The organism is Ruegeria sp. HKCCA5839 (genome assembly GCF_013035585.1).
Lineage (GTDB): Bacteria > Pseudomonadota > Alphaproteobacteria > Rhodobacterales > Rhodobacteraceae > Ruegeria.
In genome coordinates this window covers 57185-114855 of the sequence record NZ_WQIE01000002.1, presented here as the reverse complement: position 1 = coordinate 114855, position 57671 = coordinate 57185, and the positions used below count along the sequence as shown (strand labels likewise).

The window sequence follows — 57671 nt, the reverse complement described above, 5'->3', positions numbered from 1 at the left end:
CCAACGGTTGGCGCGGAACATCTCAGGCAAGGTAAAAAGAATCAAGAGGTTTTTGCGAGGCTCTGCCTCGCGCTCAGGGATATTTTCAGCCAGATGAAGAACGGATCCAGTCTTCTTCTGTTTGCAAATACCTCGGGGGAGTCGCCCGAAGGGCGGCGGGGGCAGCGCCCCCACCTGAAGGCCGTTCAGCCTTTCATGCCATCCCAGAAGGATTTGACAGACGAGAAAAAGCTTTTGGATTCCGGGTGGTTGTCTTCACCCAGATCGTCAAACTCTCGCAGCAGTTCTTTTTGACGGCTGGTCAGGTTCACCGGTGTTTCGACTGCCAATTCGATGAACATGTCACCCGTGCCGCCACCGCGCAGGGCGGGCATACCTTTGCCGCGCAGACGCATTTGGCGACCGGATTGGCTGCCGGCCGGGATCTGGATACGACCGCGCCCGCCATCAATTGTCGGCACTTCAATCGATCCGCCCAGCGCGGCTTTGGCCATGCTGACCGGCACCCGACAATAAAGGTTCACACTGTCACGTTCGAAGAGCTTGTGTTCCGTCACTTCGAGGAAGATATAAAGATCGCCCGGAGGGCCACCGCGCATACCAGCCTCGCCCTCGCCAGCCAGACGAATGCGCGTTCCTGTTTCGACACCTGCCGGAATATTTACCGACAAAGCCCGGTCTTTTTCGACCCGACCCGCACCCTGACAAGATTTGCAGGGGTTCTTGATGATCTGGCCCAGACCGGAACAGGTCGGACAGGTGCGTTCAACCGTGAAAAAGCCCTGTTGCGCACGGACTTTGCCCATGCCCGAACAGGTCGGGCAGGTGGTGGGCTCGGCACCGCCTTCAGCACCCGTGCCCTCACAGGCCGAACACGCAACAGCGGTCGGAACGTTGATAGTTTTCTGCAGGCCGGCAAAAGCCTCTTCCAGCGTCACGCGCAGGTTATAGCGCAGGTCCGAGCCGCGCGCCGCGCGACGTCCACCGCCGCCGCCACGCTGTCCGCCCATGAAGTCGCCGAACAGGTCGTCAAACACATCGGAAAACGCGCTCGAGAAGTCACCCTGGCCGAAACCGCCACCCGGGCGACCGCCGCCGCCCATACCGTTTTCAAACGCGGCATGACCAAAGCGGTCATAAGCCGCCTTTTTCTCGGCATCACGCAGGACGTCATAGGCCTCATTGGCCTCTTTGAACTGCGCCTCGGCGTCGGGATTGTCTTTGTTGCGGTCGGGATGCAATTCCTTGGCCTTCTTGCGAAAGCCTTTCTTGATCTCATCCGCCGAAGCGCCCTTGGACACGCCGAGCACGTCGTAATAGTCGCGTTTTGACATCAGTATTTCCTTCTGCCTCAACGTAAATGGGCCGGCCCGATGCCCGGACCGGCCCCGATTGGCCCGGTGACCCGTTAATTACGCTTGTCGTCGTCCAGATCTTCGAACTCGGCATCGACGATATCGTCATCGCCCGGTGCCGCATCTGCTGCCGCAGGTTCGTCCTCGGCCTCTTCCGACTGCGCCTTATAGATCGCTTCACCCAGTTTCATGGCCGCTTCGGTCACGTTCTGGATGCCGGCTTTGATCTTGTCGGCATTGTCTGTTTCCAGCTCATCCTTGAGCGCGGCAACAGCCAGTTCGATCGCTTCGACGGTCGACGGATCGACCTTGTCGCCATGATCCTCGATCGATTTCTCGGTCGCGTGGACAAGGCTTTCGGCCTGGTTCTTGGCTTCGACCAGCTCTTTGCGGGCCTTGTCTGCCTCGGCATTTTCCTCGGCGTCCTTGACCATCTTTTCGATGTCGTCATCCGACAGACCGCCAGAGGCCTGGATCGTGATCTTCTGCTCTTTGCCGGTGCCTTTGTCTTTGGCCGAAACCGAGACAATACCGTTGGCGTCGATGTCAAAAGTCACCTCGATCTGAGGCATACCGCGCGGTGCGGGCGGGATTTCTTCCAGGTTGAACTGACCCAGGATCTTGTTGTCCGCAGCCATTTCCCGCTCACCCTGGAACACCCGGATGGTTACGGCGTTCTGGTTGTCTTCGGCGGTCGAGAAGACCTGAGACTTTTTGGTCGGGATCGTGGTGTTTCGGTCGATCAGACGGGTGAACACGCCACCCAGTGTCTCGATGCCCAGAGACAGCGGGGTCACGTCCAGCAGAACCACGTCTTTGACGTCACCTTGCAGAACACCGGCCTGAATGGCGGCGCCCATGGCAACAACCTCATCCGGGTTCACACCCTTGTGCGGCTCTTTGCCGAAGAATTTGGTGACCTCTTCGATCACTTTCGGCATCCGGGTCATACCACCGACCAGAACAACCTCATCCACGTCGCCAGCCGACAGGCCCGCATCTTTCAGAGCAGCCTGGCAGGGTTTCATCGACTTCTTGATCAGATCCGAGACCAGCGATTCCAGTTTGGCACGGGTCAGTTTCATGACCATGTGCAGCGGCTGACCGTTCGAACCCATCGAGATGAACGGCTGGTTGATTTCGGTCTGCGAGGTCGAGCTGAGCTCGATCTTGGCTTTTTCAGCGGCTTCTTTCAGACGCTGCAGGGCCATCTTGTCCTGGCTCAGGTCAACGCCGTGTTCCTTTTTGAACTCATCCGCCAGATAGTTGACGATGCGCATGTCAAAGTCTTCACCGCCCAGGAAGGTGTCACCATTGGTCGACTTAACTTCGAACAGGCCGTCGTCGATTTCCAGGATGGTCACATCGAAAGTACCGCCACCAAGGTCATAGACAGCGATGGTTTGGGTTTCTTCCTTGTCCAGACCATAGGCCAGAGCAGCCGCTGTCGGTTCGTTGATGATCCGCAGCACTTCCAGACCGGCGATTTTACCGGCGTCTTTGGTGGCCTGACGCTGTGCGTCGTTGAAATAGGCCGGAACGGTGATGACCGCCTGCGTGACTTCCTCACCCAAATAGCTCTCGGCGGTTTCCTTCATCTTGCCCAGAGTGAAGGCCGAGATCTGGCTTGGGGAGTACTTTTCGCCGCGGGCTTCTACCCACGCGTCGCCATTGCCGCCATCAACGATGGAATACGGCACCATCTTCTTGTCTTTTTCGACTTCGGCATCATCCACACGACGACCGATCAAGCGCTTGACGCCAAAGATCGTGTTGTCGGGGTTGGTGACCGCCTGACGTTTTGCAGGCTGACCGACCAGTCGCTCATCTTCGGTGAAGGCGACAATCGAGGGCGTGGTCCGCGCCCCTTCGGCGTTTTCGATGACCTTCGGCTGCGAGCCGTCCATGATCGCAACGCAGGAGTTGGTGGTTCCGAGGTCAATCCCGATTACTTTTCCCATTCTTTCAATCCCTTTCTCTTCAAGGCGATGTCCCGAGGGCCGGACCCATTATGGCATCCTGTCCCCGATCTGATGTGCGCGACAGCACTACACCATCGCGCGTCTCGGCGTATATAAGGGCGCAAACAGGGGGCTGCAAGCGTTGTAAATCGCTGGTTTTCAGGATTCTGAGCCCTTTTTTGTCAAGGTTTTGGTAAGGATCGGGAAAACCGAATATGACTCAGCTGCTGTTGCGGGGTTTTGACATCCGAAAGGGCTATCTGGATGCGCACGCTCAGACAGCGCTGGTCGAGAGGCTGCGCCCGCTTCTTAAGGCCGCGCCTTTGTTCCATCCCACAACGCCTTCCGGCAAACACATGTCGGTTCGCATGACCTCGGCAGGCGCATTGGGGTGGGTGTCTGACAAGAGCGGGTACAGATATCAGGATCATCACCCCAAGGGCATGACGTGGCCGTCTATTCCGGACGCTATCCTGAACATTTGGTACGATATCACCAAGGCCGAACGCGCACCGGATTGCTGCCTGATCAACTACTATGGTGAGAACACGCGCATGGGTATGCATCAGGACAAGGATGAGGCCGATTTTTCCTGGCCGGTCCTGTCGATCTCGCTTGGTGACGATGCACTATTTCGGATTGGCAACACGTCGCGCGGCGGAAAGACCGAGTCGATCTGGCTGAGTTCTGGTGATGTCGTTGTGATGGGAGGGCCTGCGCGGCTGACCTATCACGGGATTGACCGGATCCGTTTTGGCTCATCCCGGTTGCTGCCCAAGGGCGGGCGCATCAACCTGACGCTACGCGTGGCGACCTAACGCCTTGCGTCCCAGCTTTTGGATACATGCTGGCGGGTATAGAACTCGGCCAGAAGACCAATCATCAGCAACACAATTCCAACCCAAAGCGCATATTCCCAGCTGGAATTTCGCGGATAGTAGTTTCGGAACACAAAGCCCCGGCACTGGTCGATGGCATGAAACAGCGGGTTCCAGGTGAACAGGCTCAGCATGAAACCGCCCAGCGCGTTGCCAACAAACATCTTGCCCGAGAACAGCATGTTCATACGGCGATAAACTTGGGTGAGAATACTGACTGTCCTTGGAAACCAAGGTGAGAGCGCCAAGAACACCACACCAACCGCACATCCGGTGAACCACGCCAACATCAGCATTGCGAACGCGCCGCCTGGGTTCTGGATATCCACCGGCCCAATAAGAACGACGTAAACAAGCAATATTACCAAAATTGACACAACCTGCGTGTAAAGCTGACCGAACGCAGCCGCCATAAGGACAACCGAAAAGTTCATTGGTGAATGCAGTGTCAGCGGATTGTTGGCCGTGCCAAGCCCGGCGACCGAGCCCACGGCCTTGATATGGGTCATGAACAAAAAGACGCCCGAGAGCAGAAAAAGAATGAAATCACCCCGGATTTTTGCGATCCGCGTACCCAGCAGCGACATGATCAGATAAAAAACGGTCACGATCACCAATATCTGCATAATGTTCATCAACACAGCCAGCACAGCATTGGAATGCTGAGACCGTATGTTTCGTACGATCGCATGAAACACCAATTCCATCGTGGTGAAGGCGCCGCCCAGAAGCGATTGGTTTCGCTCAAACTTGAACACGGGTTTTGGTCATCCTGCTGTTTGGCCAACAATCTGGCACGAAATTCTTGCTGTTCCGTTTCCGGGACATCATAAGTCCGTCAGGATTTTGGATCAACAAACCCCGTGAACGGAGCAATTTGTGACTTACGACGCGCTAATTCCTGTCATCAGACGTCTGGCTTTGGAAGCTGGCGACACAATTATGAAGATTTATGATGCGGATGATTTCGACGTCAAAGTCAAATCCGATGCCAGCCCCGTGACCGAGGCGGATGAGGCTGCCGATGCCCTGATCTCGGCCGGCTTACGCGCTACCTTCCCTGATATTCTACTGGTCACCGAAGAACAGGCTGCCTCGCATTCCGAAAAGGGCGACACATTCCTGATCGTCGATCCCCTGGACGGTACCAAAGAGTTCATCAACCGACGCGGTGATTTTACCGTTAATATCGCGCTGGTAGAAAACGGTGTACCGACGCGCGGCGTGGTTTATGCGCCTGCGAAAGGTCGAATGTTCTATACGCAGCCCGATGGTCAGGCGGTCGAAGAAACCGGTTCTCTGGACAAAGATGCTCCTGGCCCAGTCACCGCAATATCAGTGTCTAAACCGGACAATTCTTCCCTGATGATCGTCGCATCCAAATCGCACCGCGATCAGGCGACCGAAGACTACATCAACAAATATCAGGTCAAAGACAGCAAAAGCGCAGGCTCGTCCCTGAAATTTTGTCTGGTGGCGACGGGTGAGGCTGATCTTTATCCCCGCGTCGGTCGCACGATGGAGTGGGACACAGCTGCCGGTCATGCCGTTTTGGCAGGCGCCGGGGGCCAAGTTGTGCGCTTTGACGACCATACGCCGCTGAAATATGGCAAGGACGGCTATGCAAACCCGTTCTTTATTGCCTACGCTCCGGGTGTTGACCTGAAAGAGGCTTGATGTCTGTCCTGATTGCCATCCCTGCCCGCTATGCCTCGACCCGGTATCCGGGCAAACCTTTGGTGCCACTGACCGGTGCAAGCGGCGTGTCGATGACGCTGATCGAACGCTCATGGCGCGCCGCCTGTTCGGTATCGGGCGTGGACCGGGTGGTAGTGGCCACCGACGATGACCGCATTCGCGAGGTCTCGGAGGCATTCGGGGCCGAGGTTGTGATGACGTCCGAAAACTGCGCCAACGGCACCGAACGCTGCGCCGAGACCCATGTGGCCTTGGGTGGCGGATACGATATTGTGGTCAACCTGCAAGGCGACGCGCCGCTGACGCCCCATTGGTTCATCGAAGATCTGGTCAAAGGTTTGAATGCCGCGCCCGAGGCGGAAATCGCCACCCCGGTTCTGCGCTGTGACGGAGACGCGTTGAACGGGCTGTTGAATGACCGCAAGCACGGGCGCGTCGGCGGCACCACCGCAGTATTCGGCACCGATCACAGCGCGCTTTATTTCTCGAAAGAGGTGATCCCGTTCACCTCAGACACCTATGCGGGTACCGACGAAACACCCGTATTCCACCATGTTGGGGTCTATGCATACCGCCCCGATGCATTGGCCGCCTATCCCGGCTGGCCCACCGGCCCGTTGGAAACCCTGGAAGGGCTGGAACAGCTGCGATTCATGGAAAACGGGCGCAAGGTCTTGTGTGTCGAAGTTGAGGCCAAAGGCCGCCAGTTCTGGGAATTGAACAACCCGCAAGACGTGGCCAAGATCGAAGAGATGATGGCCACGATGGGGTTGGAATGACGCATATCCTTGTCACCGGTGGTGCAGGCTATATCGGCTCGCACGCATGCAAGGCGCTGGCGCAGGCGGGCTATGTGCCCGTCACCTATGACAACCTCAGCACCGGCTGGCAGGATGCGGTCAAATTCGGGCCCTTTGAACAGGGCGACCTGCGCGACAGGGCGCGGTTGGATGAGGTGTTTGCCAAATATCAGCCCCAGGCCGTGATGCATTTCGCCGCCCTCAGCCAGGTAGGCGAGGCGATGTCCGAGCCCGGGCGCTACTGGGCCAACAACGTCATGGGCTCGTTGACCCTGATCGAAGCCGCTGTGGCCGCCGATTGCCTGAACTTCGTGTTTTCATCGACCTGCGCCACCTATGGCGATCAGGATAATGTGGTTCTGGACGAAAACAGCGCGCAGCATCCGTTGAACGCCTATGGTGCCTCGAAGCGCGCGATTGAGGATATTCTGCGCGATTTCGGCGCCTCGCACGGGCTGAACCATGTGATCTTTCGCTATTTCAACGTGGCCGGCGCCGACCCCGACGGCGAGGTGGGCGAGTTTCACCGACCCGAGACGCACCTGATCCCGCTGATGTTGGATGCGATTGATGGCAAACGGGACGCGCTGACTGTATTTGGCACCGATTATGATACGCCGGACGGCACGTGCATCCGGGATTATGTGCATGTCTGCGATCTGGTGGACGCCCATGTGTTGGGGCTGGAATGGCTGAAATCCGGCAAGGGCTCTCGCGTGTTCAACCTTGGCACGGGTTCGGGGTTTTCGGTGATGGAGGTGATCGAGAAATCGCGGGCGGTGACCAACCGCGCCGTGCCCCATTCTATTGGAAACCGCCGCGCAGGCGATTGCACCCGGCTTGTATCCGGCTCTGACCGGGCAAGGGATGAGCTGGGATGGAACGCCAAAAGGTCAACGTTAGAGACGATGATCGCAGATGCCTGGCGCTGGCATCAAAACGGATCCTACGAAAAATGAGGGGCGAGTGACGGCGGCGAGCTGGATGCAGCTTTATCGGCTGCGCCTGCGGCGCAAACGCTTGCTCTGGCGGTCCTTTCGCAGTCGTCACGCGCTGACGAAACTGTCCAACCGCACCCGTCTGATCGCTCCGGATGCCATTTTGGCCTTTACCACCCTGCGCAACGAAATCACCCGTCTGCCCTGGTTTCTGCACCACTACCGGCGCTTGGGGGTCGATCATTTCCTGATGGTCGACAACCAAAGCGACGATGGCACCGCAGAATTCCTGATAGAACAGCCTGACGTATCCTTGTGGCAAACCTCGGCAAGCTATCGCGCGGCGCGGTTTGGTGTCGATTGGCTGACCTGGCTCCAGATGCGTTTTGCGCAGGACCATTGGGCCCTGACTGTGGATACGGACGAGTTGCTGACCTATGCCGGATCCGATAAGCATCCGCTGACCGATCTGACAAAGCTTTTACAGTCCCGGGGCCAGAACGCCTTTGGCACATTGATGTTGGATCTTTACCCCAAAGGGCCGCTGGGGCAGCAGAGATATGAGCCCGGCACCAATCCGACAGAAGTTCTGAACTGGTTTGACGCGGGCCCGTACCGCGCGCAAAGGCAAGAACCACTGGGCAATCTGTGGGTTCAGGGCGGTGTACGGGAACGGGCCTTCTTTACCGACAAGCCAGAGCGATCACCGACCCTGAACAAGATCCCGCTGATCCGGTGGCACCGTCATTATGCTTATGTAAATTCGACACATTCCGCCCTGCCGCGCGATTTGAACTTTGCCTATGATGGGCCCGGTGGCAAAGCTGCTTCCGGTGTGTTGCTGCACACCAAGTTTCTGCCGGAAGTCGTTGCAAAATCCAGCATCGAAAAGGCGCGACGGCAGCATTTCCACGACCCCGATCAATTTGCCCCCTACTATGACGGGATCAGCGACGCGCCCGATCTTTGGACCGGTCAGTCGACGCGGTTTGAAGGCGGCGCGCAGCTGCAAAACCTTGGTCTGATGTCCGAAATCGACTGGTCACTGCCCGCGGGGACGTAAACCGGTTTTAAACCCGTTGCCTCATAGGCTTGAAAAATGGCATAACACGGCAATTGCCCGGGTACTTTCAGGCCGTATCCAACATTGGGCATGCTCGCGTTTCAGAAAAGGTGGGGCAGTCGCGTGAGCCTTTTGGACTCCTATCGCATGAGATTGCGGCGCAAGCGCCGTTTGATCCGGTGTGTGCGCAAGCGGCGTGAACTCAAACCCCTCCGCAATGCGACCAAGTCGATCCGCCCCAATGACATCCTCCTGGTCTGTGTCGTGCGGAACGAAAAAATCCGGCTGCCGTATTTTTTGGATTATTACCGCCGGTTGGGTGTCGATCACTTTCTGTTTGTCGACAATGACAGCACAGACGGAACCGCCGAGTTTTTGACCAGTCAATCTGACGTTTCAACCTGGAGCACAACCGCCAGCTATCGCAAATCCACCTATGGGATCGATTGGTCGAACTATCTGCTGCGGAAATATGCGCATGGCCATTGGGTTCTGACGGTCGACCCGGATGAGTTCTTTGTCTATCCCTTCTGCGACAGCCGCCCGATCCGCGCCCTGACAGATTGGCTGCAGGGCACTGGTGTGCGCAGTTTTGGGACGATGCTGATCGACATGTACCCAAAAGGCCGGATCGAGGATGTACCCTATCGCGAGGGGCAAGATCCGTTTGAGATCGCCCAGTGGTTCGATTCTGGCAACTACATGATCACGCGGAACCCCACTTACGGCAATCTCTGGATTCAGGGCGGGGCGCGGGCGCGTGTGTTTTTTCAGGACACCCCAAAGAAAGCACCGGCGCTGAACAAGATCCCGCTGGTCAAATGGAACCGACGCTATGCCTATGTCAGTTCAACCCACTCGCTTTTGCCTCGCGGGTTGAACCAGGTCTACGAAGAGGCGGAGGGTGAAAAAACCTGTGGTGTTTTGTTGCACGCCAAGCTGATTGACACGTTGGGTGCCAAAACAAAGGAAGAGGTTGCACGCGGCGAACATTATCGCGGGTCCGGTGAATATCAGGCCTATGCTGATCAGCTCGACGCGCAGCCGGTATTCTGGAATGACTGGTCCGAGAAATATCTGAACTGGCGTCAACTTGAGATTTTGGGGCTGATGTCGAAAGGAAACTGGGCATGAGCAGCCTTGGCGTCGTCATGCTTGTGCATGCGGATCTGGATCGCGCAGAACAGATCGCGCGGCATTGGACCGCCTCGGGCTGCCCTGTCGTGATCCATGTGGACCGCAAAGTTCAAAACGATGTCTATTCGGCCTTTGCTACCGCCTGTGCCGACGATCCTCTGATCCGGTTTTCCAAGCGCCATATCTGCGAATGGGGAGGCTGGGGCATTGTTGCGGCTTCTCAAAGTGCAGCAGAACAATTGTTGGACAGTTTCCCGGATGTGCGGCACGTTTTCCTGTCATCGGGCGCCTGCTTGCCCCTGCGTCCGATCCCCGAGTTGATCGACTATCTGGCTGAACGCCCCCGCGTCGATTTCATCGAAAGCGCGACGACTGCGGACGTGACCTGGACGATCGGTGGGCTGGATCTGGAACGGTTTACGCTGCGCTTCCCGTTTTCCTGGCGCAAGCAGCGCAAACTCTTCGATTTTTATGTCAGGGTACAACGCTCATTGGGTGTGCGGCGCAAGATCCCCGAAGGGTTGGTGCCGCATATGGGTAGCCAATGGTGGTGCCTGACCCGGCAAACCCTGTCTGCGATCCTGCAAGACCCAAAGCGCAAAAGCTATGACAACTATTTCCGCCGCGTTTGGATCCCGGATGAAAGCTATTTTCAGACCCTGACACGGCTTTATTCAACGCATATCGAAAGCCGATCCCTGACGCTTTCGAAGTTTGACTATCAGGGGCGTCCACATGTGTTTTATGACGATCACCTGCAATTGCTGCGACGATCTGATTGTTTTGTGGCCCGTAAGATCTGGCCTCGGGCCGAGCGACTGTATCAGGCCTTTCTGACCGATCAGGCCAGCGCCATCAAACCGGCTGAGCCCAACCCCGGCAAAATTGATCGGCTATTTGCCAAGGCGGTCGACAGGCGCACCAAAGGCCGCGAGGGGCTTTATATGCAGGGTCGTTTCCCGCGACATCGAAAAGGCAGCGCGCTGACCGCATTTCCATACTCGGTCTTTCAGGGCTTTGCAGAATTGTTTGAAGATTTCGAACCTTGGTTGGCAAATACCACAAGCGCCTGCGTCCACGGGCATCTGTTCGATCCAACCGGCGCCAAGTTTGCAAGTAACGAAGCAACGACAACAGGAGGGCTCAGCTCCTGTGCTAATCTACGTGACTACAACCCCGAGGCGTTCTTATCGAACCTCATCTGGAACACGCGCGGCGAACGACAGTGTTTTCAGTTTGGCCCATTTGATACGCAAAAGATCTGCAGTTTTCTGGCACAGGACAAAAACGCTCAGATATCGGTAATTTCCGGCGCATGGGCATTGCCATTGTTTCGATCAAACTTGAATTTTGCGGATATCCGCGCTCGATCTGCGCGATTACAGCAGATCGAAAGCAAACAGCTACAGGCTTTGGCAACAGCGCGCAGCGGTTCAAGGATCCGGATCTGGTCGCTGGCGGAGTTCGTTGAATCTCCGATGGAGTACTTGCAGGTCGTGGTAGAGGAGATCGGAATAACCCAACCGAACCACCTTGCCGAAGCGCCAAAAATGGTCGAACTGACAGGGTTTGGTAAGTTCATGAAAAATTTGAAAAATCAGGGCATGCACCCGTATCTGGTTGGCGATTTCCCCGAAGACGACATCTTTGGATCCAGATCCAAAACCTACACAAAACCCTATCTTGTACAGTAGCCCGGTATGACGGACGCGTTCGACTATTTCATCGTATTGGCGGACATGCGCACCGGATCGAACCAGCTGGAATCCAACCTGAACGCGTTGGACGGTGTCACCTGTCATGGTGAGGCGTTCAACCCCTATTTCATTGGGCTGCCCAAACTGGATCATCTTCTGGGCTTTACCCTTGAGGAACGCGATCGTGATCCGCTGGCTTTTCTGGAAACGATCAAATCGACTCCCGGAGCGCTCAACGGGTTTCGCTTTTTCAGCACACATGACACCCGCGTGCTGACACCGGCCCTGGATGATCCGCGCTGCGCAAAGATCGTTCTGACACGCAACCCGTTGGACAGTTACGTGTCGTGGAAAATCGCCGTAGCGACCAAACAGTGGAAGCTGGTGAACATCAAACAGCGTCGGGAGGCCCAGATTGAATTTGACGCCGATGAGTTCTTTGAAGAGATGGAGCAGCGGCAAAGCTTTCAACTAACCGTGCTGAACCATTTGCAGAGAACCGGGCAAACGCCCTTTTACATCGGGTATGACGATCTCAACGATGTTGAGGTTCTTAACGGGCTGGCAAAGTGGCTCGGGGTATCCGCGCGGCTCGACTCTTCGCAGCAGCATCTAAAACGGCAGAATCCGACATCTGCTTTGGACAAAGTGACCAACCCAGACGCAATGGAACAGGCCGTCGCAAAGCTGGATCGCTTCAACCTGTACCAGGTTCCAAATTTTGAACCGCGTCGGGGCCCGTCTGTCCCTCGATACGTGGCAGCACCCAAATCCGCGTTGATGTATTTACCCGTGCGCGGCGGGCCAGAGGCCGAGGTTGCGAATTGGCTGGCCAATTTGGACGGTGCCGAAACAGGTGCGCTTCTGACAGAACGGGGTCAGAAACAGGTGCGGACTTGGATGAAAACCCATCCGGGCCATCGCAAGTTCACTGTACTGCGTCATCCGTTGGCACGTGCCCATGCGGTGTTTTGCACTCGGATTGTGAATACGGGGCCGGACGCCTATGTCGCGATCCGCAATATGCTGCGCAATCGCTACAAGCTGCCTCTTCCCGGCACTGTTACTCCGGAAAACTACTCGGTTGAACAGCACCGCGAGGCGTTTTCGGCGTTCTTGCGCATCATGCGCAACGTGTTGGCAGGACAAACACCAATTCGGGTCGACGGGTTATGGTGCAGCCAGGCGCAGACGCTGCAGGGCATTGCCGCGTTTACGTTGCCTGACATGATCCTGCGCGAGGATGAGATGAAAACCGTCCTGCCCGACCTTGCCCGGCAATTGGGTCATGCTACACCACCTGAACCCGAACACGCGCCAGCCGACAGCCCGTTCGCATTGTCGCAGATTTATAACGCCCAGCTAGAAACGCTGGCGGTCGAAGCCTACCAGCGCGACTATCAGATGTTTGGGTTTTCAGACTGGAAACCGCTTTAGGGTCGCAGCGTGATGATCGTCCCTTCGGTCACCATGGCATAGATCTCTTCGATCTCTTCATTGGTAACGGCGATGCATCCGGCGGTCCAATCCGGCGTCTTTTTCGCACGCCTAAGCTCGGACCGCAGGTTTGGCTGACCGTGGATGAAGATATCACCGCCGGGATCAACACCCGCGGCCTTGGCCTGTGCGATATCCTCGGAATTGGGGTACGAAATCCCCACAGAAAGATGATACCGGCTACGCGGATTTCGGCGGTCGATCAAATAGGTACCTTCCGGTGTCCGACCGTCACCCTTTTTGGTTTTGGTACCACTGGGCGCGAAACCCAGGTCCACATCATATTCACGAAGAATCTGTTGGTTGTGCAACAGATACAGCTTGCGCGCACCCTTGTTCACCACAAGCGATGTCACTTCGGGCCCGTTATATGACAAAAATTTTGGGCTGGCAGAGGCACAGGCTGACAAACTCAGCGTTGCCATTGCACCCAATCCAAATGCTCGACGATCCATGATCACTGCCTACTACTCGATTTTTTTTTCAGTATTATGCCAGAAAACGCCAAATTCGAAATCACTTTTTGATGTCAGCCTGGGTCTTCAGGCGCTGTTCGATACTTTCCAGCCGTTCCAATACTTCGTCGCGATACGCATCCGTCTTTACCTCATCCTCGGCATGGTGGGCGTCTTGCATCGAATTCACGATCAGACCCACCAGCAGGTTCACCACGGCAAAGGTTGTCACCATGATGAACGGCACAAAGAACAGCCATGCATAGGGGTAAACAGCCATAACCGGCCGCACGATTCCCATGGACCAGCTTTCCAGTGTCATGATCTGGAACAGCGTATAGGCCGAAAGCCCAAGATCTCCGAACCAATCGGGAAAGGTTTCCGAGAACAGCTTTGTTGAGATGACGGCACCGATATAGAACAAGATCGCCATCAACAAAAAGACGCTGGCCATCCCGGGTAACGCCGAGATGAACCCCTCGACCACGCGCCGCAATCGGGGTGCCACCGAGATGACGCGCAAAACCCGCAGGATTCGCAGCGCGCGCAGAACCGAAAGGCCACCCGCGCTTGGGACCAAGGCGATGCTGACGATTATGAAATCGAAAATGTTCCATCCGCTGGTAAAAAACCTGCGCCCGGTTGCAATCAGTTTCATGGCAATCTCGGCAACAAAGATCGCAAGGCAGATCTTGTCCAGTGTCACAATCAAGGGCCCCGCCACCTCCATCAGGGTCGGCGACGTTTCCATTCCAAGCAGAACTGCGTTGAAGATGATGACTGCGGTGATAAAGCGCCCAAAATTCGGGGATTCGATCAAGCTTAGCAGGCGTTCGGGCGCCATTGAGGATCTCCAGTCAGGGTTTTGGGTTCAAGGTAAAGCGCGCGGCAAGTTCGGTATGTGACGACCATCGAAATTGGTCCACCACTTGCACCCATTCAAGGGTGTAACCGGCCTCAACCAATGTTTTCGCATCGCGAGCGAATGTCACAGGGTTGCAGGACACATAAGCGATAATTGGACACGCGGCCTGTGCCAATTCGGCAATCTGCGCTTCGGCACCGGCGCGTGGCGGATCGAGGACAACCGCATCAAAGGATTTCAACTCATCCGGCATCAGCGGTCGGCGGAACAGGTCACGCGCCTCGGTCGTTACGCGTTTCAAGCCCTGCGCCTTGCGCCATCCCTGGTCCAGCGCTTGCACCATCGCTGTTTCGCCCTCAACCGCGTGCACTTCGGCATGTCGGGCCAAGGGCAGAGAAAATGTTCCGCTTCCTGCAAACAGGTCGATTATGCGTTTGGCCCCGTCGGTTGCCTGCATAACCGCCTGTAACAGAGCCTGTTCTCCATCTTTTGTGGCTTGCAGAAACGCGCCCGGAGGCGGCACGACACTGGCCGCACCAAAGCGCTGCGATGGCGCGTGACGCATGGCAATCACTTCACCATCCCAGCTGAGCCGAGCCAATCCGTGCTTTTCAGTTGCCTGGGCCAGCGCCAGTTCCAATGGGCCATCCAAAGGTTTGCCACCTGTGACCGATATATCGAGACCACCCTCGGACAGTGTCATCGTCACCGCCAAAACACCTTTACGGCTGCCGCCAATCATCGCCAAAGCTTCAGCTACCGGAATCGCAGCTGTTAGGTCTGGATCAAGCAACTGACAGTCGGTTATCTCGGTTATCGTGCCCGACGCGCGCCCGTAAAACCCAGCTAACGTGCCCCTTTTTGTCCGCCGCACCGCAATCGTCGCACGCCGGCGCGACTTTGGGGGCGAGGTATGGATTGCGCGCATGTTGGTCGAAATCCCCTGCGAGGCAAGCGCGTTGCGCACAATGTCGACCTTCCAATCCGCCACAAAATCATCCGAGGCGTGCTGCAACTGACAGCCGCCGCACGCTTTGTAGTGACGGCATGGCGCTTTCACACGGTCATCAGACGGGGTGAGAACCCGGATATCCTCCAGCGTGGTCCCGGATGGAACACCTGAGACCCCCTCACCCGGAAGGGTGCGCGGGGCATAGATCGGCCCGTCGGCGATGCCGTCACCCTGATGACCAAGGCGGAGAATGGTGAATTCCTGCGTCATGGCAGGCCTGATAATCGGCTTGCCCGGGTAAAAAAACCCTTATTCCGCAGCTTCGGTCTGAATAAATCCGCCAGATTGACGATGCCAGAACCGCGCATAGAGCCCGCCTTGTGCAAGCAACACATCATGCGGCCCGCTTTCCACGATGCGTCCCTGATCCAACACTATGATCCTGTCCATCTCGCTGAGCGTCGACAGACGGTGCGCAATCGCCAGAACGGTTTTACCTTCCATCACCCGCTGCAAGGCTGATTGGATCGAGGCCTCAACCTCGGAATCCAGCGCCGAAGTCGCCTCGTCCAGAACCAGAATAGGCGCGTCCTTCAGGATGGCACGCGCAAGCGCGATCCGCTGACGCTGACCGCCGCTTAGCTTGACGCCCCGTTCGCCCAAATGCGCGTCATAGCCGGTGCGGTCCTGACCATCCCTAAGGCTCTGGATGAACTCATGCGCTTCGGCCTTTTGTGCAGCAGAGATTAGCTGTTCTTCTGATGCATTGGGATTGCCGTAGAGGATATTGTCACGTGCCGAACGATTGAACATCGCCGTTTCTTGGGTGACCATACCGATCTGGCTGCGCAGACTGTCTTGTGTGACATGACCGATATCCTGATCATCGATCAGAATCGCGCCTTTTTCCCTGTCATAGAGCCTCAGAAGCAGCGACACGAGCGTTGACTTTCCCGCCCCCGACGCACCAACAATACCCAGCTTTTCACCGGGTGCGACCTTCAGGTTCAAGGCGCTGACACCTCCGATATCGCGCCCATAGGCAAAGGTGACATCGTCGAAACTAATGCCGCCGGCAGGAACGCTCAGGTCTTGCGCACCGGGTTTATCCACGACTCGGTCGCGCTTTGTCAGGGTGATCATACCGTTTTCGATTTCACCGACATTGGAATAGAGCCCCATCAGCACGAAACTGACCCAGCCCGTCATCTGCGCGATCCGGATAGACACAGCCCCGGCAGCCACGATGTCACCCGCCGTGGCATTGCCTGCTTGCCACAACCACAATGTAGCACCCAACAACAGCACCGGCAAAACACCGGCCAGAGCCATCAGAAAGAACCGGAAACTGGCCGACAGCTTACCGAAGGCCAGCATCTTCTCACGAAAATCGACCAGGGAATTCTGGGCGGCGTTTTCCTCGAACGACCCGTGGGCAAACAGTTTGACGGTTTTGATATTGGTGATCGTATCCACCACCTGCCCCGATACCATCGCCCGGGCACCCGCGCGCGCAGCGGACCGTTGCCGGATCCTTGGCAGATACCAACGTATCAACAGCGCATAGACCACTAGCCAGGCCATGAAAGGCAGAACAACAAGAGGATGAATCGACCCTAACAAAAGCAAAGAACCCACAAGCGACGCCATGGCAAACACAATCGCGCTGATGGTTTCCGACACGACCGATGCCAAGGCGTTTGAGGTCTGCATTTGCTTTTGCGCGATGCGTCCCGCGAAATCATCGTCGAAAAAGGTCACCGATTGGCCCAAGGTCCAGCGGTTCAAGCGGGCTAGAACCAATGTGGGGATATTGGGCATCAACATGTAGCCATTGGTAAAAGCCGAAATACCAAACAGGATCGGGCGCAGCAGCATGAAAAACGCGGCCACCCCGACGATCATCCAGATGTTGCTTGCGGTCAAAAAGCCCTCACGACCACCGGAAACGGCGAGATCGATCACAAGGCCCAGCATCCAGGCTGTGCCGGCCTCCAAAGCACCAGCCGCTGCCGAAAAGAACGCCGCGATAAAGATCATTGGCCAGGCACCGCTCAGGCACCAGCGGATAAACGCCCCCAGCGTTTGCGGCGGGGGCGTTTCTGTCTTTTTGAACGGGTCTATGAAATCCGAAAACCTCATTCAGCGGCCTCAGGGTTCATAAAGCCACCGGATTGCCGCGCCCAGAACTGCGCATAGAGCCCGCCCTGCGCCAACAGGTCTGCATGGGCGCCCTCCTCCACAATCCGTCCGCCATCCATGACCAAAATCCGATCCATCTGCGCGATCGTGCTCAGCCGGTGGGCAATCGCGATCACTGTCTTGCCTTGCATCATGCCGTAGAGCGTCTCCTGAATCGAGGCTTCGACCTCGGAATCTAGGGCAGATGTCGCCTCGTCCAACAACAGGATCGGCGCGTCCTTCAGGATCACCCGCGCCAGCGTCACCCGCTGCCGCTGACCTCCGCTGAGTTTCACACCGCGTTCGCCCACATGCGCATCATAACCGGTACGCCCCTGCGGATCTTGTAGATCCAAGATGAACTCATGCGCTTCGGCCTGTTTCGCAGCCTGGATTATCTGGTCTTCGGTGGCCTCGGGCCGACCATAAAGGATGTTGTCCCGCACCGAACGGTGCAGCAAGGCGCTGTCTTGCTGAACCATGCCGATCCGGCTGCGCAAACTGTCTTGCGTGACCGTTGCGATATCCTGGCCGTCTATCAGGATCGCCCCGCTCTCAACGTCGTAAAAGCGCAAAAGCAGCTTTACCAGGGTCGATTTCCCGGCCCCTGAACGCCCGATCAGTCCAATCTTTTCACCAGGCTGAATCGCAATATTCACATGATCCAGACCACCGGTCTTGCGCCCATAGTGATGCGAAAGATCACGGATTTCGATCCGCCCTTCGGTCAGCTGCAAAGGTTTGGCCGCAGGGGAGTCCAGCAGTTTGATAGGCTGCGCAATCGTCTCCATCCCCTCGGCCACAACGCCAAGCTGTCGGAAGAAACTGGTCAGCGCCCACATGATCCAACCGGTCATCGCGTTCAGCCGCAAGGTCAGCGCCGTGGCCGCCGCAACAACGCCCACAGAAGCACTGCCCTGCATCCACAGCGCAATCGCCCAGCCGACAACACCCACGATCAGCACCCCGTTCAACGTGACCAAAGCCGCATCCATGATGGTGAAGATACGCATCTCAACCTGAAAGGTGCGCCGCGTTTCCTCGATGGCTTCGCGTGCATAATCCAGCTCTTGATCCGCATGGGCAAACATCTTGACCGAATGAATGTTGGTATAGCTGTCCACAACGCGCCCGGTCACAGCCGATCGCGCGTCCGAGGCTGCCTTTGACGCAGGCCCAACCCGCTGGACCGTCCACCGCACCAAAACGGCGTAAAGACCAAGCCAGATCACGAGGGGCAACAGCAGCCTTGGGTCCGCCGCCATCAATAAGATCGCCGCACCTACCAGATAGGCCAGCGAAAACGAGATCGCGTCAAAGACCTGAAACACAGCCTCGCCCGCTGCGGGCGGTGTCTGCATGATCCGGTTGGCGATACGACCCGCAAAATCGTTTTCGAACCAGCCAACAGACTGACGCAAAACGTGCTTATGGGCGCGCCAACGGAAGATCGTGCCGATATTCGGCAGAATTGCATTGTTCAGCAGCAACACATCCACGATGTGCAACAAAGGCCGCAGCAACAGGACAAACACCGCCATCAACAGCAGTTCGGTCCCGTGGGCCTGCCAGACTTCGGCAGGTGGCCCCGACAGCAGGTCAACGACGCGACCCATGTAATAGATCAGGCCAACCTCGACCGCAGCCACAACAACCGAGATCAGCCCCGCCCAGAAAAAGACGCGGAAGAAAGGCCGAGTGTAATCCAGCATGAAGGGCCACAACCGCGTTGGCGGCGTATCCGTTTCTTCATAGGTGACAAAAGGGTCAACAAGGTTTTCGAAATAGCGAAACATGGAGAGTGCTCCAATTGAGCAAATAGACAGACATGCGAAAAAGATGGCGCAAGAACACCACCCTACGGGTCAAGTGTTCAGGGCCTTAGCCGAACGAGATCCCGTAATACATTCGCATTCCTCCCTCCAAGATTGAGACAGGCGCAGACTAGACACAAAAGATCTGATTTGTCATCCCCTTTTGAGACTTTATCTAACTCGCCAGCAATTCCTGGCGTGAAAGCGTAAAGCCCGAGGCGATCCAGCGGGCCTCCAGCTCGGCCAGTTTTTTGCCCAGCGCGGGCCCCGAGAAATCAGGGATCAAGTCTTTAGCTTTGATGGGAAAACTGGCTTTTGCACCTGCTTGCAGCTGGGTCTTGAACTGGTCGTCCCAGGGCTGCTCCAGAAAGGCGCAGCGCAGCAGGGTTTCATGCAAGCCACCTTCTGCACCATAGCGAAACCCAAGCTCGGCAATTCCCGCCGTTCCGGTAGATTCCTCTCGCATCCGGGCTTGCCGTTGAAGCTGCGCCTTGCTTAACCGAAGGGTCTGGGCCACGTCCGTCGAAGCGATGGCCGCCAACCGACGGATCGGATCCGGTGTGGCCCCGGCATCTTGTTCGAGTTTGATCAGAATCGGTAAAGCTCGGTCTTCGGCACCGGGCAGCAGATGCGTCAAAACACCGGTCTGACGCATGGTCGCAACGGACGGCCCCGGATCGGGTGCGCCAAGCAGTTTCAGCAGTTCGGCACCGACCCGCTCACGGGACAACCCGGCAAGCCCATCCAAATTCGAGGAAATAGCCGCGAGCGCATCCGGGTCGAACCCGGCTTCGGCATCGCCATACCACGCGTGAAACCGGAAAAACCGCAACGACCGCAGATAATCCTCGCGGATACGCGCCTGCGCGTCGCCGATAAAGCGAACATGGCGGGCCTGAAGGTCGGGCAACCCATTCAACGGGTCAAGGATCGTACCGTCTGGCTGCGCATAAAGCGCGTTCATAGTGAAATCCCGTCGCGCCGCGTCTTCTTCCACCTTGTCTGAAAAGGCCACAACCGCGCGGCGGCCATCGGTTTCGACGTCACGGCGAAACGTGGTGATTTCGTGCGGAAGGCCGTGGCTGACCACCGTGATCGTCCCATGCTCGATCCCCGTTGGGATCGCCTTTAGCCCGGCCTGTTCGGCCAGGGTCATCACCCGTTCGGGGCGTGCGTCGGTGGAAATGTCGATATCCGAGACTGGAACCCCCAGCAGTGCATTGCGCACGCAGCCGCCAACAAAGAGCGCCTGTGCCCCATCATCGGTGAGCGCGGCACAGACCTTTTGCGTGGCCTCAGCCGTGATCCAGTCTTCGGTGATCCGCTTCATTCATGTACCCGTGCTGCCAATCCACGCAAAATACGCGCTGTCGCGCCCCAAATATAATAGGGACCATAGGGGACGGCGAAATAATACCGTCTCTGCCCCCGCCAACGGCGCGACTCGATCACATAATTCGCCGGGTTCAGAATATGTGCAAGAGGCACTGAAAAGACTTCGTCCACTTCGCCGGGCTCTGGTACAGGTTTGAAGTCACTCTCCAGCACGGCCACAACGGGTGTCACGGTGAAGGCGGTCACTGTCTCATGTGTTGGCAAATGGCCCAGAACCTTTGGCAGGTCTAAGGGCAGTCCGATCTCTTCCCGCGCCTCGCGCAGGGCTGTAGCCGTAACATCGATGTCCCCTTCGTCCTTCTTGCCACCCGGAAACGCGATTTGCCCGGGATGGTGTTTCAAGGCCGAAGACCGTTTGGTCAGGATCAGTTGCGCTGCCCCGTTTGCAACGGAAACAGGCACTAACACACCCGCAGGACGCAATTTGCGCCCGGTGGGCAGAACGACATCGGGGTTCAGATCAAAGTCACTGGACCCCGAGCCGGTTCGGCCCAGTGCCGCCTGCAAAAGGGCAATCGTGTCAGCCACGGTCCGAATCTTCAGCCTCAAACCCAACGGTACTGGGGTCCAGCACATAATGAGCGCCGCAGAACTGGCAATCTGCAGTGACCTTGCCATCTTCGGTGGTCATCTTCTCGATATCCCGCGCCGAGTAGATCGACAGGCTTTGGCGCACGCGGTCTTCGGAGCAGGTACAGCCGAACTGCACTTGCTGCGCATCATAAACGCGCGGCTGTTCCTCGTGGAACAAACGCACCAGCAAGTCTGTTGGCGCAACCGAAGGGCCGATTAGTTCCAGATCTTCGACCGTATCCAGCAGGATATTGACCCGGCCCCAATTCTCGCCCTCTTCTCCATCAACCAGATCCGCCGCGGTAAGGATATCACCACTACCTTCTGCCGACGCCGCAAAGGGTGAGGCTTTGGGCATATGCTGAAGCATTACGCCTCCAGCCCGCCAATGTTCACCAACACCCGGTTTGGTAGATTTGCCAAAGCTCAACGAAAACCGCGTAGGCAATTGTTCGGACTGCGCGAAATACGCCTCGGCGCAGGCGCTGAGCGAACCGCCGGCCAGCGGAGTGATCCCCTGATAAGGCTGCGTGCCTTCGCCCTGGTCGATCATGATCGCGAAATAGCCCTCGCCCACCTGATCAAACGGGGCGCTGTTGGTCAGGCGATCACGGTCGAAACTGGCATATGCGCGGATTCTCGCGGGCTCGCCTTCCTCCTGCGGCGCGTAATAGTCGGTCGCAATCATGCGCACAGCCCCTTTGGACTGTACTTGCAGCGACAGCTTCCAACGCAGCGAAACGGTCTGGCCGATCAATGCGGTCAGCAGGGCCATCTCGGCCACCAGAGCCTCGACCACATCGGGATAGTCGTGCTGTTTCAGGATACCGTCCAACACACCATCCAGCCGCGCTACGCGGCCGCGCATGTCGGAAAGATCAAGTTGAAAGGGCAGGACGGTGTCGTCCCACGCGATTTTTGTTCCAAGAGACATGGGGTTTCCTTACACGCCACAGGTTGGCATACCGCCACCATATAGGTCGAAGACAGTCGGTTGAAAGGGGCCATACATGATCAGACGGTTCGGTGAAAGCCCTGATCCCCAGCGGAGATACACGCGCCGCCCTGGCGTCTATGCTTTGCTACCGCGGGGCCGGTCGGTGTTGGTGACCTGGTATGACGATGGCGAAAGACCGGAATTACAATTGCCCGGAGGTGGGGTTGATCCAGGGGAATCACCGATCACGGCCCTGCATCGCGAGGTTTACGAAGAAACCGGCTGGCTGATCGCGGCCCCCCGGCGCGTTGGCGCTTTTCGCCGCTTTACCTACATGCCCGAATACGACCTTTGGGCCGAAAAGCTCTGTACGATTTACACCGCTCGTCCCATCAGGCCCAAAGGCCCACCAACCGAAGAGTTCCACGAAGCCCGCTGGATGGACATTCCCGATGCGCTGGAACATTTGGGTAACCCCGGTGACCGCTTCTTTGCAGCACAAATTCTGAGGGTCAGCTAAGGCCCCTCATATTCAAAGAATACAGCCGAGACATCGTCATCCATACCATCACTTGGATGCCTCTTTTGGGTCAGGCGCCAGAACATATCATCAAGGAACTCAGCGCCGCCGCGTCCTTGGGCACAATCCAGCGCAAGGGATTCCAACCCGTCTTCATCCAGCAAGCTTCCGTCGGTCAGACGACATTCGGCAAAACCATCCGAATAGAGCAGCAACCGATCTCCGGGACGCATGTAGGTTTCGATCTGCTCAAATTGTGCATTCGGCAACAAGCCGATCGGCAGGCCGCCTTCCCCCAAAAACTCGGCTCTGCCATCCTGTCGCAACATCAGGGGATGGGGGTGACCGGCTTGAACCATCTTCAGGTGACCATTGCGCAAATCGACAACGGCATAGACCACCGTAAAATACTCTTCGATGCCGGTATCTGCCAGCAGCCGGGCATTCAAATTTTCGGCAACCTCTTCGGGAGGTAGCAGAGCGTAGAACTTGTCGTAATGTTTGACCATCGCGATGTTCTGATCGAAATACTTGCTGGATAGGTAGCCCCCCAGCCGCGCTGTCATCATCGCGGATGTGATGCCATGGCCCGACACATCGATGCTGTAAAAGCCGATGCGATTGGCGCTTGGGGAAAACATCCCCACCAAATCGCCTCCAATATGTCCGCAGGGTTTCAGCAGCAAGCTCAGTTGCGACTTTCCAAATCGCCGCGAAAGCTCGGGCACCAGCGACTCCTGAATTTTGCGCGCCTGCATCAGATCCTTGTCAATCGCATCATGCGCAACCTTCAGCTCGTCCAAGGCAGCTTCGATCATTGCATTTTTTTGCGACAATTCACGCTGCATGCCCAGAATGCGCGCACCCGCCGAAATACGCGCCCGCAGCTCATCCGCCTCAAGCGGTTTGATCAGAAAATCGTCAGCCCCTGCATCTAATCCACGCGCAACCTCCTGCTTTTCGCTTTTTGAGGTCAGCAATATGAAATAGCTGTATTGATGACTGTCCAGAGCGCGGAACTTCTCACAAAACTCCAACCCGCTCATGCCAGGCATCACCCAATCGCTCAGAACCAGATCCGGCAGATCTCTTTGACACAGTGTCAAAGCGTTTTCACCGCTGTCCGCTTCCAGAACAACAAACCCCCACTTCTTGAGGGAGGCCGCCAGAATACGGCGCTGCAGACGGCTGTCGTCCACAATCATGACCTTTTGAATCGCACCAAAGTTCGGCGAAACACCGGCTTCGGTTTGACTGGCTGGAAGCACCTGAGAATCCTTGATCAACACAAACGACATCAAACTAGGCGAACGAGCCTTAATATCTTGTGAAACGCACAACTTAACGCGGTGTTTACCCGCAAACGGTTATCACCCGCAGTAAGGCGGAGGTGCAGCATGATTCACTGGCCCAGGGTCAAACAATTGCGCGACGAGGTTGGCGCAGAAGAATTCGCCGAAGTTGTCGAGATTTTCTTGGACGAGGTGCAAGAAGCGATTGAACGACTGAACAAGGATAAAAACCGTACCCAGATCGAGCAGAACCTGCATTTCCTGAAAGGCAGCGCACTCAGCCTTGGGTTCAATCAGTTCTCCAAACTGTGTCAGGATGGCGAGCGGCGTGCGGCAGCCGGGGAAGCCGGACAGATTGATCTGGCTGAGATCTTAAAGACCTATGATCAGTCCAAATCGATCTTCCTGTCCGGCTTGGCTGAGCACCTGCACTAGATCACGAATTGCGCCAGGGTCTCGTCATCGGTGATATCGGTATAGGTAAACCCGGCGTCGTCAAGATGGGCAAACAGCCGGGCAAAATTCTCGGGCCTTCTGGTTTCGATCCCGATCAGGACCGAGCCAAAGTTGCGGGCTGATTTCTTCATATATTCGAACCGGGCGATGTCGTCTTCGGGGCCCAGAATGTTCAAAAACTCTTTCAACGCGCCCGGACGCTGCGGCAGGCGCAGAATGAAATACTTCTTCACCCCCGAATACCGCTGTGCACGTTCCTTGACCTCGGGCAGACGTTCAAAATCGAAATTCCCGCCCGAGGTGACGCAGACTATGGTTTTGCCCCGGATAAAGCTTTGGATATCGCCCAGCGCTTCAATGGCCAAAGCTCCGGCTGGCTCCAGAACAATCCCCTCGACATTCAGCATTTCGATCATCGTGGCACAAATACGATCTTCGGACAGAACCAGCACATCCGACAGATGCCGCGATTTGAGCAGCTCAAACGGTTGCGCGCCGATCCGGCCAACCGCTGCACCATCGACGAAATTGTTAACGTGATCCAGCGACACGGGATGCCCGGTGGCCAGAGCCGCGCGCAAGCAGGCTCCGCCGGCAGGTTCCACGAACAAGCAATGCGCGCGGTCTCCGAACCATGTCGCCACGCCCGCCGACATGCCGCCGCCGCCCACAGGCAGCAACAGATGGTCAGGCGCCTGGCCCAATTGCTCTTCAATCTCAACCGCCAAAGAGGCCTGGCCTTCAATCACATCCGCATCGTCGAACGGCGACAGGAAATGCCCGCCCTGCTGGGTGCACCACGCTTGCGCCGCGGCCAGAGTGTCGTCGAAATAGTCACCGGTCAGGTGGATCTCGATATTGTCGCCGCCAAAGATGCGCGTTTTCTGGATTTTCTGCTGCGGTGTGGTCACAGGCATGAAAATCACGCCCCGCACATCCAGATGCTTGCACATGAACGCCACACCTTGCGCGTGATTGCCTGCGCTGGCGCAAACGAACAGCTCTTGCCCCTGCTGCTTGCGCATTGCATTGAACGCGCCCCGGATCTTGTAGGACCGCACCGGGCTGAGGTCTTCGCGTTTCAGCCAGATATCAGCACCATACCGATCAGACAAATGCGCATTGCGCTGCAACGGCGTTGCTGGAAACACAGAGCGCATCGCCTGTTCGGCGGCACGGGCACGGGTCATGAAATCAGTCATGCCGGTTTCCCTGCCCGATCACCGCTGAAAGGGCAAGGAATACATATGTGTACGGGTGGTCAGCGTAGCTCGCGGTTTTCAACAATAAAACCGTAGAGCGCTGTCTATATGCTTATGCCCAGCATAAGCAGAAACCACTTAGCAACCATAAAATAGACAAAACCGCCAAAAATCGGCGCAAGCGGCGTCAGAAGCAGCAAGTTAGGAATTGCGGTAAGAACCCCTACACAAAGTGCCGAAACAAAGATTGGTCTAGAGAATTCTTTAGTTTTGCTCCACGAATCCGGAACTCTCATATATTCTCCGACCGCCGCAGCCGGAAGCACGAGTGAAAGTCTCATCGATACGTATGTGACGACGACACTAAGCAAAAAGCCAAAAAAACGTGCCGTCATCGGTCGACACATCGCCTCCGTTAAAAATGGCTGCAGGTATTATGAAAAGCAGAAGAGCAACAAAACAAAGCAGAATGCTCAACGGAATTATCCTGAGGAATGCTCCGGCATACGCCCACATTCGATCACTGTTCCAGACAGGCCATGCTAGATTCGGTTCGATGTTCTGAAGCACATAACGATGCCAACCTACGGCCACCCAAACAAGAGTGATCAAATAGAGTACTACGAGCGTCAGAATACCAAGTGCAAATGCACCCGATATCGATGAAACATTATCGGTATCCGTTTCTGTCAAAACTCCCGCCGGATACAAAGCAAGGAGATAGCAAGCCACGCCCAAAGCAAGAAACGGAAAGACACTTAACCTTAAAGCGACCGATATGTTGTCCAAGAGCATCAAAACGGCATGTTTAAAAATTCTATAGCCTAACAAACTCAAGCCCTTTCAACCAATCCTTGTTCACTATCTCCTCGTTTCACCCCAAATCCTTCCATACGTCAACGCACACAGCTTGCCCCTGCGTGCAAAACCCGTTAGGGGCCAGTCGATCTACGCATAAAGGGAAGTCAGATGTCCGCGCCCAAGAAAGTTGTTCTGGCCTATTCCGGTGGCCTTGATACCTCGATCATTCTGAAATGGTTGCAGACCGAGTATGGCTGTGAAGTTGTGACCTTCACCGCCGATCTGGGTCAGGGAGAAGAGCTTGAGCCCGCGCGCAAAAAGGCCGAGCTGCTGGGGATCAAGCCGGAAAACATCTATATTGAGGACATCCGCGAGGAATTCGTCCGCGATTTTGTCTTCCCGATGTTCCGCGCCAACGCGCAATATGAGGGGCTGTACCTGTTGGGTACGTCCATCGCGCGTCCCCTGATCTCAAAACGTCTGGTCGAGATTGCCGCCGAAACCGGCGCAGATGCGGTGGCCCATGGGGCGACCGGCAAGGGCAATGATCAGGTGCGGTTCGAACTGGCAGCCTATGCGCTGAACCCCGACATCAAAGTTATCGCACCGTGGCGTGAGTGGGACCTGTCCAGCCGGACCAAGCTGCTGGAATTTGCCGAGGCGAACCAGATCCCGATTGCCAAGGACAAACGCGGTGAGGCCCCGTTCTCGGTCGATGCCAACCTGCTGCACACCTCGTCCGAGGGCAAGGTTCTGGAAGACCCCGCGGATATGGCGCCCGATTATGTCTATCAGCGCACCGTCCACCCCGAGGACGCCCCGAACGAGCCCGAGTTCATCGAGATCGGCTTTGAAAAGGGCGACGCGATCAGCATCAATGGCGAGGCGATGAGCCCAGCGACGATCCTGACTAAGCTGAATGAATATGGCGGCAAACACGGCATTGGCCGTCTCGATCTGGTCGAAGGCCGGTTTGTGGGCATGAAATCGCGCGGTATCTATGAAACGCCGGGCGGCACCATCCTGCTGGAAGCCCATCGCGGGATCGAGTCGATCACCATGGACCGTGGCGCAATGCATCTGAAAGACCAGCTGATGCCGCAATATGCCGAGCTGATCTATAACGGTTTCTGGTACTCGCCCGAACGCGAGATGCTGCAAGCCGCCATCGACCGCTCGCAAGAACATGTCACCGGCACCGTTCGCGTGAAACTGTACAAAGGTCTCGCCTCAACCGTGGGCCGCTGGTCGGATCACTCGCTCTATTCCGAGGCGCATGTGACCTTTGAAGAAGACGCCGGGGCCTATGACCAGAAAGACGCGGCAGGCTTCATTCAGCTGAACGCGCTGCGCCTGAAACTGCTGGCGGCGCGCGACAAACGCCTGTCGAAATAAGCGCAACGCAAAGGCACCGGCATCTTTGCCTGTGCCTTTGCCGCCGTTCTGCTTTCGGGTCGTTCCGTTGAACGTCTGATAAACTCGTCTCACCACCCCGTGACAATCGATTTCAGGTGATTGCACGCGGCGCAATCTCGGGTCACCCTGATCTCAGAAGGAGACCTGACATGACCCGGATTGCTTACCTCGACTACGTCAAACCTGCCCTCTTGTTTACCCTGCTGACGCTGGCCGCGCTTCTGCGTGCGGCTCCTGCGCCGGCTGCCGGAACCGAAACGCTAACGGTTGCTGGCGGATGTTTCTGGTGCGTTGAATCAGATTTTGAATCGGTGCCCGGTGTGATCGAAGCCGTTTCGGGATTTACTGGCGGATCCGCAGCCAATCCGACATATGACCAGGTCAGCAAAGGAGGCACAGGTCATTACGAGGCAGTGCAGATCACCTTTGATCCGGCCCGTGTGTCACGTGAAACCCTGCTGAACATGTTCTTCCGCTCGGTCGACCCCACCGATGCAGGCGGTCAGTTCTGTGATCGTGGCGACAGCTATCGTACCGCAATATTCGTCTCTGATGCAGGCGAAAAAGCACTTGCGCAACAAGCCAAAGCCAACGCGCAGGCCGCGCTTGGGCAGACGGTTGTCACACCGATCCTGAACGAAAGCACGTTCTACCCCGCAGAGGCCTACCATCAGGATTACTACAAAGGCAAAAAGCTGGTCATCACCCGCTTTGGCCCCAAACGTCAGGCCAACGCCTACAAAGCCTATCGCAAAGCGTGCGGTCGTGACGCCCGTGTTCAACAATTGTGGGGCAGCGACGCACCTTTCGTCGGGTCCTAATCGAACCGCGCTTCCCGAACCTCTTTCAGATCGGGAATGACATCAGCAGTCCCGTGCCGCGTGACCATCAGGGCCGCGGCACGATTTGCTTGTTGGATTGCCTGTTCCATGGGCATTCCGCGATCCATCCCCGCCAGCACATAGCCCGTAAACGTATCCCCGGCGCCCGTTGTATCGACGGCCTGAACCTTATGGGCCGCGAAATCGACCGGCTCATGGTCTTTCTGGACATACCTGGCGCCCTTAGAACCCAAAGTCACAACCACATGTTCGACCGGCAGATCTGAAACCGTAAGTCCAGTTGCCGCTTGCAGCTGATCCGCCTCAACCTGATTCAGAATCAGAAAGTCCAGCATCGGCAACACCGCCTGGACCGCATCTGCATCAAAGGGCGCGGCTGCGTAACATACAGTCAGACCCAGATCGCGGCCCATTTTTGCAGCCTCAAGCTGTGCGTTGGTTTCGTTCTGCATGACCAGAACGTCTCCGGCCTCGGCCACCGAAAGGGCCTGACCCAGCTGCGCGTTGGAAATGGCGTGGTTGGCCCCTTGAAACAGGATGATGTTGTTCTCCCCCGCCTTGTCCACGGCGATAATGGCATGACCGGTCGGCACCTCAACCTCGGCAATGAAACGCGTATCAATTCCGTATTCAGTCAGCCTGTCCAAAGCCCAGCGCCCATCAGGCCCAACCGCCCCGATATGCGCCACCCGCGCTCCGGCCCGTGCGGCGGCCACCGACATATTGGCCCCTTTACCGCCCAGAAACCGGCTTAGCCCATCGGCGGCCAGCGTTTCACCCGCACCGGGAAGATGCGGCACGTCATAGACCATGTCTGCGTTGATCGAGCCGAGGTTCCAGATCGCCATGTCTTACCCAATATCGCAGGAGGCCAGAATGGCCATGTTCAGGATGTCATTAGCGGTCGAAACGGTCGAACAGATCTGAATGGGCTTGTCGACACCCGACAGGATCGGGCCGATCACGGTTGCGCCACCCATTTCCTGCATCAGCTTTGTCGAAATGCTGGCCGAATGGCGCGCGGGCACGATCAAGATATTGGCCGGACCGGTCAGGCGCGAGAACGGATAGCTGGCCTGCTGTTCAACGTTCAAAGCCACATCCACGGTCATTTCGCCTTCATATTCGAAATCCACGCCCCGCTGGTCCAGAACTGTTGGCGCACGATGCATCTTTTCCGCACGCTCGGACACCGGATAGCCGAAGGTCGAGAAACTGACAAAGGCCACTCGCGGCTCAAGCCCCATATGGCGGGCGACGGCAGCAGAGCGTTCGGCGATATTGGCCAGATCATTCTCATCCGGCCATTCATGCACAAGCGTGTCACCGATCAGGACAATCCGACCCTTATGCAACAAGGCCGTTACCCCAGCGGCCCCATGCGCGGCGTCGGCGTCAAACACATGATTGATGCGGTCCAAAACATGCGCCGACTTGCGAGTGGCCCCTGTTACCAGCCCATCACCATGGCCATGCGCCAGCATCAGGGATGAGAACACATGCCGGTCGCGGGCCGCCAGGCGGTGAATGTCTTTGTGGTCGAAACCTTTGCGTTGCAGTCGCTGGTACAAAAAGTCTTTGTAGGCATCGAGATGCAGGGTATTGGCCGCGTTCACCACCTCAAGCTCGCGCACAGCATCGCCCAAACCGGCCTCTTCCAGCTTCTCCTTCACGTCATCCTGTCGACCGACCACCAGAGCTTTGCCAAAACCCGAGCGCTGATACATCACAGCCGCACGCAATACGCGGGGATCGTCACCTTCGGCAAAGATCATCCGGCTTTGGGCCTGACGCGCCCGCGCGTTTAGACCGCGCAGGATGCTGGCGGTTGGATCCATCCGGGATTTCAAGCTCAGCTCATAGGCGTCCATATCGATGATCGGGCGTCGGGCTGCACCCGTGTCCATCCCGGCCTTGGCGACAGCGGGCGGGATCCGGTGGATCAAGCGCGGGTCGAACGGGGTGGGAATGATGTAATCGCGGCCAAAGGTCAGCGACTTGCCATAGGCCATGGCAACCTCATCCGGCACATCCTCGCGCGCCAGACGGGCCAGCGCATGCGCGCAGGCAATCTTCATCTCGTCATTGATGGCGCGGGCATGGATATCCAGCGCCCCTCGGAACAAGTAGGGAAAACCCAGAACGTTGTTCACCTGGTTGGGATAGTCGCTGCGCCCGGTGGCGACGATTGCATCCACGCGCACCTCATGGGCCTCTTCCGGCGTAATCTCGGGATCCGGGTTGGCCATGGCGAAGATCACCGGATTGTCCGCCATCGAAGCAACCATGTCCTGCGTCACGGCCCCTTTGACCGAGACGCCCAGGAACACGTCGGCATCCTTCATCGCGTCTTCTAGCGTGCGCAGATCCGTGGAAATCGCATGGGCTGACTTCCACTGGTTCATACCCTCCGTCCGACCCTGATAGATCACACCCTTGGTGTCACAGACGATGCAATTCTCGTGCCGCGCACCCATCGCCTTGAGCAGTTCGATACAGGCAATCCCCGCAGCGCCAGCTCCGTTCAGGACGATTTTCACGTCCTCGATCTTCTTGCCCGAAATATGCAGCGCATTGATCAGGCCCGCGGCACAGATCACTGCCGTGCCGTGCTGATCATCATGGAAGACAGGGATATCCATCTCTTCCTTCAGACGCTGTTCGATGATGAAACATTCGGGCGCCTTGATGTCTTCCAGGTTGATCCCGCCAAAGGTCGGCCCCATCAGGCGCACTGCGCGGCAGAACTCATCCGGGTCTTCGGTGTCCAGCTCGATATCAATCGAATTCACGTCAGCAAACCGCTTGAACAGAACCGATTTCCCTTCCATCACCGGCTTCGAGCCCAGCGCACCAAGGTTGCCAAGACCCAGAACCGCCGTCCCGTTCGAGATCACGGCGACCAGATTGCCCTTGTTGGTATAGTCATAAGCCGTCTCGGGCGCTTCGGCGATGGCCTCACACGGAACCGCCACGCCGGGGCTGTATGCCAAAGACAGATCGCGCTGCGTGGTCATGGGAACGGTGGCCTGCACCTCCCATTTGCCGGGGGTCGGGTCCAGGTGAAAGGCCAGCGCCTCTTCTTTGGTGATCTTCGCTTTGGGCATCTTTTCAGGTCGTTTCCATGAGTTCAGGGCTTACGCGTCATAACGCAGGCGAGGCTGCGCCTCAACGACATTGCGTTTTCGCCTTTCGTCGCACGAGGGGGATTTGTAAGGTCACGCCCGGAACACGCCAGAAGGGGGCCGCCTTGTCCACAGTCACGCCGATGATGGCGCAATACCTTGAGATCAAAGAGGCCCATTCCGACGCTCTGCTGTTTTATCGCATGGGCGACTTCTATGAGATGTTCTTTGACGATGCGGTCAACGCAGCCGAGGCGCTGGATATCGCGCTGACCAAGCGCGGCAAACACAACGGCACCGACATTCCGATGTGCGGTGTGCCGGTTCATGCTGCCGAAGGGTATTTGCTGACACTCATTCGCAAAGGCTTTCGCGTGGCAGTCTGCGAACAGATGGAAAGTCCGGCCGAGGCCAAGAAAAGAGGCTCTAAAGCAGTAGTAAAGCGCGATGTTGTGCGATTGGTGACCCCCGGCACACTGACCGAAGACGCATTGCTTGAGGCGCGCCGTCACAACTTTCTCGCCACCTATTCCGAGGTTCGGGATGAGGCCGCGCTGGCCTGGGCCGATATCTCGACCGGTGCGTTTCATGTCATGCCGCTGACCTCGGTGCGGCTCAGCCCCGAACTCGCCCGGCTGGCACCGTCCGAGTTGATCATTGCTGATGGATCCGCGCAGGCCTTGCAGGAACCCGCCCGCGACCTGGGCATCTCGCTGACCCCGATCGGCCGCGCCAGTTTCGACAGCACCGCCGCCGAAAAACGCATCTGTGCGCTGTTCAAAACTGGAGCACTGGACGCGTTTGGAAGCTTTACCCGTGCCGAGGTCTCGGCCATGGGGGCCCTGATCGACTATCTTGAGATCACGCAAAAGGGCAAACTGCCGCTTCTGCAACCTCCGACAAAGGAATCTGCAGACCGCGTGGTTCAGATCGACACCGCAACCCGGCGCAACCTTGAACTCACCCGATCTCTGTCTGGTGGTCGCGCCGGATCGCTCTTGTCCGTTGTTGACCGCACAGTGACACCCGGCGGTGCGCGACTGCTGGAACAACGGCTCTCAAGCCCCTCGCGCAGCCTTGATGTGATCCACGCCCGGCTGGATGCGGTGAGTTTTGCCGTCGAAGACAGCCTGATCACCTCAGATCTGCGCGAAGCTCTGCGCAAAACCCCGGATCTCGACCGCGCCCTGTCCCGCCTGTCGCTGGATCGCGGTGGGCCGCGCGATCTGGCGGCAATCCGCAATGGGTTGAATCAGGCCGCGACACTTGCCGATCTTTGCGCCTCCCAAGACCTGCCGGATTTGTTGAAATCAGCGGTGCAAAACCTTGTCGGGTTTAACAACCTTCTGCAGCTTTTAGATGACGCATTGGTTGCCGAACCCCCCTTGCTGGCCCGAGATGGTGGTTTCATCGCCACTGGCTTTGATGAAGAACTGGACGAAGCCCGCACCCTGCGCGACGAAGGCCGCTCGGTCATCGCCGGGTTCCAGCAGAAATATGCCGAACAGACCGGTATCGCCTCACTGAAGATCAAGCACAACAATGTGCTGGGCTATTTCATCGAAACTACAGCCACCCATGCCGAAAAGATGCTGAGCCCCCCGTTCAGCGAAACCTATATCCACCGCCAAACCACCGCCAATCAAGTGCGTTTTACCACGGTTGAACTGTCCGAGATCGAAACCCGCATCCTGAACGCTGGTAATCTGGCGCTGGAGATCGAAAAACGGCTCTGTCAAAGGCTTTCTGATGAGATTTTGAGTCTCGCCGCCCGCCTCAACCAAGCCGCCCGAGGCTTGGCGGAGCTTGACCTGACCACAGCGCTCGCCGATCTGGCGCGTGGCGAAAACTGGTGCCGCCCACAGGTCGACGCATCGCGCGCCTTCGACATTCAGGGTGGTCGTCACCCGGTTGTCGAACACGCCCTGCGTCACCAAAGCGGCGACGCGTTCATCGCGAATGACTGCGACCTCAGCGCGGAAGACGGCGCCGCGATCTGGCTTCTGACCGGCCCCAACATGGCTGGTAAATCCACGTTTCTACGCCAGAATGCCCTGATTGCGCTTCTGGCTCAGATGGGCAGCTATGTTCCCGCTGAACGCGCGCATATTGGTTTGGTTAGCCAGCTTTTCAGCCGTGTCGGCGCCTCCGACGATCTGGCCCGCGGTCGCTCGACCTTCATGGTCGAAATGGTCGAAACCGCAGCAATCCTGAATCAGGCCGATGCGCACGCCTTGGTCATCCTGGATGAAATCGGGCGCGGCACAGCCACCTATGACGGTCTGTCCATCGCCTGGGCCACGCTGGAACATCTGCACGCCGCCAACACCTGCCGCGCCCTGTTTGCCACGCATTATCACGAACTCACCGCTCTCGCCGGTAATCTCGAAGGTGTCGACAACGCCACCGTCGCGGTCAAGGAATGGGAAGGTGAGGTCATCTTCCTGCACGAGGTCCACAAAGGCGCCGCCGACCGGTCTTATGGCGTTCAGGTCGCACAGCTGGCCGGCCTGCCCGCCTCTGTCGTCGACCGCGCCCGCGTTGTCCTTGAGCAACTGGAAAAAACCGAACGTGAAGGCGGCAAACAAAAAGCGTTGATCGATGACCTCCCGCTCTTTTCGGCCGCTCCGCCGCCGCCACCTGCGCCCAAAAAAACGTCACCGGTCACAGACATGCTCAACGACATCCTGCCGGATGAGCTCAGCCCCCGCGAAGCGCTTGACCTGATCTACAAACTGAAAGAGGCGGCCAAATCCTGACCGACCCTTCTTCTGTTCAAAAATACCTCCGCCGGAGGCTTGGCCTCGCAGAGGCCAATCAACTTGCTGGTGTTGAAGACACCCCAACCTGCGCTGGTCGTAGCAAACGGTCGTGCAGCATGAACCCTTCGGCAGATACTTGAATGATGTCGCCAGCCTTAGTCCCCGGCACCGGAGCCTCAAACATCGCCTCATGCACGTTGGGATCAAACCGGTCACCGACTTCAGGCGTGATCACCTCGATCCCGTGTTTCTGGAACACATCCTTCAAGGCCCGCATGGTCAGTTCGACCCCTTCGATCAGACCCGCAGCGACTTCTCTCTGTTCATCTGTCGCGGCCTCCAGGGCGCGCTTCATATTGTCGTAAACCGGCAGCATATCGCGCGCCAGTTTTGACCCGCCATATTGTTCCGCATCGCGGCGCGCCTTGTCGCCGCGTTTGCGCGCGTTCTCGGCATCCGCCAAGGCACGCATGAACTTGTCTTTATAATCATCCCGCTCGGCACGCAGCTCATCCAGCTCCAGCGCTTCGTCGCTGATCTCAGCCATCTCATCCGCCAGCTCTTCCGCCTCGGCCGACATGATGTCATCCAGAAAATCTTCGTTCTTGGGTTCTGCCATCTCTTACCCTCTAGCTCCGGTCGGATATCAGCTTGCCGACCAGTTGCGCCGTATAATCCACGATTGGCACGATCCGCCCATAGTTCAGACGAGTGGGCCCGATGACCCCAACCGCACCAATTATCTTACGATCAGCGTTCATATATGGAGACACCACCAAAGAGGAACCCGAAAGTGAGAAAAGTTTGTTCTCAGAGCCGATAAAAATGCGCACACCTTCGCCATCCTCGGTCAATTCAAGGAATTCCGCGATGTCGCGCTTGCGTTCCAGATCATCAAACAGTGTGCGAATGCGGTCCAGTTCTTCGGCCTCACCCGATTCACCCAGAAGATTCGCCCGCCCGCGGACAATCAACCGGGCCGAGTCGGTGCCATCCCCTTCCCAGGCGGCCATGCCGCTCTCGACCATTTCCCGCGCCAAAACATCAATTTCCTGCTTGCGCGCGTCGATCTGGCTTTGCATTTGACGCCGCACATCGCCAAGTGTGCGCCCTTCGATCAACGCGTTCAGGAAATTCGCGGCTTCCCGCATCGAACTTGGCGTTTGCCCGGGCGGTGGTGTGAACAGGCGATTTTCAACGTGACCATCAGAAAAGACCAGAACCACCAAGGCGCGGTCATGACCCAATGAGACGAATTCGATATGTTTGATCTCAGCCTCATGCTTGGGCGTCAAAACCAGTGATGCGCCCTGTGTCACATTTGACAAAGCCGAACCTACACGGTCCAGCATGCCACCGACATCGCCAGCGTTAGAGCCTAATGTCTCATCCAGTTTCTGCCTGTCATCAGGCCCCAGATCGCCCACCTCAAGCAGCCCGTCGACAAACATACGCAACCCCTGCTGGGTCGGAATCCGGCCTGCACTGACATGCGGGCTGTCGAGCAGGCCCAGAAATTCCAGATCCTGCATCACATTGCGCACGGTCGCAGCACTGACTTTTTCTGACAGAGTGCGCGTCAACGTGCGGCTGCCCACCGGCTCACCACTGTCCAGATAGCTTTCGACAATCAACCGGAACACCTCACGGGACCGGTCATTCATCTCATCCAGAATTTTGCTCGCGTCGCTCATCGGCAATCTCCTGCTGGGTGGTCATTAAATAGCAGGCCATGGAAAGGTCAATCGGGGTTGCATCGTAACGCTGCAGGGCGGTATCCCCAACCCAGCAAACAAAGGAATTCCCATGCGACCCTCAGGACGTGATCTAAACGAAATGCGCGCCGTTTCAATCGAAACGGGTTTTACCAAACATGCCGAAGGGTCTTGCCTGATCAAGATGGGCGACACCCATGTGCTGTGCACCGCCACGATCGAGGAACGCGTACCGCCATTCATCAAGGGCTCGGGTCTGGGTTGGATTACCGCTGAATACGGTATGCTGCCCCGCGCAACCAACACCCGGATGCGGCGCGAGGCGGCTAGCGGCAAGCAAGGCGGCCGTACCGTAGAAATCCAGCGCCTTATTGGCCGTGCCCTGCGCGCCGGTGTCGACCGCGTGGCCCTGGGCGAGCGTCAGATCACCGTCGACTGTGACGTGATCCAGGCCGATGGCGGCACCCGCTGCGCCTCGATTACCGGGGGCTGGGTCGCACTGCGTCTGGCCGTGAACAAGCTGATGAAGGCGGGCGACGTGATCTCGGACCCGCTGGTTGATCCGGTGGCCGCCGTATCCTGTGGCATCTATGCGGGCCAGCCGGTGCTGGATCTTGACTATCCTGAAGACAGCGAGGCCGGCGTGGACGGCAATTTCATCATGACCGGGTCAGGCAAGCTGATCGAAGTACAGATGAGCGCTGAAGGCTCTGTCTTTAGCCGCACGCAGATGGATCAGTTGATGGATCTGGCGGAAAAAGGCGTCGGTGAGCTGGCCGCAGCCCAGAAAGCCGCGACCGCATGACCCGCAAGTTCGAGGGCGACCGCCTGCTGGTCGCCACGCACAACAAAGGCAAGCTGGAAGAGGTCGCGCACCTGCTGCAACCCTTCGGTGTGACCGTGGTGGGCGCGGCTGACATGAACCTGCCCGAACCGGAAGAGACCGAGGATACCTTTGTCGGCAACGCCCGGATCAAGGCTCATGCCGCATCCAAAGCCACGGGCCTACCCGCGCTTTCGGATGATTCCGGGATCACCATCGACGCGTTGGACGGTGCGCCCGGCGTCTATACCGCCGATTGGGCCGAAACCGGCAATGGTCGTGACTTCATGATGGCAATGACCCGCGCCCATACTGAGCTCGAGGCGAAAAACGCCCCTCACCCGCGCACCGCTCAGTTCCGCAGCACTTTGGTTCTGGCCTGGCCTGACGGGCATGACGAAGTGTTCGAAGGCGTTGCACCCGGCCATCTGGTCTGGCCCGTGCGCGGCGAAGGCGGGTTCGGCTATGATCCAATGTTTGTCCCCGAAGGCCACACAATTACCTTTGCGGAAATGGATCGCTGGGAAAAGAACAAGATCAGCCACCGGGGCCGCGCGGTGGAGATGTTCGTGAAAGGCTGCTTTGGCGGATGATTGGCGCAACGGGGGCTTTGGCCTGTATGTGCATTGGCCTTTTTGCGAGGCCAAATGCCCCTATTGCGATTTCAACAGCTATGTTTCAAGAAATATTGATCAAAAACAATGGCTTGACTGCTATCTAAGCGAATTGCGCCGCTCTGCCGGTGAAACACCCGATAGGGTCTTGAACACGATCTTTTTCGGCGGTGGCACACCGTCGCTGATGGCCCCCGAGACCGTCTCTGCCGTCATTGATACGGCGCGTGCGCTGTGGCGCCCCGCCAACAACATGGAAATCACGCTGGAAGCGAATCCCGGCTCGGTTGAGGCAGGCAGGTTCGCCGCCTATCGCGATGCAGGTGTGAACCGCATTTCCATGGGCGTTCAGGCGCTGAACGACGACGACCTGCGCCGGTTGGGCCGCATTCATACGGTCACCGAGGCGCGTGCCGCGTTCGACATAGCCCGATCTTGTTTTGACCGTGTCAGTTTCGACCTGATCTATGCGCGCCAACACCAAACTCTGGACGCGTGGCGCGCGGAATTGACCGAAGCGCTGTCGATGGCCGTCGATCACCTGTCGCTTTATCAGTTAACGATCGAACAAGGCACTGCCTTTGGAGATCGCTATGCGTTGGGCCAACTGCGCGGATTGCCCGAAGATGACAGCGCCGCCGATATGTATCTGGCCACGCAAGAGATCTGCGAAACTCACGGGCTGCCCGCCTATGAGGTGTCCAACCACGCAAGGCCCGGTGCCGAGTCGCAGCACAACCTGATCTATTGGCGCTATGGCGACTATGTCGGCATCGGTCCCGGTGCGCATGGGCGGATCACCTTAAATGGTCAGAAATTCGCAACCGAAACGCATCTTGCCCCTCAACGCTGGTTGGGTGCCGCAGCCAATGGCAATGGCGAGACAGTTCGTACCGAGGTGACACGTCAAGAACAGGCTCAAGAATACCTTATGATGGGTCTACGCATTGCAGAAGGACTAGATATAGAGAGATACTGCGCACTGTCCGGATGTTTTCTGCCCCAAGACAAGCTGGACCACCTTACCCAGATCGGCATGGTTCAGTGTCAAGATGGGCGCTTGATGGCCACGCCGGATGGGCGCGCTGTATTGAACGCGGTTATCCGAGAGCTGCTGGATTGACGGATGCATTATCTTTGGGCCGCACTTGGACTTTTCTGCGTTGCACTGGCGATGATCGGGGTGGTTCTACCGCTGCTGCCGACGGTACCCTTTCTGCTCTTGGCGGCATTCTTTTTTGCCAGATCCTCGACGCGGCTGCACACTTGGCTCATCACCCACAAAACCTTTGGCCCGATGATAGTGGACTGGCAGCAATCCGGCGCCATTCGCCCAGCTGCAAAAAAGGCGGCGACCCTGTCTGTCGCCGCCGTTTTCGGTTTTTCGGTTTTGCTATCTGTACCGACACATGTCCTGGTCATTCAGGCGATTACGTTAGCCGGAGTTATGATCTTTATCTGGACCAGGCCTAGCGGCTAAGCTTGGCGCACAGATCATCCAACTGATCCAGGTTTTCATAGGTCAGAACCACCTGCCCGCTTTCTCCACCAGCCTTATGGTTGATCGAAACCTTCATTGCCAATATAGCCGACAGATCTTTCTCAAGCGCGCGCGTATCCGCATCTTTTCCCGCATTCAGGTTTCGTGTGCGAGGGGTTACCTTCGGATCATTCGGTTGGTTCTGCTTTTTCACCAGATTTTCAGTCGCCCGAACAGATAATCCGTCTTTAACGATCTGTTTGGCAAGTTCGGACGCGTTTTCAGCCGTAACAAGCGCTCTTGCATGACCGGCAGACAATTTCCCGTCGACCACCAGTGCCTGCACATCCATAGGCAAGGACAGCAAACGCATCAGGTTTGCAATGTGGCTGCGGCTTTTGCCCAAAGCCTCGGACAGCTTCTCTTGCGTATGGCCAAACTTGTCCATCAACTGCCGATAACCCGCGGCCTCTTCCACCGCATTCAGATCGGCGCGCTGGATATTTTCGATAATGGCGACTTCCAGCACCTCGGTATCATCGAACTCGCGCACGATGACTGGAATTTCATGCAGCTGAGCCATTTGTGCCGCGCGCCAGCGGCGCTCACCCGCTACGATTTCATACTCGCTGTCGTTAATCGCACGCACGATCAAAGGTTGGATGATGCCCTTTTCTTTGATCGAAGCCGCCAGATCGTCCAATTGATCTTGCGAGAACGTCCGGCGCGGCTGATTGGGGTTCGCTTTCAGCTTTTCGATGGGTACATTCAGATCAGGACGGCGCGGCGTGGCAGATACGCGCCCTTCTCCTTCGGGCGTGACATCCGCCATCAGAGCGGACAATCCGCGACCCAATCCCCGGGGCTTGCTTTTCTTGGCGCTCATTTTGCCCTCCTGTCGACCGGTCAGGCCGCTGACTTGTTATTCTTGTGCATGACTTCCCGGGCCAAGTGCCGATACGCCATCGCGCCCAGAGAACCCGAATCGTACTGCAATACCGGCATCGCATAAGACGGTGCCTCACTGACCCGAACATTTCGGGGTATTTTGGTTTTAAATACCATCTCACCCAGATTGTCACGCGCGTCTTTTTCCACCTGGCGGGACAAGTTGTTGCGGTTGTCATACATGGTCAACACAACACCTTCGATTCTGAGGTCTGGATTCGCGGTCTGCCGAACCTCTCTTATTGTCAGCATCAACTGGGATAAACCTTCCAGCGCAAAGAACTCGCTTTGCAGCGGAACCAGAACAGAATGCGCAGCCACCATGGCGTTTACAGTCAACAAATTCAGCGAAGGCGGGCAGTCGATCAGGATAAAATCCAAGGAAAACGCGTCCACCGCAGTTTGCCTCAGTGCGTCATGTAAAAGATAGCTACGCTTCTCGTTCGAGATCAGTTCAATATCTGCTGAACTAAGATCCACCGTGGCCGGAACAACCAGAAGGTTGTCAATTTCCGTGTCCTGTACAACCGCTTTGAGTGGCGCATCGTCCAAAAGCAGATCATAGGTCGTCCAGTCCCGATCTTCTACGCCCAGCCCGGTGGACGCGTTGCCCTGGGGGTCAAGATCCACCACAAGAACTCGACAGCCAGCCTCGGCCAAACCGGCGGCCAAGTTGATCGCTGTTGTTGTCTTTCCCACCCCGCCTTTTTGATTTGCGACCGCGATGATCCGAGGTCCGTTCGGACGAGACAAATCAACCACGTGAGACTCCTGTGATTTTAAGGATAACGGCCTGGGGCTCAGTTATACTTTTAATCGGGTCAGCAGTGAATTTCCATTCTTCCTGAGCTTTTGAAAGCTCTTTTTTCCAGCTCGCGCCTTTCGGCAACAATGCGGTGCCCGATGCATGCAAGTGCCGGTTACAAAAGGACAGAAGAGTGTTCAGATCAGCCAAGGCCCGTGCAGACAGAATATCGGCGCTTAGCGGCTCAACTGCTTCTATGCGCTTCGACATCACGCGGCAATTTACACCAGTCTCGCGAATGACTGCGCGAAGAAAAGCGCTTTTTCGTTGATCGCTCTCGACCATGGTGAATTCGGTGTCGGGTGCGGTTTCCTTTGCCAGGATTGCACACACAATCCCCGGAAAACCGCCCCCACTACCCAAATCTACCCAAGTTTTACCCTGCGGTGCACAGCGGAATACTTGCACGGAATCCAGGATATGCCGTTCCCAAATCTGCGCAAGGCTTGCGCGGGACACCAGATTTATTCTCGGGTTCCATTGCTCCACGAGATTTACATAGGTTTTCAGGTGGTCGAGTGTTTCACGTGAAACATTCAGAGCATCAACTGCCTCCGAAGAAGGTTGGATCATGCTTTTCGAGCTTTCTGATCCCGACGCAGCTTCGCCAGAACCAATGTGATCGCAGCCGGGGTGACGCCTTCAACCCGACCAGCCTGCGCGATATTTGCTGGTTTTGCATTCGAAAGCTTCTGCTTCATCTCCGACGATAGGCCGTCCAGTGCGAAATAATCGAAGTCACGAGGGATAACATGGGTTTCATCTCGCTTCATAGCTTCGACATCTCTTTGCTGTCGCGCGATATAGTTGGCATAAAGCGCGTCGCGCTCGATCTGCCTCCGCGTTTCGGCATCAGTGCCTGCAAGCTCTGGCATAAGTGGCAGAACATCTTCAAAATTCACCTTCGGAAAAGCAAGGATAGCCATCCCGTCCCGTCGGTTTCCATCTTGATTGACGTCAATACCTGCGCTGCGAACCTCCTTCGGCGTGAATGTCCGCTCAGTCAAGGCTGCCTTTGCCTGAAGCAGCTTTTCCATTTTTCGCTCGAACAACGCCTGACGCGCTTGCCCGACACATCCGATGTCGCACCCAATCGGTGTCAGCCGTTGATCGGCGTTGTCCGCACGTAAGGAAAGACGAAACTCCGCACGCGAGGTGAACATCCGATAGGGTTCCGCCACGCCTCGCGTTGTGAGATCATCAATCATAACGCCGATATAGCTGTCGGATCGAGTGAAATGGATCGGATCCTTGCCTTGAACGGCCAACGCAGTATTCAATCCGGCGACCAATCCTTGCGCTGCTGCTTCCTCATATCCTGTAGTTCCGTTGATCTGACCCGCTAGATATAGGCCGGGAACCTCAGGCAAAGCCAATTCAGATGTCAGCACCCGAGGGTCAACATAGTCATATTCGATCGCATACCCTGGTTGCAAGATTTCCGCACTCTCCAGGCCTACGATTGACCGAACATATGCGTGTTGCACATCCTCCGGCAGCGACGTTGAAATACCATTCGGGTAAATCGTATGATCTCCGATGCCTTCCGGCTCCAAGAAGATTTGGTGTGATTCCTTATCCGCAAATCGGACGATCTTGTCTTCGATAGACGGGCAATAACGTGGACCCACTCCGTCGATATGACCCCCATACATTGCAGAACGTGAGAGGTTATCTTCTATAATCTGATGCGTTCGCGCGTTGGTATGTGTGATTCCACATGTGATTTGCGGTGCCACGACAGATTTTGACATAAATGAAAACAGAACAGGGTCCTCATCCCCATCCTGACGCTCAAGCACATCCCAATTGATTGTTCGACCATCTAGCCGCGGTGGCGTACCTGTTTTCAAACGCGCCATGGGAAGGTCAAACCCGTCCAACCGTTCCGCCAATTTTACAGAGGGACGGTCCCCCATACGGCCACCAGGCTTGGAAACGTCGCCGATATGGATCACGCCGCGAAGAAACGTTCCAGAGGTCAAAATTACAGCTTTTGCTGGGATCTCTGAACCGTCACTCAGAACAACACCAGAAACGCGATCCCCTGCCATGATCAAATCTATAACTTCGCCTTCAATGACAGTTAGATTTTCCTGACGACGCGTTTCGTCTTGCATTGCCGCACGATACAAAGCTCGGTCTGCCTGCGCGCGCGGTCCCTGAACCGCCGGCCCTTTTCGCCGGTTTAGCAGCCGGAACTGAATCCCGGCCCGGTCTGCGACGCGACCCATAACCCCATCCATCGCATCGATTTCACGCACAAGGTGGCCCTTGCCCAAACCTCCGATCGCCGGATTGCATGACATAACGCCGATGTCTTTCTCGGACAGGGTCACCAATGCAGTTCGCGCATTCATCCGAGCAGCCGCATGGGCAGCTTCACTTCCAGCGTGACCGGCTCCGATAACAACGATATCAAACTGTGAATGTTTCACGTGAAACACTCCTTACTTTCCAAGACAGAAGCTGGAGAAGATCTCATCCAGCAGTGTTTCGACATCTATGCGTCCGACCAGGTTTTCCAAGGCACGTATCGCGGTGCGTAATTCTTCAGCTGCAATATCATACATGTCGGGACCTGATTCCAGTACCCACTCTGCCTGCGTCAACGCATTGGATGCCTGGATCATCGCGATGCGATGTCTTTCACGGGTCGCAATACCATGACTAGTGGTTCGCTCCGCAAGCCTATACGATATATCGGAAACCAGCTGATCGATCCCCTGCCCTGTTTTCCCTGATACACCAGCAGTCCCTTCAGGACCGAGGTCTGCTTTCGGACGGACAATCACATCTTCAGGTTGAACGGGTATTCCCAGTGCTTCAACATCATCAGCCAGAAAAACGCGCAGATCAGCGGAATTTGCCCGCCGTCGCGCAAGGTCTATTCCCAGACCTTCGACATGATCATCCGTTTCCCGCAAACCTGCAGTATCGAGCAAAGTGACAGGCAAACCTGCCAGATCCATACGAACTTCGATGACATCCCGAGTGGTTCCGGCATATTCCGATGTTATCGCGGCCTCGCGACCTGCCAATGCGTTCAGCAAGGTCGACTTTCCCGCGTTTGGCAGGCCAATAATTGCCACCTCGAACCCGGTTCGCACACGTTCCGCGATTTGAACCCCTTTGGCTTCCTTGTCCAGGTCCTGCACTACACCCTGGATCAGATCCCGCACCTCAGGTGAAACGTCGGTCGGCACCTCTTCGTCAGCAAAGTCAATCACGGCTTCCAGTAAAGACGCAGCCCGGATCAGATCCCGTCGCCAACGCTCGACCAGATCGCCAAGCGCACCGGCCAATATGGTCTGGGCCTGCTTGCGTTGTGCTTCGGTCTCGGCATCGATCAGATCGGCCAGGCCTTCGACTTGGGTAAGATCCATGCGCCCGTTTTCCAACGCGCGGCGCGTGAATTCCCCGGGATCTGCCATGCGCAGATCATCCATGTCAGACAGACAGCGCAGAACCGCGTTCACCGTTGCTGTACTGCCATGGATTTGAAGCTCGGCCACATCTTCGCCGGTGAAACTGGACGGAGCCTGAAATGTCAACACGAGTCCATCGTCCAAACGCGTTCCATCTGGCGCGCGCAAGGTCCGCACGCGCATTCCGCGTTGAGGCAGATCACCACCAACCAGCGTTTTCGCAGCAGAATGGGCCAAAGGGCCAGAGAGGCGGATGACCGCCACCCCAGCTTTGCCTTGCGCGCTGGCCAAGGCGAATATCGTATCCATTCGAAGGCCTCGCGAGGGTTAAGACCTGTGTCAGGTATTCATCGAGTCGAAGAATTCCGAGTTTGTCTTGGTCTGTTTCAACTTCGCCAACAGGAACTCGATTGCGTCGGTTGTCCCCATCGGGTTGAGGATACGGCGCAGAACAAAGGTCTTGGCCAGATCACCCTTGTCGACCAACAGATCCTCTTTCCGGGTACCGGATTTGAGGATGTCGATGGCCGGGAACACACGCTTGTCGGCAATCTTACGATCCAGCACGATCTCCGAGTTACCCGTGCCTTTGAATTCTTCGAAGATCACTTCGTCCATCCGGCTGCCGGTATCGATCAGCGCAGTGGCGATGATGGTCAGCGATCCGCCCTCTTCGATATTCCGCGCAGCACCAAAGAACCGCTTGGGCCGTTGCAACGCGTTGGCGTCCACACCACCGGTCAGAACTTTACCTGACGACGGCACAACTGTGTTAAATGCCCTACCAAGTCTTGTGATCGAATCGAGAAGGATAACAACATCTCGTTTATGTTCGACCAAACGTTTGGCTTTTTCGATCACCATTTCCGATACGGCAACGTGGCGCGTCGCCGGTTCGTCGAAGGTCGAGGACACAACCTCACCCTTCACCGAGCGCTGCATATCGGTCACCTCTTCTGGGCGTTCGTCGATCAGCAGGACGATCAGGTAACACTCCGGGTGGTTCTGTTCGATCGAATGCGCGATGTTCTGCAGGATCACCGTTTTACCTGTCCGCGGAGGCGCCACGATCAGTGACCGCTGACCCTTCCCGATCGGCGCAACCAGGTCGATCACACGGGCGGATTTGTCCTTGATGGTGGGATCTTCGATCTCCATCTTCAGACGCTCCTCGGGGTATAAGGGCGTCAGGTTGTCGAACAGGATCTTGTGCTTTGCTTTTTCCGGGTCTTCAAAGTTGATCTTAGTGACCTTGGTCAGCGCAAAATAGCGTTCGTTCTCATCCGGCGCCTTGATCTCACCTTCGACCGTGTCACCGGTGCGCAGCGAATGCTGGCGGATCATATCAGGTGAGACATAGATATCGTCGGGACCGGGCAGATAATTCGCCTCGGGCGAGCGCAAAAAGCCGAACCCGTCTTGCAGAACCTCCAAAACGCCATCGCCACCAACGGTCCACCCCTCATCCGCGCGTTCGCGCAGAATTTGGAACATCATCTCGCCTTTCCGCATGGTCGAGGCGTTTTCGATCTCCAGCTCTTCGGCCATCGCCAGAAGGTCTTTGGGGCTTTTGGCCTTGAGGTCAGCCAGATTCAGGGCGTCAGTTGTCATAATATATACCTTCACCGCGAACTGCGCGGTACAAAGTGGAATTTCAGTACGGAAGATACACCGCCCGGACGGGCGAGTTGGCAATTACATAAGCGCGTCGAAGAGCAGAGTCAATTCGCCCCTCAGAACTTCAGAACGACCGCCAGAACGATCAAAACCATCAAAACGGTCGGGACCTCGTTCATCATGCGATACTGCCGCCCAGTGAGCGTATTTCGCCCCGCTACAAAGTCCTTGCGTCTAGCCATCAGCCAATGATGAAACCAGGTCATTGCGATCACCGCCACACCCTTGACCCAGGGCCAGGCAAAATCCCAGCCGACAATGCCCGGTGTGAACACCATGATCAGGCCACATATCCACGCCACGATGCTTGCCGGTCGCATGATCACACGCAGCAGCTTTTCTTCCATCTCAAAGAAAATCGGTTCTGCCCCGTCAACCGATTGTGCCTTTTCTACGTGATAGACAAACAGTCTGGGTAGATAGAACAATCCAGCCATCCAAGAGATCACGGCCATGATGTGCAGAGACTTTACCCAAGGGTATATGGTAAAAAGAAGGTCAGACATGATGCCCCTCGGTTCGTGATCAAACCCTCCCTAATAAAAAAATAAGAAAAGAAAAAGGATGATGGTTTTGTAGGGAGATCAATTTCCGTGGATTACTTTTTTACTCAGGGTTTTTCCCCAAGTGGATAGATATTTCCGCGGTCTGTACGATTCTGTGAAAATAAGAAAATATGTTTTTAAAACAACGTGTTAAGTATTAGTAGAACGACGCTCCTTGGGGATAAATCCTCGGATAAGGCAAGAAAAACAGGTTATCCTGCTGCGCAAACTTATCCTTGTCCCGAAGGTACAGAATTTGAACGACTCGCAGATGTTTTTTGCCAAACCGCAAGGCTTGCGTGTCAACCTGAAAACCATACAAAGCGTCCTTGAACACTTAACGACTTGTAAACGGGGTTTTCCACATGTCTGTCCCCATTGTCTTGGCTTCGGGCTCAACGATCCGGGCGCAAATGCTGCGCAACGCTGGTGTTGATTTCACGGTGCAGGTCGCCCGTGTCGATGAAGAAACGGCCAAGCAGGCTTTGCTGGCCGAAGGCGCGCCACCGCGTGACATCGCCGATACGCTGGCCGAGATGAAAGCCAGAAAGGTAAGTGAAAAAGCACCCGGTGCCATGGTTCTTGGGTGCGATCAGGTTTTGGATTTCGAAGGTGCTCTTCTTTCGAAACCCGAAACACCAGATGATGCGCTGGCACAGCTCAAAATGATGCGGGGCAAGCGGCACATGCTGTTATCCGCTGCGGTGATCTATCAGAATGGCGAACCCATCTGGCGGCATGTGGGTCAGGTTCGGCTGCGGATGCGTGCCAGCTCGGATGCATATCTGCGGGACTATGTCACTCGGAACTGGGACAGCATTCGCCAAGCCGTGGGCGCTTATAAGCTGGAAGAAGAAGGCGTTCGCCTTTTTGCTGCCATCGAAGGCGACTACTTTAATGTCCTGGGGCTGCCCTTGCTGGAACTGCTGAACTATCTGGCTGTGAAAGGTGTAATTGATCAATGACAGACCATCGAATTCCATTGGCCGGGGTCATCGGGCACCCTGTTGCGCATTCCCGCTCGCCCGCGCTGCATGGTCATTGGCTGCACAGGTTCGATCTGTCTGGGTATTACATCCCAATGGATGTCGCGCCCGCGGATCTGGAACGGGTGTTGCGCACTTTGCCTAAGGCTGGGTTTGTCGGGGCCAATGTGACCGTGCCGCATAAAGAGGCCGCGATGCGTTTGGCCGATCATGTGTCAGACCGCGCTTCGGTGATTGGAGCAGCAAATACGTTGGTCTTTCGCGAGGATGGATCCATCCATGCGGATAACACCGACGGCTATGGGTTCATGGCAAACCTGCGCGAGCGCGCACCGGATTGGAACCCAAAGGATGGCCCGGCAGTTGTCTTTGGTGCAGGCGGCGCATCCCGGGCGGTTCTGCACGCCCTGTCCGAGGCCGGGGTGCCCGAAATTCTATTGACCAACCGAACCCGCGCCCGGGCAGATCATCTGAAAGAAGAGTTTGGTCAGCGCATTCGTGTGGTGGATTGGGTACAGGCAGATACGGTATTGGAAAACGCAACGCTGGTGGTCAATACAACTTCGTTGGGGATGCAAGGTCAGCCTCAGCTGCGTGTTTCCTTGGAAGGCTTGCAACCCGGAACTGTCGTTACGGATTTGGTCTATGCACCCTTGCAGACGGAGCTTTTGAAAGCCGCAGACGCCGCTGGCTGCACAACCGTGGATGGCTTGGGTATGTTGTTACATCAGGCCGTTCCGGGATTTGAGCGCTGGTTCGGCGTCCGGCCACAGGTGGACGACGAATTGCGAGCTGCGGTTTTGGCATGAGTTTTGCCCTTGGTCTTACTGGCTCGATCGGCATGGGCAAAAGCACGACCGCCCAGATCTTTGTCGAGGAAGGCTGTGCGCTGTGGGATGCAGATGCGGCCGTACATAGACTCTATTCAAAGGGTGGCGCGGCAGTTGAGCCGATGCGCAATGCCTTCCCAACCGCTGTCAAAGACGGCATTGTGGACCGGGAAGTGCTGAAGCAAATCATCGCCAAGGACGCCAGCGCGCTGAAACAGATTGAAGCCATCGTGCACCCGTTGGTCGCCGCTGATCGGGCTGCGTTCCGCAAGGTCGCGACAGCCGATATCCTGGTGTTCGACATTCCCCTTCTGTTTGAAACAGGTGGTGACGCGTTGATGGATGCGGTGGCCTGTGTCTCGGTCTCACCCGAAGAACAGAAGCGCCGGGTTCTGACGCGGGGCACGATGACCGAAGCGCAGTTTGAACAGATCAGGGCCAAGCAGATGCCCAATGACGAAAAAGCCACGCGGTCAGATTTCGTGATCGTGACAGATACGCTGGACCATGCCCGCGCGCAGGTGCAGGATGTGGTCAAACAGATACGGGCGGGGCTGAACAATGCGTGAGATTGTACTGGATACCGAGACCACCGGGTTTGATCCCGAAAGCGGGGACCGGATTGTTGAGATCGGCGCGGTTGAGCTGTGGAACCATGTGGCCACCGGTGAAACCTATCACGTCTATATCAATCCCGAACGCGGTATGCCGGACGAGGCTTTTGGCATTCACGGTATAGGCCCTGACCTGCTGGAAACCCCACGCCCACCAGAGAAAGGTGAGGTGACGCTGAAGGATAAACCGGTCTTTGCCAAAGTTGGGCAAGGGTTTCGCGATTTTGTTGGGGATGCACGGCTGGTGATCCACAACGCGTCCTTCGACATGAAGTTTCTGAACGCCGAGCTGAAATGGATGGGTCTGCCCCCGATTCCGATGGATCAGGCGCTGGATACGCTTGCCATTGCGCGCAAGCGCTTCCCCGGCTCACCCGCGTCGCTGGACGCGCTGTGTCGCCGGTTCAATATCGACAATTCAAACCGCGTACTGCACGGCGCGTTGCTCGATTCCGAGATTCTGGCCGAGGTTTATCTGGAATTAATCGGGGGCCGGCAGCCGGATTTCGGGTTGTCCACTGCCGCATCTGCTGCGGGTGCCGGCGAAGACGCCTGGCGCCCTGCTCCGCGCGCAACGGCTCTGCCGTCTCGGATCACCAAGGAAGAACAAGCCGCACATCAGAAATTTGTGGAAGATTTGGGCGAAAACGCCCTGTGGACCCGCGCCTGATACTGATCAGACGCGGGACATCAGATTATGCGTCAGCTGTCTGGCCTTGTGCGGCCTGACGGCGCATCAACTCGTTGCGGTAGAGCGCAACAAAATCGATATTGTCCAAGTTCACCGGCGGGAAGCCACCGTCGCGTGTCACGTCGCTCACAATGCGGCGCAGGAACGGGAACAGCATACGCGGGCATTCGATCATCAGGAACGGGTGCAGTTGATCCTCTTGCACACCTTCCACGTGGAACAGGCCGCAATAATCCAGCTCCAGAACGAACAGAACATCCTCCAGACCTTTGGCTTTTGAGGTCAGGTTCAGCTTGATCGAAACTTCGAACTGATGGTCCTGAGGGCGTTTTTTGGCGTCCAGGTTCACCTGAACCGACATTTCGGGCTGAACTTCGCCCGACACACCTTTTTGCGCCATCACGTTTTCGAACGACATGTCGCGGACAAATTGGCCCAGAACACGCATCTGGACCTGAGGTGCGGCTTGCTGGGCCGCAGTGTTTTCTTTTGCGCCTTCTTCGGCCATGGAACTACTCCAAATTTGAAATTCGCCACTGCTTAGCAAGTTGGGCGCAGCACCTCAATGCTGGTGCGGGTCTTCAACCCATTTCGAAGGTTTTGCCGGTTTTTTTCCGGGCTGAACTTCGGAAAACTCACCGTCAATGACGTCGCCCTGATCAAAAGGATCACGATGTTGGTGGAACCCAGCACCGGTTCCCATCTGGAATTGTGTGATCGTGACCTTTGATTTCAGATATTTGAATACGGCCACACGAATCCCCGGGACCAGCAGGGCAAACCCAACAGCATCGGTGAAAAACCCGGGCGTCAACAGCAAGACACCCGACAGCAAGATCATGGCCCCATGGGCCAGCGGTTCGGTCGGGTCATCCAATTCGGCAAAGGATCGCTGAAGGTTGGCGATGGCCGTTCGGCCTTGTGTACGTACAAGAATCGTTCCCAAAACCGCTGTTAGAACAACGATGGCCAGTGTCGGCCACAGCCCAATCAGACCACCGACCTGAATGAACAGGGCGATCTCGATGATCGGAACCAACAAAAATGCCAAGAACAGATACATATACGTTATCCTTTAGATCAGGCCGGGCAGTGGACTTGCCAGCATCTGTCACCTACATAGTGGCAAGAGGCTGCGTATACAAAGTCGCTGTCTGAAAAGAGGATGAAATGAACGAACCGATGATCCAGTTGCTGGTCCTGGCCGGAATTGCCGTTTTCCTGATCCTGCGCCTCAAAAGCGTATTGGGGACGCGAGAAGGTTTTGAGAAACCACCCGTTCAACAGCAGCCTGATGCAAATACTGCGCGCCGTGACTTTGAAGTGATCGAAGGCGGCCCGGATCATGACATTACGGATCACGTTGACGAGGACAGCGAACAGGCGCAGACCTTTGCCGCGATGAAGCGGATCGAGCCTTCGTTTTCTGTCAGCGAATTCGTTCAGGGCGCACGCGGCGCCTATGAGATGATCGTGATGGGGTTCGAAAAGGGCAATCTGGACGAAATCCAGCCTTTCCTGTCGGAAGAGGTGTTCGACACCTTCGTATCGGTTGTGGCGTCGCGCGAAGATCAGGGTCTGACTATCGAGGCTGAATTTATTGGGGTGCGCGAAACCTCGGTTGCTGATGTGACCTTCGACAAGGAAACCAATCAGGCCGAGATCACCATGCGTTTTGTGGGTGAGCTGACCTCGGTTGTGCGCGATCGCGGTGGTGACATCATCGAAGGCAACCCGAACACCGTGAAACGCCAAAAGGACAGCTGGACCTTCGCCCGCGTAATGGGCTCGGACGATCCAAACTGGCTGCTTGTTGCCACGGACGCATGATTGCCCGGCTCCGGTCGCTTGTTTTGGTGGCTGCGATGACAGCCGCCAGCGCTGCCGGAGCAGAGGCGACGCGATCCATCCTGTCTTTTGATCAGCTAGAGGGCTGGGCCGAGGATGATCACGGCGCGGCCTTGTCGGTATTTCTAAACACATGCCGTGATCTGGATGACCAGGATTGGCAGGCTCTGTGCGGCGCGGCGCAAACCTATGGGCCCGAGGCGGCGCGGTCTTTCTTTGAGCTGTTTTTTCGCCCGGTTCTGGTCGAGGACGGAAACGATGGGTTGTTCACCGGGTATTTCGAGCCCGAGCTGGACGGATCGAAGGTCCCGACTGCCACCTATCGCTATCCATTATATAAAATGCCGCCCGAGGCGCGCGGCGTCGATAAATGGCTGAGCCGCCGCCAATTGCTGACCACTGATGTGATGCGAGGCCGTGGATTGGAAATTGCCTGGGTCGATGACCCGGTCGAGCTGTTCTTTTTGCAAATCCAGGGCTCGGGCCGGATCAAACTGCCAGATGGTGGCGCCTTGCGCGTGGGCTATGGCGGCGCGAATGGCCACCCCTACCGCTCGATCGGGGCCGAGTTGATCCGCCGAGGCGCGCTGGGCGCGCATGAGGTCAGCGCACAGATGATCCGGGCCTGGGTGCGCAAGAACCCCGAAGCCGGGGCCGAATTGCTGTTTCACAACCCGTCTTACGTGTTCTTTCGCGAGGTGAACCGGGTAGCGCCAGAGCTAGGGCCTTTGGGCGCGATGAACCGATCCGTGACAACGATGCGCAGTATCGCTGCTGATCCGGCCTATACGCCCTTGGGTGCGCCGGTCTGGGTCGAAAAGGACGGTAAAGATCCGATCCGGCGTTTGATGATCGCGCAGGATACCGGGTCTGCCATCAAAGGGGCGCAACGTGCCGATATCTTTTTTGGTACCGGCGACGAAGCGGGTAAAGCCGCCGGGCGTTTGAAAGACCCCGGGCGCATGGTGGTTCTGCTGCCGATCCAGCGGGCCTATGCCCTGTTACCGGATGAATTCTGATGACCCGGCGCAAGCTGACCGAAGACGAGATCGAGCTGTGGCGCAAGGTCGCCAAACAGGCCGACCGCCTGCATCCCGAACTGCCGCAATCGGTACATCCCACCCCTTTACCCAAGCCGAAACCGACCAAAGCGCCCAAAAGCCGGATCGAGGCTTTTGAGCTTGGCCAAAAGGCACCCGCCAAACCCGCCAAGCCTGTGTTGAAACCATCAATTACCGAAACGCTGCGCAATGGTCCGGTGCTCATGGACACAAAGGCGTTTGGTCGCATGAAGCGTGGTAAGCTGAAGCCCGAAGGCAAGCTCGACCTGCATGGGAGGCGCATGGACACGGCCCATCCGGTGCTGGTTCGGTTCATCCTTTCCGCGCAAGCACAAGGCAAACGGCTGGTTCTGGTGGTCACTGGGAAGGGCAAAGATCGGGACGAGCCGGGCCCGATTCCAACCCCGCGCGGCGTGTTGCGCAATCAGGTACCGCAATGGCTGTCGCTACCGCCACTGGCGCAGGCGGTGCTTCAAGTGACACCGGCTCATATCAGCCACGGCGGTGACGGGGCTTATTATGTGTATCTGCGGCGTAACCGTTAAAGCATGGGTGCAGCCTTTCGAACACCGACCCAGACGGACAGGCAGGACAGCACGAAATAGCCGCCGATCCAGATGAATTGCGTCTCAAGCGGGATACCGATGTCGATCAAGACTCCGGTCAGGCCCGGCCCGATGGCCGAGCCCAGAACCATCAGCGCTGTCGCCAAAGCTTTGATCGCGCCGATGTGTTTGGTGCCGTAGAACTCGGCCCAGAACGCTGCGGGCAACGTGCTGTTGGCCCCAACGGTGAGCGACAGAATGACAAGGCCCACCAAGGCCCCAATGATGGATCCGACGCTGCCCAAAAGAACAAAGCCCAGTGCCATGGGCAGCTGAAACCCGGGCATCATCCGCGCCGTGCCCCATCTGTCCAACGCCCAGCCCGACGCAAACATGGCCAGCATCGAAACGCCGGTATAGGCCGGAAACAGGGATACCAGTTGAAGATGGGTCCAGCCTTTGATTTCCGCCAAATGCACCTGGTGGAAGAAAAACGCGGTGACAAAGGCCGACGGCCCTAGCAAAGCAGGCGCCATCAGCCAGAACAACGGATGCGTCAAAGCTTGTTTGCGCGTCCAATGGCGGCCTTCCATCCCGGTCGAGGAATACGCTTCGGCCAGGCTCTGTGGCGTTCTTTCGTGTTGCAACAGGGTGTAGAGCAACGGGATGCCCAAAACTGTTGTGCCAGCCGCGATGACCCAAAGCACACGCCAGTCCAACACCGTCATGGCGGCGACGAAACTGACCGGCAGGATGATCTCTCCGGCGGCAAAGCCAAGCGTGGCGATCGACAAGGCCCGGCCGCGCGTTGCGGTGAACCAGCGCGCCATAGCGACCATGGCGATATGGGTGCTCATCCCCTGCCCGAACAGACGTAATAGAAAGATCACCAAAGGCAGAAGCAGTACCCATTGGTTCAGCGCCATCGCCAACGCAGCCAGCACCAGACCAATCAGAACCCATGGCCCCAGAACGCGGACGCGAAAAATATCGGTCAAAGCCCCTGCCCAGATCATCACCAGCGCCGAGGCCATCGTGCCCAGCGAATAGATGCCGCCCCAGGCCCCGTGGCTTAAGCCAAAGGTTGCGCGTATTTCACCTGCGAAAATCGAGATGAAAAAGGTCTGCCCAAAACACGATAGAAATGTCAGCAGGACTCCGGCGCCCAGCCAAGTGCGGTTTTGGACAAGGTATTGACGGAAGTCGAACGCACTCAAGGAGAGGTGACCTGGGTTGCGCCGGATTCGGTAAGCACGATTTCCGTTGCGCCCGAGGGATTTGTCAGACTTGGTGGCGCGAGCACGTCAATCGCAGGCCGGTCAGGCCCGAAAGTCGAGCTGACACGGCGCGCCGAGCTGAGCAGTGTCAGCAAAGCCGGAGACGTGGCCGCAACAAAATGGGACGATTCCGCATCGTTGCTGAAGGCCGTCGTATCGATGATCTTGATCGGGAACTCAGCCAGTGTTTCCGCGTCGGTGATATTCCCCAGCCGCTGGCCGTCAGACGTGCCACGCAGACGCGCCGACAGGCCCAGAACCTTATCTTTCTTAGAGACCATGACAACAAACGGGTCCGGCAGCGATTTGATGCTTTGCATCTGCGACCGGAACAGATCGACGTCCAGATCGGGGGAAATCAAAACGACACCTTCTATGTTGCGTTTCGACCAACCCGGTTCGCGCAGCTCTGCCTGGCGCATCATCTCCATCGTCAGAGCTCCGCCCATGGAATGCGCCATGACGATAACACGTTTCACACCCATGGCCTTGAGGCTGCGAATGGTGTTTTCCAGCCCATCGCGCGCAAACAACATGCTGTCCAGATCATAGGCGTAACCGGTGCCTCGGGCCTGACTGGGCCAGGAATAGATAAATGTGGTTCCGGGCACGCCTACATCATGGGTCAGCTGAGCGGCGCGAAACGCGGTCTCTGTTTGTGTTGCGTTATAGCCGTGAACAAACAGCACCACATCATCGACACCTTTCAAACGAGAGCGAAGGCCCTCAGGCCCCGAGAACTCGGTCACATCGGCGAGAACAAACTCTTTCTTCGGGTTTGGGTCGGCATACGAGAAGTCCAGCGTTCCAGCCGTATGGTTTGGCGGTATGGAAATCGTCATTTCGAGATAGCGAAGCGCCTCGGCGCGCCGGAACCCGTAAGAGCCATCCGGTTCGCGCGCACGCGTTGTTGAGGCAAACACCGTGGCCGGAGTGCCGAACCTGAGAGCTTCGGGTAAAGTCTCAGTAACCGAACGGTCAACGCAGGCGGTCAGTGTTGCACAGGTCAATAGTGCGAGCAAAGAACGGAACACAGGTCACCCCAAAAGCAAACTTGCGCTCACGCTATCGGATTCAGATGCGACGTCCAGTCAATGTCGACCGTTGGCCGGCAAAAACCAGCTTGATATTATTACAGAACGTAACGGCTGAGATCGGTTGATTTGGTCAATTCGCCCAGATTGTCGTCAACAAACTGCGCGTTCACAGTAACCTCTGCCCCGGCCTGATCAGGGGCTGTGAAGGACAGTTCTTCAAAAACACGCTCCATTACCGTGTAAAGCCGCCGCGCGCCGATGTTCTCAACGCTCTGATTCACATCCGCAGCGATGCGCGCCAATGCGGCGATGCCGTCATCGGTAAAGCTGACGGTGACCTGCTCGGTCCCCATCAGAGCGGTGTATTGGCGGGTCAGAGCGTTATCGGTCTCGGTCAGGATCCGCACGAAATCCTCTTCGGTCAGCGCCCGCAATTCCACGCGTATCGGCAAACGGCCTTGCAGTTCCGGCAACAGATCCGACGGTTTTGCGATGTGGAACGCGCCCGAGGCAATAAACAGGATATGGTCGGTCTTGACCGGGCCATGTTTCGTCGAAACCGTGGTGCCTTCGATCAAGGGCAGCAGATCCCGCTGCACGCCTTCGCGGCTGACATCGCCACCCCGCGCATCTGAACGGGCGCAGACTTTGTCAATCTCATCCAGGAAGACAATACCGTTCTGCTCGACCGAATCTAGGGCCGCGCGGTTAACCGTCTCGTCATCCAGCAGCTTGTCAGCCTCTTCCCCGATCAGCGCATCATAGCTTTCGGCGACAGTCATCCGTTTTTTCACGGTGCGACCGCCAAAGGCTTTGCCAAAAATGTCGCCCAGATTCATCATGCCCATCTGCCCCCCGGGCTGGCCTGGAATATCGAACATGGGCATCGGGTTTGAGGTATCCGAAAGCTCCAGCTCGATCTCGGTATCGTCCAGCTCTCCGGCTTTCAGCTTTTTGCGGAACATCTCGCGCGTGCCTTCGCGGGCATCTTCACCGGCAATGGCAGCGATCACCCGATCTTCGGCAGCCTGATGCGCCCGTGTTTTGACGTCCTCGCGCATGTATTCGCGGGTTTGTAGAATCGCCGCGTCGGCAAGATCGCGGACAATCTGTTCCACATCACGTCCGACATAGCCGACTTCGGTAAACTTGGTCGCTTCGACCTTGATGAATGGTGCACGCGCCAATTTGGCCAGACGGCGGCTGATCTCGGTCTTGCCAACGCCGGTGGGGCCGATCATCAGGATATTCTTGGGATAAACCTCGTCGCGGATGTCATCAGCCAGCTGCTTGCGCCGCCAACGGTTGCGCAGCGCCACGGCCACGGCGCGCTTGGCGTCTTTCTGTCCGATGATAAAGCGGTCCAGTTCCGAGACGATCTCGCGCGGGGTCAGGTCGGTCATACTAATCTATCCGTTTGTTTCGCAGCGGAACCTAATCATCGCCCCGGAAAACACAAGCCGGTCACTGAATGAGAGCAGGTTTTCACCAAAGCTGCAGAGCTTCGAGCGACCAAACTTTGTTGACCGAAACCGCATTCGCAAAAACAACAGCAGGCTCGGTCGCCTGAATTTGAGCAACGGGTCGATCCGATAGAGCCACCGACACAGTGTTAGCCACCTTTGTGTTCGTCTGTTAGACTTTGCACAAGGTATTGGAACCGGGGGCGAATTTATGACGAAAATTGCCAAGATCACATTGTTGTTCGTGGTTTTTGTCGATCTGATTGGGCAAGGGCTGGTCTTTCCGATCATCAACTCGCTGATCATGGAAACCAAATCAGGGTTCTTGCCTGAAAACACTCCTCAGGGCCAACGCCATTTCTATTACGGCCTGGTGATCGGCTGCTTTTTCCTGTCGTGGTTTCTGGGCGTTGTCTATGTCTCGAAAGTCTCGGATTCCATCGGACGCAAAAACGCATTGTTGGTCTGTCTGGGCGGTGCCCTTGCCGGATACGCCATCACCATTCTCGCGCTGTTCATGAACAGCCTGCTGCTGCTGATCATCGGGCGGTCGATCACCGGCTTTACCGCAGGCAACCAACCCATCGCACAGGCCGCAATGATCGACGGCAGCACGGACGCAGCCGACCGGGATCGCAACATGGGCTATATCGTGACCGGTGTCAGCTTTGG

The 57671-nt window shown here is 56.8% G+C and carries 55 protein-coding genes and 1 riboswitch (2 of these 56 running past the window's edge); of the genes, 25 read left to right on the top strand and 30 right to left on the bottom strand.

The window, feature by feature from the left end:
- Positions 1-13: riboswitch (TPP riboswitch) on the bottom strand (it extends 94 nt beyond the left edge of the window).
- Between the two features lie 172 nt (positions 14-185).
- Both dnaJ and dnaK read right to left on the bottom strand, forming a co-directional pair.
- On the bottom strand, positions 186-1334 hold the full coding sequence (dnaJ, locus tag GOV38_RS06120; protein WP_171208472.1) for a molecular chaperone DnaJ: 1149 nt from the start codon (positions 1332-1334) through the stop codon (positions 186-188).
- Between the two features lie 74 nt (positions 1335-1408).
- Positions 1409-3316, bottom strand: coding sequence for a molecular chaperone DnaK (dnaK, locus tag GOV38_RS06115; RefSeq protein WP_171097471.1), 1908 nt, complete (start codon positions 3314-3316; stop codon positions 1409-1411).
- A gap of 215 nt (positions 3317-3531) precedes the next feature.
- Between dnaK and GOV38_RS06110 the strand changes: the two genes are divergently transcribed.
- Positions 3532-4134: an alpha-ketoglutarate-dependent dioxygenase AlkB gene (locus GOV38_RS06110; RefSeq protein ID WP_171208471.1), complete on the top strand. Its 603-nt coding sequence runs from the start codon at positions 3532-3534 to the stop codon at positions 4132-4134.
- Here the strand turns inward: GOV38_RS06110 and GOV38_RS06105 are convergent.
- On the bottom strand, positions 4131-4952 hold the full coding sequence (locus tag GOV38_RS06105; RefSeq protein WP_171208470.1) for an ABC transporter permease: 822 nt from the start codon (positions 4950-4952) through the stop codon (positions 4131-4133). The genes GOV38_RS06110 and GOV38_RS06105 overlap by 4 nt on opposite strands.
- A 121-nt stretch (positions 4953-5073) precedes the next feature.
- On the opposite strand from GOV38_RS06105, the gene cysQ reads away from it, so the two are divergent.
- The 7 genes from cysQ to GOV38_RS06070 all read left to right on the top strand — a co-directional run bounded on the left by cysQ (position 5074) and on the right by GOV38_RS06070 (position 12964).
- Positions 5074-5871, top strand: a complete 798-nt coding sequence (gene cysQ, locus GOV38_RS06100; RefSeq protein ID WP_171208469.1) for a 3'(2'),5'-bisphosphate nucleotidase CysQ — start codon at positions 5074-5076, stop codon at positions 5869-5871.
- Positions 5871-6671, top strand: a complete 801-nt coding sequence (locus GOV38_RS06095; protein WP_171208468.1) for a manno-octulosonate cytidylyltransferase — start codon at positions 5871-5873, stop codon at positions 6669-6671. Before cysQ ends, GOV38_RS06095 begins: the two co-directional genes overlap by 1 nt.
- Positions 6668-7651, top strand: a complete 984-nt coding sequence (gene galE, locus GOV38_RS06090; RefSeq protein WP_171208467.1) for a UDP-glucose 4-epimerase GalE — start codon at positions 6668-6670, stop codon at positions 7649-7651. The genes GOV38_RS06095 and galE overlap by 4 nt, the downstream gene beginning before the upstream one ends.
- Positions 7652-7676: 25 nt before the next feature.
- Positions 7677-8693: a glycosyltransferase family 2 protein gene (locus GOV38_RS06085; protein ID WP_171208742.1), complete on the top strand. Its 1017-nt coding sequence runs from the start codon at positions 7677-7679 to the stop codon at positions 8691-8693.
- A gap of 147 nt (positions 8694-8840) precedes the next feature.
- Positions 8841-9827: a glycosyltransferase family 2 protein gene (locus GOV38_RS06080; RefSeq protein WP_171208741.1), complete on the top strand. Its 987-nt coding sequence runs from the start codon at positions 8841-8843 to the stop codon at positions 9825-9827.
- Entirely contained in the window at positions 9824-11524 is a 1701-nt protein-coding gene (locus GOV38_RS06075) for a beta-1,6-N-acetylglucosaminyltransferase (RefSeq protein ID WP_171208466.1), read from the top strand. The genes GOV38_RS06080 and GOV38_RS06075 overlap by 4 nt, the downstream gene beginning before the upstream one ends.
- A gap of 6 nt (positions 11525-11530) precedes the next feature.
- Complete coding sequence (locus tag GOV38_RS06070; protein WP_171208465.1) at positions 11531-12964, top strand: sulfotransferase domain-containing protein; 1434 nt, start codon at positions 11531-11533, stop codon at positions 12962-12964.
- Here the strand turns inward: GOV38_RS06070 and GOV38_RS06065 are convergent.
- The 8 genes from GOV38_RS06065 to GOV38_RS06030 all read right to left on the bottom strand — a co-directional run bounded on the left by GOV38_RS06065 (position 12961) and on the right by GOV38_RS06030 (position 22193).
- Positions 12961-13479, bottom strand: coding sequence for a murein L,D-transpeptidase family protein (locus GOV38_RS06065; protein ID WP_171097457.1), 519 nt, complete (start codon positions 13477-13479; stop codon positions 12961-12963). The genes GOV38_RS06070 and GOV38_RS06065 overlap by 4 nt on opposite strands.
- A 61-nt stretch (positions 13480-13540) precedes the next feature.
- Positions 13541-14323 carry an ion transporter gene (locus GOV38_RS06060; RefSeq protein WP_171208463.1) on the bottom strand — a complete coding sequence of 261 codons (783 nt, stop codon included), beginning with the start codon at positions 14321-14323 and terminating at the stop codon, positions 13541-13543.
- Positions 14324-14336: 13 nt separating this feature from the next.
- On the bottom strand, positions 14337-15566 hold the full coding sequence (locus GOV38_RS06055; RefSeq protein WP_171208462.1) for a class I SAM-dependent RNA methyltransferase: 1230 nt from the start codon (positions 15564-15566) through the stop codon (positions 14337-14339).
- 39 nt (positions 15567-15605) lie between these two features.
- Positions 15606-17438, bottom strand: coding sequence for an ABC transporter ATP-binding protein (locus GOV38_RS06050; RefSeq protein WP_171208461.1), 1833 nt, complete (start codon positions 17436-17438; stop codon positions 15606-15608).
- Positions 17435-19273: an ABC transporter ATP-binding protein gene (locus GOV38_RS06045; RefSeq protein WP_171208459.1), complete on the bottom strand. Its 1839-nt coding sequence runs from the start codon at positions 19271-19273 to the stop codon at positions 17435-17437. Before GOV38_RS06045 ends, GOV38_RS06050 begins: the two co-directional genes overlap by 4 nt.
- A 193-nt stretch (positions 19274-19466) precedes the next feature.
- Positions 19467-20621 (bottom strand): CCA tRNA nucleotidyltransferase, encoded by a 1155-nt coding sequence (locus GOV38_RS06040; RefSeq protein ID WP_171208458.1) that lies wholly within the window; start codon positions 20619-20621, stop codon positions 19467-19469.
- Positions 20618-21262, bottom strand: a complete 645-nt coding sequence (locus GOV38_RS06035) for a CoA pyrophosphatase (RefSeq protein WP_171208456.1) — start codon at positions 21260-21262, stop codon at positions 20618-20620. Before GOV38_RS06035 ends, GOV38_RS06040 begins: the two co-directional genes overlap by 4 nt.
- Positions 21207-22193 (bottom strand): Hsp33 family molecular chaperone HslO, encoded by a 987-nt coding sequence (locus GOV38_RS06030; protein WP_171208455.1) that lies wholly within the window; start codon positions 22191-22193, stop codon positions 21207-21209. Before GOV38_RS06030 ends, GOV38_RS06035 begins: the two co-directional genes overlap by 56 nt.
- Before the next feature lie 76 nt (positions 22194-22269).
- Here GOV38_RS06030 and GOV38_RS06025 point away from each other — a divergent pair, with 76 nt between their 5' ends.
- A complete protein-coding gene (locus GOV38_RS06025) occupies positions 22270-22716 on the top strand; it encodes an NUDIX hydrolase (RefSeq protein ID WP_171208454.1) in 447 nt (148 codons plus the stop codon).
- Here GOV38_RS06025 and GOV38_RS06020 read toward each other — a convergent pair.
- On the bottom strand, positions 22713-23984 hold the full coding sequence (locus GOV38_RS06020; protein WP_371808507.1) for a PP2C family protein-serine/threonine phosphatase: 1272 nt from the start codon (positions 23982-23984) through the stop codon (positions 22713-22715). The two genes, GOV38_RS06025 and GOV38_RS06020, sit on opposite strands and share 4 nt — an antisense overlap.
- 129 nt (positions 23985-24113) lie before the next feature.
- On the opposite strand from GOV38_RS06020, the gene GOV38_RS06015 reads away from it, so the two are divergent.
- Positions 24114-24443, top strand: coding sequence for an Hpt domain-containing protein (locus GOV38_RS06015; RefSeq protein WP_171208452.1), 330 nt, complete (start codon positions 24114-24116; stop codon positions 24441-24443).
- Here GOV38_RS06015 and ilvA read toward each other — a convergent pair.
- Both ilvA and GOV38_RS06005 read right to left on the bottom strand, forming a co-directional pair.
- Complete coding sequence (gene ilvA / locus GOV38_RS06010) at positions 24440-25666, bottom strand: threonine ammonia-lyase IlvA (RefSeq protein WP_171208451.1); 1227 nt, start codon at positions 25664-25666, stop codon at positions 24440-24442. The genes GOV38_RS06015 and ilvA overlap by 4 nt on opposite strands.
- Before the next feature lie 363 nt (positions 25667-26029).
- On the bottom strand, positions 26030-26503 hold the full coding sequence (locus GOV38_RS06005) for a hypothetical protein (protein ID WP_171208450.1): 474 nt from the start codon (positions 26501-26503) through the stop codon (positions 26030-26032).
- A gap of 132 nt (positions 26504-26635) precedes the next feature.
- On the opposite strand from GOV38_RS06005, the gene GOV38_RS06000 reads away from it, so the two are divergent.
- Both GOV38_RS06000 and msrA read left to right on the top strand, forming a co-directional pair.
- Entirely contained in the window at positions 26636-27862 is a 1227-nt protein-coding gene (locus tag GOV38_RS06000; protein ID WP_171208449.1) for an argininosuccinate synthase, read from the top strand.
- Between the two features lie 170 nt (positions 27863-28032).
- Complete coding sequence (msrA, locus tag GOV38_RS05995) at positions 28033-28704, top strand: peptide-methionine (S)-S-oxide reductase MsrA (protein ID WP_171208448.1); 672 nt, start codon at positions 28033-28035, stop codon at positions 28702-28704.
- Here msrA and GOV38_RS05990 read toward each other — a convergent pair.
- Positions 28701-29573, bottom strand: coding sequence for a ribokinase (locus GOV38_RS05990; RefSeq protein ID WP_171208447.1), 873 nt, complete (start codon positions 29571-29573; stop codon positions 28701-28703). The genes msrA and GOV38_RS05990 overlap by 4 nt on opposite strands.
- A 3-nt stretch (positions 29574-29576) precedes the next feature.
- A complete protein-coding gene (locus GOV38_RS05985) occupies positions 29577-31832 on the bottom strand; it encodes an NADP-dependent malic enzyme (protein WP_171208446.1) in 2256 nt (751 codons plus the stop codon).
- A 161-nt stretch (positions 31833-31993) separates the two neighbouring features.
- On the opposite strand from GOV38_RS05985, the gene mutS reads away from it, so the two are divergent.
- A complete protein-coding gene (gene mutS, locus GOV38_RS05980) occupies positions 31994-34609 on the top strand; it encodes a DNA mismatch repair protein MutS (RefSeq protein ID WP_171208740.1) in 2616 nt (871 codons plus the stop codon).
- Between the two features lie 58 nt (positions 34610-34667).
- Here the strand turns inward: mutS and GOV38_RS05975 are convergent, their stop codons facing one another.
- Together GOV38_RS05975 and hrcA are read right to left on the bottom strand one after the other, a co-directional pair.
- A complete protein-coding gene (locus GOV38_RS05975) occupies positions 34668-35231 on the bottom strand; it encodes a nucleotide exchange factor GrpE (protein WP_171208445.1) in 564 nt (187 codons plus the stop codon).
- 10 nt (positions 35232-35241) lie between these two features.
- Positions 35242-36306 (bottom strand): heat-inducible transcriptional repressor HrcA, encoded by a 1065-nt coding sequence (gene hrcA / locus GOV38_RS05970; protein WP_171208444.1) that lies wholly within the window; start codon positions 36304-36306, stop codon positions 35242-35244.
- A 112-nt stretch (positions 36307-36418) separates the two neighbouring features.
- Between hrcA and rph the strand changes: the two genes are divergently transcribed.
- Genes rph through GOV38_RS05950 form a run of 4 tightly spaced genes read left to right on the top strand, consistent with a single transcriptional unit; the run spans position 36419 to position 39244 of the window.
- Entirely contained in the window at positions 36419-37132 is a 714-nt protein-coding gene (gene rph, locus GOV38_RS05965; protein ID WP_171208443.1) for a ribonuclease PH, read from the top strand.
- A complete protein-coding gene (rdgB, locus tag GOV38_RS05960; RefSeq protein ID WP_171208442.1) occupies positions 37129-37743 on the top strand; it encodes an RdgB/HAM1 family non-canonical purine NTP pyrophosphatase in 615 nt (204 codons plus the stop codon). Before rph ends, rdgB begins: the two co-directional genes overlap by 4 nt.
- Complete coding sequence (gene hemW, locus GOV38_RS05955) at positions 37733-38887, top strand: radical SAM family heme chaperone HemW (RefSeq protein ID WP_171208441.1); 1155 nt, start codon at positions 37733-37735, stop codon at positions 38885-38887. Before rdgB ends, hemW begins: the two co-directional genes overlap by 11 nt.
- Before the next feature lie 3 nt (positions 38888-38890).
- Positions 38891-39244: a YbaN family protein gene (locus tag GOV38_RS05950; RefSeq protein WP_171208440.1), complete on the top strand. Its 354-nt coding sequence runs from the start codon at positions 38891-38893 to the stop codon at positions 39242-39244.
- On the opposite strand, the gene GOV38_RS05945 is transcribed toward GOV38_RS05950, so the two are convergent.
- The 7 genes from GOV38_RS05945 to GOV38_RS05915 form a co-directional block, all read right to left on the bottom strand.
- Positions 39234-40130 (bottom strand): ParB/RepB/Spo0J family partition protein, encoded by an 897-nt coding sequence (locus tag GOV38_RS05945; RefSeq protein ID WP_171208439.1) that lies wholly within the window; start codon positions 40128-40130, stop codon positions 39234-39236. The two genes, GOV38_RS05950 and GOV38_RS05945, sit on opposite strands and share 11 nt — an antisense overlap.
- A 20-nt stretch (positions 40131-40150) precedes the next feature.
- On the bottom strand, positions 40151-40954 hold the full coding sequence (locus GOV38_RS05940) for an AAA family ATPase (RefSeq protein ID WP_171208438.1): 804 nt from the start codon (positions 40952-40954) through the stop codon (positions 40151-40153).
- On the bottom strand, positions 40947-41570 hold the full coding sequence (rsmG, locus tag GOV38_RS05935; protein WP_171208437.1) for a 16S rRNA (guanine(527)-N(7))-methyltransferase RsmG: 624 nt from the start codon (positions 41568-41570) through the stop codon (positions 40947-40949). Before rsmG ends, GOV38_RS05940 begins: the two co-directional genes overlap by 8 nt.
- Complete coding sequence (gene mnmG / locus GOV38_RS05930) at positions 41567-43435, bottom strand: tRNA uridine-5-carboxymethylaminomethyl(34) synthesis enzyme MnmG (RefSeq protein ID WP_171208436.1); 1869 nt, start codon at positions 43433-43435, stop codon at positions 41567-41569. The genes rsmG and mnmG overlap by 4 nt, the downstream gene beginning before the upstream one ends.
- A gap of 12 nt (positions 43436-43447) precedes the next feature.
- Positions 43448-44734 (bottom strand): tRNA uridine-5-carboxymethylaminomethyl(34) synthesis GTPase MnmE, encoded by a 1287-nt coding sequence (mnmE, locus tag GOV38_RS05925; RefSeq protein ID WP_171208435.1) that lies wholly within the window; start codon positions 44732-44734, stop codon positions 43448-43450.
- A gap of 30 nt (positions 44735-44764) precedes the next feature.
- Positions 44765-46036 (bottom strand): transcription termination factor Rho, encoded by a 1272-nt coding sequence (gene rho / locus GOV38_RS05920; protein WP_171208434.1) that lies wholly within the window; start codon positions 46034-46036, stop codon positions 44765-44767.
- 122 nt (positions 46037-46158) lie between these two features.
- On the bottom strand, positions 46159-46608 hold the full coding sequence (locus GOV38_RS05915; RefSeq protein WP_171208433.1) for a CopD family protein: 450 nt from the start codon (positions 46606-46608) through the stop codon (positions 46159-46161).
- Between the two features lie 404 nt (positions 46609-47012).
- Between GOV38_RS05915 and GOV38_RS05910 the strand changes: the two genes are divergently transcribed.
- From GOV38_RS05910 to dnaQ, 4 genes are read left to right on the top strand one after another with little or no spacing between them, the layout of a single operon-like run.
- Entirely contained in the window at positions 47013-47612 is a 600-nt protein-coding gene (locus tag GOV38_RS05910; RefSeq protein WP_171208432.1) for a nucleoside triphosphate pyrophosphatase, read from the top strand.
- Complete coding sequence (locus GOV38_RS05905) at positions 47609-48442, top strand: shikimate dehydrogenase (RefSeq protein WP_171208431.1); 834 nt, start codon at positions 47609-47611, stop codon at positions 48440-48442. Before GOV38_RS05910 ends, GOV38_RS05905 begins: the two co-directional genes overlap by 4 nt.
- Positions 48439-49032, top strand: a complete 594-nt coding sequence (gene coaE / locus GOV38_RS05900) for a dephospho-CoA kinase (RefSeq protein ID WP_171208430.1) — start codon at positions 48439-48441, stop codon at positions 49030-49032. Before GOV38_RS05905 ends, coaE begins: the two co-directional genes overlap by 4 nt.
- On the top strand, positions 49025-49747 hold the full coding sequence (gene dnaQ, locus GOV38_RS05895; protein ID WP_171208429.1) for a DNA polymerase III subunit epsilon: 723 nt from the start codon (positions 49025-49027) through the stop codon (positions 49745-49747). The genes coaE and dnaQ overlap by 8 nt, the downstream gene beginning before the upstream one ends.
- 25 nt (positions 49748-49772) lie before the next feature.
- On the opposite strand, the gene secB is transcribed toward dnaQ, so the two are convergent.
- On the bottom strand, positions 49773-50276 hold the full coding sequence (gene secB / locus GOV38_RS05890; RefSeq protein WP_171208428.1) for a protein-export chaperone SecB: 504 nt from the start codon (positions 50274-50276) through the stop codon (positions 49773-49775).
- 54 nt (positions 50277-50330) lie between these two features.
- Positions 50331-50831, bottom strand: coding sequence for an FxsA family protein (locus GOV38_RS05885; RefSeq protein ID WP_171208427.1), 501 nt, complete (start codon positions 50829-50831; stop codon positions 50331-50333).
- 107 nt (positions 50832-50938) lie between these two features.
- Here GOV38_RS05885 and GOV38_RS05880 point away from each other — a divergent pair, with 107 nt between their 5' ends.
- Genes GOV38_RS05880 through GOV38_RS05870 form a run of 3 tightly spaced genes read left to right on the top strand, consistent with a single transcriptional unit; the run spans position 50939 to position 53222 of the window.
- A complete protein-coding gene (locus GOV38_RS05880) occupies positions 50939-51598 on the top strand; it encodes a Tim44/TimA family putative adaptor protein (protein WP_171097384.1) in 660 nt (219 codons plus the stop codon).
- On the top strand, positions 51595-52635 hold the full coding sequence (locus GOV38_RS05875; RefSeq protein ID WP_171208426.1) for a murein transglycosylase A: 1041 nt from the start codon (positions 51595-51597) through the stop codon (positions 52633-52635). Before GOV38_RS05880 ends, GOV38_RS05875 begins: the two co-directional genes overlap by 4 nt.
- A complete protein-coding gene (locus GOV38_RS05870; protein WP_171208425.1) occupies positions 52635-53222 on the top strand; it encodes a Smr/MutS family protein in 588 nt (195 codons plus the stop codon). Before GOV38_RS05875 ends, GOV38_RS05870 begins: the two co-directional genes overlap by 1 nt.
- Here the strand turns inward: GOV38_RS05870 and GOV38_RS05865 are convergent.
- The 3 genes from GOV38_RS05865 to hslU all read right to left on the bottom strand — a co-directional run bounded on the left by GOV38_RS05865 (position 53219) and on the right by hslU (position 56939).
- Positions 53219-54439: an MFS transporter gene (locus GOV38_RS05865; RefSeq protein ID WP_171208424.1), complete on the bottom strand. Its 1221-nt coding sequence runs from the start codon at positions 54437-54439 to the stop codon at positions 53219-53221. The genes GOV38_RS05870 and GOV38_RS05865 overlap by 4 nt on opposite strands.
- Entirely contained in the window at positions 54436-55533 is a 1098-nt protein-coding gene (locus GOV38_RS05860) for an alpha/beta fold hydrolase (protein WP_171132690.1), read from the bottom strand. Before GOV38_RS05860 ends, GOV38_RS05865 begins: the two co-directional genes overlap by 4 nt.
- A gap of 98 nt (positions 55534-55631) precedes the next feature.
- Entirely contained in the window at positions 55632-56939 is a 1308-nt protein-coding gene (hslU, locus tag GOV38_RS05855) for an ATP-dependent protease ATPase subunit HslU (protein ID WP_171208423.1), read from the bottom strand.
- A gap of 271 nt (positions 56940-57210) precedes the next feature.
- Here hslU and GOV38_RS05850 point away from each other — a divergent pair, with 271 nt between their 5' ends.
- On the top strand, positions 57211-57671 hold the 5' end (the start) of the coding sequence (locus tag GOV38_RS05850; protein ID WP_171097374.1) for an MFS transporter. 781 nt of this gene lie beyond the right edge of the window; 461 of the gene's 1242 nt are visible here — the first part of the coding sequence; its start codon is at positions 57211-57213; its stop codon lies off the right edge, out of view.

Bases quoted from the DNA above. Each gene is read 5' to 3' on its own strand.
- dnaJ (WP_171208472.1), bottom strand. From the start codon at position 1,334: ATGTCAAAACGCGACTATTACGACGTGCTCGGCGTGTCCAAGGGCGCT.
- dnaK (WP_171097471.1), bottom strand. From the start codon at position 3,316: ATGGGAAAAGTAATCGGGATTGACCTCGGAACCACCAACTCCTGCGTT.
- GOV38_RS06110 (WP_171208471.1), top strand. From the start codon at position 3,532: ATGACTCAGCTGCTGTTGCGGGGTTTTGACATCCGAAAGGGCTATCTG.
- GOV38_RS06095 (WP_171208468.1), top strand. From the start codon at position 5,871: ATGTCTGTCCTGATTGCCATCCCTGCCCGCTATGCCTCGACCCGGTAT.
- galE (WP_171208467.1), top strand. From the start codon at position 6,668: ATGACGCATATCCTTGTCACCGGTGGTGCAGGCTATATCGGCTCGCAC.
- GOV38_RS06085 (WP_171208742.1), top strand. From the start codon at position 7,677: ATGCAGCTTTATCGGCTGCGCCTGCGGCGCAAACGCTTGCTCTGGCGG.
- GOV38_RS06080 (WP_171208741.1), top strand. From the start codon at position 8,841: ATGAGATTGCGGCGCAAGCGCCGTTTGATCCGGTGTGTGCGCAAGCGG.
- GOV38_RS06075 (WP_171208466.1), top strand. From the start codon at position 9,824: ATGAGCAGCCTTGGCGTCGTCATGCTTGTGCATGCGGATCTGGATCGC.
- GOV38_RS06070 (WP_171208465.1), top strand. From the start codon at position 11,531: ATGACGGACGCGTTCGACTATTTCATCGTATTGGCGGACATGCGCACC.
- GOV38_RS06065 (WP_171097457.1), bottom strand. From the start codon at position 13,479: ATGGATCGTCGAGCATTTGGATTGGGTGCAATGGCAACGCTGAGTTTG.
- GOV38_RS06060 (WP_171208463.1), bottom strand. From the start codon at position 14,323: ATGGCGCCCGAACGCCTGCTAAGCTTGATCGAATCCCCGAATTTTGGG.
- GOV38_RS06055 (WP_171208462.1), bottom strand. From the start codon at position 15,566: ATGACGCAGGAATTCACCATTCTCCGCCTTGGTCATCAGGGTGACGGC.
- GOV38_RS06050 (WP_171208461.1), bottom strand. From the start codon at position 17,438: ATGAGGTTTTCGGATTTCATAGACCCGTTCAAAAAGACAGAAACGCCC.
- GOV38_RS06045 (WP_171208459.1), bottom strand. From the start codon at position 19,273: ATGTTTCGCTATTTCGAAAACCTTGTTGACCCTTTTGTCACCTATGAA.
- GOV38_RS06040 (WP_171208458.1), bottom strand. From the start codon at position 20,621: ATGAAGCGGATCACCGAAGACTGGATCACGGCTGAGGCCACGCAAAAG.
- GOV38_RS06035 (WP_171208456.1), bottom strand. From the start codon at position 21,262: ATGTGCTGGACCCCAGTACCGTTGGGTTTGAGGCTGAAGATTCGGACC.
- GOV38_RS06030 (WP_171208455.1), bottom strand. From the start codon at position 22,193: ATGTCTCTTGGAACAAAAATCGCGTGGGACGACACCGTCCTGCCCTTT.
- GOV38_RS06025 (WP_171208454.1), top strand. From the start codon at position 22,270: ATGATCAGACGGTTCGGTGAAAGCCCTGATCCCCAGCGGAGATACACG.
- GOV38_RS06015 (WP_171208452.1), top strand. From the start codon at position 24,114: ATGATTCACTGGCCCAGGGTCAAACAATTGCGCGACGAGGTTGGCGCA.
- ilvA (WP_171208451.1), bottom strand. From the start codon at position 25,666: ATGACTGATTTCATGACCCGTGCCCGTGCCGCCGAACAGGCGATGCGC.
- GOV38_RS06000 (WP_171208449.1), top strand. From the start codon at position 26,636: ATGTCCGCGCCCAAGAAAGTTGTTCTGGCCTATTCCGGTGGCCTTGAT.
- msrA (WP_171208448.1), top strand. From the start codon at position 28,033: ATGACCCGGATTGCTTACCTCGACTACGTCAAACCTGCCCTCTTGTTT.
- GOV38_RS05990 (WP_171208447.1), bottom strand. From the start codon at position 29,573: ATGGCGATCTGGAACCTCGGCTCGATCAACGCAGACATGGTCTATGAC.
- GOV38_RS05985 (WP_171208446.1), bottom strand. From the start codon at position 31,832: ATGCCCAAAGCGAAGATCACCAAAGAAGAGGCGCTGGCCTTTCACCTG.
- mutS (WP_171208740.1), top strand. From the start codon at position 31,994: ATGATGGCGCAATACCTTGAGATCAAAGAGGCCCATTCCGACGCTCTG.
- GOV38_RS05975 (WP_171208445.1), bottom strand. From the start codon at position 35,231: ATGGCAGAACCCAAGAACGAAGATTTTCTGGATGACATCATGTCGGCC.
- hrcA (WP_171208444.1), bottom strand. From the start codon at position 36,306: ATGAGCGACGCGAGCAAAATTCTGGATGAGATGAATGACCGGTCCCGT.
- rph (WP_171208443.1), top strand. From the start codon at position 36,419: ATGCGACCCTCAGGACGTGATCTAAACGAAATGCGCGCCGTTTCAATC.
- rdgB (WP_171208442.1), top strand. From the start codon at position 37,129: ATGACCCGCAAGTTCGAGGGCGACCGCCTGCTGGTCGCCACGCACAAC.
- GOV38_RS05950 (WP_171208440.1), top strand. From the start codon at position 38,891: ATGCATTATCTTTGGGCCGCACTTGGACTTTTCTGCGTTGCACTGGCG.
- GOV38_RS05945 (WP_171208439.1), bottom strand. From the start codon at position 40,130: ATGAGCGCCAAGAAAAGCAAGCCCCGGGGATTGGGTCGCGGATTGTCC.
- rsmG (WP_171208437.1), bottom strand. From the start codon at position 41,570: ATGATCCAACCTTCTTCGGAGGCAGTTGATGCTCTGAATGTTTCACGT.
- mnmE (WP_171208435.1), bottom strand. From the start codon at position 44,734: ATGGATACGATATTCGCCTTGGCCAGCGCGCAAGGCAAAGCTGGGGTG.
- rho (WP_171208434.1), bottom strand. From the start codon at position 46,036: ATGACAACTGACGCCCTGAATCTGGCTGACCTCAAGGCCAAAAGCCCC.
- GOV38_RS05915 (WP_171208433.1), bottom strand. From the start codon at position 46,608: ATGTCTGACCTTCTTTTTACCATATACCCTTGGGTAAAGTCTCTGCAC.
- GOV38_RS05910 (WP_171208432.1), top strand. From the start codon at position 47,013: ATGTCTGTCCCCATTGTCTTGGCTTCGGGCTCAACGATCCGGGCGCAA.
- GOV38_RS05905 (WP_171208431.1), top strand. From the start codon at position 47,609: ATGACAGACCATCGAATTCCATTGGCCGGGGTCATCGGGCACCCTGTT.
- coaE (WP_171208430.1), top strand. From the start codon at position 48,439: ATGAGTTTTGCCCTTGGTCTTACTGGCTCGATCGGCATGGGCAAAAGC.
- dnaQ (WP_171208429.1), top strand. From the start codon at position 49,025: ATGCGTGAGATTGTACTGGATACCGAGACCACCGGGTTTGATCCCGAA.
- secB (WP_171208428.1), bottom strand. From the start codon at position 50,276: ATGGCCGAAGAAGGCGCAAAAGAAAACACTGCGGCCCAGCAAGCCGCA.
- GOV38_RS05885 (WP_171208427.1), bottom strand. From the start codon at position 50,831: ATGTATCTGTTCTTGGCATTTTTGTTGGTTCCGATCATCGAGATCGCC.
- GOV38_RS05880 (WP_171097384.1), top strand. From the start codon at position 50,939: ATGAACGAACCGATGATCCAGTTGCTGGTCCTGGCCGGAATTGCCGTT.
- GOV38_RS05875 (WP_171208426.1), top strand. From the start codon at position 51,595: ATGATTGCCCGGCTCCGGTCGCTTGTTTTGGTGGCTGCGATGACAGCC.
- GOV38_RS05870 (WP_171208425.1), top strand. From the start codon at position 52,635: ATGACCCGGCGCAAGCTGACCGAAGACGAGATCGAGCTGTGGCGCAAG.
- hslU (WP_171208423.1), bottom strand. From the start codon at position 56,939: ATGACCGACCTGACCCCGCGCGAGATCGTCTCGGAACTGGACCGCTTT.